Here is a 55,487-nt window from a genome sequence, read left to right on the forward strand (position 1 = left end):
CACAACTTATCAGTGAGCATTAATCGGGGCATGGTAATCTCGTAAGGTTTGTTTTTGGCGAAGTAAATTATACGAGATTACCGCTTACGCACAAAATTCAAACAAAGATCAACAGCCCCTAGATACAAAAATTTTTGCCTAGTTCTAGGGGCTGTTGATCTTTGCGGATTAAAATTTGTTCAAACTAGGGGCTATTTAATCGCGGCGCGTGGTTTGTAACTTAGTGGGCTCGGTAACTGCTCCTGCGTTACTCTAATGGCTTACATCCCTGTAAGAATAAGTAAAAGCCGAGCAACAAAGAGTAAATAGCCCCTAGGAAGAACCCTTTGGGCAGCGCCTGTTTGGCATTAATGCTACGTTATCGCCCATTTATGGGGAATAACCACACTACATAGGCTCTGCCTAAATACCAAACAGACTGCTGCAAATTTAACCTTGAAAGATCAACAGACCCTAGCGTAATTTTTTTAACGTTAAATAGACCTCATATATAAGCAGATTGGTATAAACTGGGTTTTCAATTAATCATGGAATAAATAGCCGATGTTTTTAAATTTTATTTAATGCGTTAACACACTGATATTAAGTGTTTTATTTTATATTCAGTTAAGGATATTAGCTAAAATATATTTTTATCAGTTATAAAAATGGCTAACGATATGTTAGTGGTCTGACAACTAGTATGTTATATATAAGCTAAAAGTAGGAAGAGGTCGGGTGTGCAGCCATTTAATATTAAAATCAATAATTCAAATATTCATGGCTTAAAGAAAGGCTCCGGTGGTGATGTTGTTATTGCGCTTCATGGTTGGCTTGATAATAGCAACAGTTTTTTTCCTATGCTTAATAAGGTGCAACCGAGTCAAACTTGGTACTGCATTGATTTTGTTGGGCACGGGTTGTCTTCGTGGAAAAGTGATGATGCGCATTACTACTTTGTTGATTATATTGATGATGTGTATCAATTTATCAATGCATTAGGGGTTAAAAAAGTACACTTAGTTGGTCATTCGATGGGGGCTATGGTAGCAGGGCTTTTTGCGAGTTGTTTTAGCGATTATGTTAAGTCGGTCAGCTTTATTGAAGGGATCGGTTGTGTTACTACCCCCAGTGAAGCGGTATGTGAGCAGCTAAAAAGTGCAGTATTAAATAGAGCGCGTTTAAAAAATAAAAAATCTAGAATTTATAAATCGAAAGCGCTTATTTACGAAGCGCGATCACAAACAACTGATTTAAATGATGAGCTAATTGCGCTATTAATGGACCGAAACATAAAACCAGTAAATGATGGCTTTGTGCTCACAACAGACCCAAAGCTTAAAAATCACTCAGGTTTTAGGTTTGATGAGGCGCAATGCATTGGTGCAATAAAAGATTTATCTGCACCATGTCAGTTAATTTTAGGGAACGAAGGTTATTCGTTTGTAAAACAAAACTTAGCAAAGTATATTAGCTATTACAGTAACTTGAGTGTAATAAACGTAGACGGCGGTCATCATTGCCATATGCAAAGTAGTGAACTATGTTTTGAACACATTCATGCATTTATGGTGCAAAGTGGTGCATGTTAATTGTATATTAACGCTAAATGTGGGATTATTCGCACATTAGAGTATTTGCTCAATTGTTAAAGTGCCTTACTTAGATTAAGGTTAATAAAAATATAATTATAAACAGGGGCTAAGAGTGGAAAAAATCTGGCTTAAGCGCTACCCAGAGGGTATGCCTGAAACAATCGATCCTGAGCATTACAACTCGTTACTCGAAGTTTTCGAAAAAAGTTTTAGTGATTACAAAGATCTACCTGCATTTACTAATATGGGTAAAACACTATCTTACAACGAAATAGATACTGCAACGAAAAAAGTAGCTTCTTATATTCAAAATGATTTAGGTCTTAAAAAAGGCGACAAAGTGGCCGTCATGATGCCTAACTTGTTGCAAACACCAGTATCAATTTTAGGTATTTTAAGAGCCGGCTGTGTCGTTGTTAACGTTAACCCGTTATACACTGTTCGTGAATTAGAACACCAACTTAAAGACTCGGACACTGCAGCAATTTTTATACTTGCTAACTTTGCAGACACGCTCGAGAAATCACTTGCGCAAACTGATGTTAAACACATTGTAGTAACGCAAGTGGGTGACATGGTTGGTGGTATTAAAAAGCACATTGTAAATTTTGTCGTTAAACACGTTAAAAAAATGGTACCTAAGTACAGCTTACCTAATCCAATTAAGTTTTCTGATTTACTAGATGCGGATGAAACTGCATATAAACGACCAGAAATGAACTTAAGTGATTTAGCATTCTTGCAATACACTGGCGGTACGACAGGTGTATCTAAAGGTGCAATGCTAAGCCATGGCAATATGGTAGGTAACCTTGAACAAGTGTCTGGTTGTTTAGATAAAGTATTAGAGCGTGGTAAGGAAGTAGTGGTTACTGCATTACCGCTTTATCATATCTTTGCTTTAACGGCCAATTGCTTAACATTTATGAAGTACGGTGGTTTGAATTTACTCATCACCAACCCTCGCGATATGAAGGGCTTTGTCAAAGAGTTAGGGCAAGCTAAATTTACTGCTGTTACGGGTGTTAATACATTATTTAATGGTTTATTAAATACACCAGGCTTTGCAGATCTAGATTTTAGCCATTTAAAAATGTCGCTTGGTGGAGGAATGGCTGTTCAACGTCCTGTTGCTGAAAAATGGCAAAAAGTGACGGGTTCTAAACTTATGGAGGGTTACGGCCTTACAGAGTGCGCCCCTTTGGTCACTATTAGCCCATACGACTTAGAAGCATATAATGGTTCAATTGGTTTACCTGCGCCAAATACTGATATTAAGTTAATGCTTGATAATGGTGAAGAAGCCGCTAAAGGAGAGCCTGGAGAGTTATGGGTTAAAGGCCCACAGGTTATGCTTGGTTATTATAATCGCCCAGATGCAACTGCTGAATGTTTAAAAGATGGTTGGTTTGCTACTGGTGATATTGCCACATATGATGATGAAGGTTTCTTTTTTATAGTTGATCGTAAAAAAGACATGATCATTGTGTCAGGCTTCAATGTATTTCCAAATGAAATAGAAGAAGTTGTTGCGATGCACGAAGGTGTACTTGAAGTAGCCGCTATCGGCGTACCTCACGATGCAAGCGGCGAACAAGTTAAAGTTTTTGTTGTGAAAAAAGACCCATCTTTAACTGAAAAAGATATAATAAAGCACTGCCGTGATAATTTAACTAATTACAAGGTTCCAAAACTCGTTGAGTTTAGGGATGAGTTACCTAAAACAAATGTAGGTAAAATACTCAGAAGAGCCTTGAAAGATTAGCAACCAATAAAAAAGCCGGCATATGCCGGCTTTTTTATTGTAGGAGACTAAGTGCAATACCAATTGATCCAAACACAAAACCAGCTTAATACGTTCGTTGAGCAGATCCAAAATAAACCCGTTTTAGCCATAGATACTGAGTTTATGCGTCGCCGTACGCTGTATCCTGAAGTTGCACTTATTCAGGTATACGATGGTGAGCATCTTGCGCTTATTGATCCACTGGCTGAGTTATCATTATTTGATTTTTGGCAAATTTTAAAAGATCCTGCTGTTTTAAAAGTATTACATTCTCCTTCAGAAGACATCGAAGTATTTCAAAAGTACGCAGGGTTTGTACCCGCACCATTATTCGATACACAATTTGCTTTGCAATTACTTGGTGAAGGGAATTGCATGGGCTTTGCGCTGATGGTAAAAGAGCTGCTGGGCATAGAAATAGATAAAAGTGAGTCTCGCACTAATTGGCTACAGCGTCCATTAACCCCTAAACAGCTTGATTATGCAGCAGCTGATACATTTCACTTATTACCATGCTTTGAACTAATTATTGAGCGTATTAAAGCGGCTGATTTATTTGACATCGTTATCAACGAAAGTGAATTAATTGCAAATAAGCGCGCATTTCAAACACCAGATGAATTTTTATATAAAGATATTAAAAATGCGTGGCAGCTTAAACCGCATGAACTAGCAGTATTAAAAGAGCTTGCTACTTGGCGCAGAAATAAAGCCATTAAAAAGAATTTAGCACTTAATTTTGTACTAAAAGAGCATAACATGGCGGAAATAGCTAAACGCGTTCCGTCTAGTTTAAATGCACTTAGACAAATATCAGGTGTTGAAGCGATTGAAGTTAATCGCTCAGGTGTAGAAATTTTAAAATGTATCGAGATTGCTAAGTTGATACCGCAAGAGCAACATCCTGCTGTGTTAAAGCGCTTAATTGATTTTCCTACTTATAAAAAAGTAGCAAAAGATGTTAAACAAAAAATTACTAAAGTAGCAAAAGCGCATAATATTCCTGATGATGTGATGGCTTCTAAAAAACAAGTCAATCAATTGATAAGTTGGAATTGGAAGTTAACAGCAGAGCAAAAAGTTAAATATATAAAACCCGACTTATTGAGTTCTTGGCGTTATACATACGTTAAAGACGTACTAAAAGAGTGGGACAGCTAAACAGTATTGCTTTAATGTGAGTTAATAACGGGATGTTTACTGCTAATTTAACGGGGGCGATATATGGCCCCCGTTTGTTTGAAATTTGAGCAAGCTTACTCTGTCATTTCTTTTAAAATTTTATCTAAGTTACTTTTTGATTGAGCAACACTTTCAAGCGGCGTTAAGTTATTGGGGTATTCCTCTTGTTCAATGACGAGCCACTGCAGATCACCGTCCATAATTAGCGAATCTATAATTACTTTCCATAGATAGTCATTTTCACCAAATATTGGGCTTAGGCCATCGCCTTGATGCGTTCTTACTTTTAAATGTGTTGAAAAAGTACGCCCTGAATATTTTTTTATGTAATGAGTTGGCTCTTTGCCAGCAAAATGTACCCAGCCAATATCTAGCTGAAGCGGCAATGATTGCGGTGTGTTTTTTGCTATATAGTCCCAATACGTAGCGTCGTTAAATTGATTAAATTCTTTATCATGATTATGAAAACCAATACGCATATCATATCGCTGTGCTATGTCGTTCACATGCGCCAGTTGTTTTGTAAGGGCTGTAACCCCCGTTGGATGCCACGCTCTTTCATCCCAAGGTACAAATAATACCTTTACACCCAATGTTTTGTAAAAGAGTAGGGTGTTGGTAAGTGTTTTTTCTGTGAGTGAATCAAAGCCGATATGCGCACTGCTTGCAACAAGATTGAGACTAGCTAGTTTCTTTTTGAGTTCACTAGGGTTATTTTTATAACTACCTAAATCACCGGCAAACTCTACCCCATCAAATCCCATTTCAGAAAGGGACAGAAGTGTACTATCAAAATCATTTTTAAGTGCTTCTTTTACCGACCATAACTGCACGCTCACTCGTGGCATTGGTTTAGGCATTGCAGCGAAAGCGCTCAATGAGTGGAGAGTAAAAATTAGGGTGGTTAAAACTATAAACGTAGTGTGTAAAAGTGTATTTTTAAACATTATCAAATACCTGTTAAAGCAGAGAATACTCCCTGCTTTTTATTAATCTTTATAGGCGTATTGCGTTAAACCAAGTTCAGCTAAAACGTTATCAAGGTGAGCTTTTGCTTGCGCTGTAGGGCCTGGGTAGTCACCGGCAATAGGCACATTTCCTAAATAACCTATATCTTTACACCCCTGAGGTGTACAGAAATAGGCGCCTAAAATTAAATTTTTGAAGCGTAAAAATGCATTACCTATACGCTGAAATTGTGCCGGTGTATTATCGTCAAAATAAGCAATGTCATCTAATATTGCTTTTTGTTCCACAGCTTTAAGTTTCGCAAAAATTTTTTTATAACGAAGTATTGATTCGTCATCAATCCACGCAAGCCCATGTAAAATTGTTACCCGGTCTTTTTGTTGACCATTATAAGGGGAGCTAACCCATTCATTAATGACACTCGGTACATCAACGTCTGAGGCGCTTGGTGAATCACCTTCTCGGGGAACAATGTAATCTGCAAGTATTGCCACGAGAGTGAGTTGTTCATTTGTTAAGGTAAGTGGCCAAGGCGACTCAGGTGGTAGTAACATATTAGGATCAGTACCATAGCCTTTCGCTGTAATGGCTGGCAGCTCTAAACTTGGCCAATGGCCTTGGGTGCTAATCGTTTCTTCGAGTACTTTACTACAACCGGCTGTTAGTGAAACGGCAGAGCCTGCAGCGAGTAGGCCTAACCATTTAAGGGACTCTCTGCGTGTCATGCCTGAACTATATTTATATGAGTCAACACTCTTTTGTGAATGCATGTTAAAGCACTCCTTTTTCAATCTGTTTAGCGATCCACGTAGAATTGCGCATTGCCAATGTCATAATTGTTAATGTGCAGTTTTTATGTGGGTTAGAGGCAAATACACCGGCATCCATTACAAAAAGGTTGTCACAATCCCATGTTTGCCCCCATTGATTAGTAACAGATTCTTTGGGCGAGCTACCCATGCGAGTGGTACCCACTTCATGAATGATTTCACCGCCTTTTGAAATTGCTTTTTCAGCAGGTGGGAGCTTATCTATTTTTGCTCCTAAGTTTTCTAATATTTTTTTCGCTGTTTTTAAACCATGCTCAATTTGCTTAAGTTCACGATCAGACCATTTAAAATGAAATTTTGAGACGGGGATCCCCCATTTATCCTTAACGTTTTCGTCTATTTCCATATACGAGTCATCGTTTGGTAACATCTCACCTCGCAAAGCAAACCCTACATAAGAGCCGTACGCATCGCGCACTTGCTGTTTTAACTCAACGCCATAGCCTCGCTTATCACCAGATACACCAGAGCCAGGCTGATTAAAACCACTGCTTATTTCAAAATGATAACCACGTGGAAAATTAAGCTCACCTTTAGCGTGTGCTTCGTGTCCCCACCAAGGAATAAATAGATGATTTCCGGTATGCCCGTCTTCGTTATAGCGTGGTCGGCCTTTAAGTGCGGGTATTTGTGCGCCTAACCATGCACCGGTAGAATCCATTAAATTTTTTCCAACTTGGCCACTTGAGTTTGCCAGTCCTTTTGGATGTTTTGTGTGTTTTGAATTTAATAAAATACGTGCAGATTCACAGGCACTTGCAGCAAGAATAACGATATCAGCGGATACTACATGCTCACTCGTGGATTTTTTATCAATGTAGGTCACTCCAGTGACTTTACCATCGTCATTAACTGCAACAGACTTAACCATAGCATCGGTAATTATTTCTAAATTTCCCGTTGCTTTAGCCATAGGTAAAAGCGACGTTGTGGTTTGAAATGCCGCACCAATAGAGCAGCCATGTCCACAAGGTGTTGCATAAAAACAGGCCATTCGGTCGTCTTTATTACGTGTTAATACGGCTCTGTGCATGGGTACAGCTGCAATCCCTAATTTTTTAGCGCTTGCTGCAATTAATAGCTCGGGAACCCTAGGTGTTGGCGGCGGCTGCAATACGCCAGGCGCTGATGGCGGCATGTCATCCAGGCCGGTATTAGTACCACAAATACCGACTAGTTCTTCTGTTTTGTCGTACCACGGGGCTATGTCTTCATAAACAAACGGCCAATCTGCACCGTGGCCGTCCTGGCTTTTTCCTTTAAAATCATGTTCACTAAAACGTAATGAATAGCGTCCCCAGTGATTAGTTCTACCGCCGAGCATACGGGCACGCCACCAATAAAAATCACTGCCTTTTGCAGTGGTATAAGGTTCATCAGGAACTTGCCAGCCACCATCAACGGTTGCATCGTAAAAACCAAAGTTTTTATCTTTATTGCCTGCGCCCATTAAGGGAGCTTCGCTGTTACGACGAAACATCGGGCTTTCTTTTTTTGGGTCGTAATCACGGCCCGCTTCGAGTAACAGTACTTTATGACCTAATTTGGTTAAGGTGTAAGCTGCCATTGCACCACCAGCACCCGAGCCGACCACTAAAATTTTATGATTAAATGCTGGCATGTTACAGCTCCTTAATTTTAATGTTTTTAAACCATACTTTGTCACCATGATCTTGTAAGCCAATATGGCCTCGATCCGCAGTTGCAAAATTTAGCCATGTAGAAAATTTACTCTTTTTAACAAGCGTGTCCCACGTGGTACTGCCTATAACAATACTTAGCGTACTAATCCCATTTTGCCAAACCTGTAGGTGTTTATCGCGCATTTGAATACGGACTTTATTCCACGTATTTGCAGGCTTATGCGCGGCTTTTGGCGCTGCAAACAGATCGTAGATAGAGCCCGATAAATGCGAGTCTATTTCATTGTCGGGATGTTCTTCATTATCGATTATTTGCACTTCAGGTGCGTGAGAATAAATCATACTTCCCAGTTCGTCCGCGAGCACAAATATCCCACTATTTCCTTTAGTTGAAATTTTCCAATCTATTTTAAGATCAAAGTTACGGTACATTTTTTTAGTTAAAATATCACCGCCACCTTTAGTGAGCATCATTGCTCCGTCAGTAATTACCCATTGCGGACTTATCTCATCACTTTTAAAATTTCGCCAATGAGACATATCTTGGCCATTAAAAAGCAATTGCCAACCTGCTTTTTGCTCTTCGTTGGTAAGTTGATTATCAACAGTGTGGGCGTAAGCACTGCTACTAAGAGCAACTGCAAGTGATAGAATTTGGATTGATTTAAACATATGTAACCTCTTATATTCTTTTACTTATTGCTACTAATATACGTTTTTTCAACGCTTTTATTTTTTGTTATAAATAGGTGTAAACCAATAAAAACAACAATTAACACGATTGGAAAAATGAGTAAATTTTGTAAAACGGCCTGACCTGCCACTATTTCTACTTGTTCTACGCTGATGTTATTTGTTTGTGCGTTAAGGCGAGCATTATCAATCCAATGACCAATAACAGGGTTCCACATACTGACAGCAAACATGCCCGCACCTCCCATCAGTGACATGCCTAATGCGCCTGTTTTTGGTGCATATTCAGCAACGCAGCCGATCATAGTGGGCCAAAAGTAAGTCACGCCAAGCGCGAACATGGCTGCGGCAAAGTAAATCGCATCACCTTGAGCTTGGCTCATTAAAAATATCCCAAGTGTTGAAAAAATAGCTGATCCGAGTAACACACCCGTTGGACTAAATTTATGTACTATAGGGCCTGCAAAGAATCGTCCGAGTGCCATTAGGCCGGTGATCAACGCTAAGATAACCATTGGGGATGCGCCGGATGAACCTAAAATTTGCTCTATCCATTGTTGTGTTCCAAATTCAGTAATAGCTGTGATCGTCATACAAACAATGAGAAATAAATACAGTGGCGAGATTAGATTTTTTACATTCGTGGCAGTTGAGTTTTCTTGACTATCGAATTGTGGAAATTGCGATTTAACAACCATCACGCCATATACAATAGTAGGAATAAGAATAAGCGATACTTGCCATTGCCAATTTAGACCAACGGATGTCATAGCATTTGAAGCCAGTGCACCTATAACAATACCGCCTGGAAACCACACATGAAAACGATTTAACATTGTGGTGGTATTTTTAGGGTACATTTGAGCAATTAACGGATTACAACCAGCCTCTACAGAGCCATTAGCAAAACCAATTAAAAATGTTGAGATTAGCAATCCCCAAAAACCATCTGCCGTGATAGTTAAAAGTAACCCGCCCAAGTGACAGATAAAGGCCAACGCAACCAGCTTTTTAGCGCCGATAACATTATAGATAATCCCACCTAGCATCGTCGCTACTGGGAATCCTAAAAATGCCATTGCATTAACCCAGCCTAATTGAGTGCCACTGAGGCCAAACTGTTCACCTAATTCACCTAAGATACCGGCACGAATAGCAAAGGTCATTGAGGTAACAATGAGCGCTATACAACAGAGCCGAAATATAATGTTATTGTTATTATTCATTCTAAATATCCTGTTAACTTAAACCTAAAATACGGCTGTTTCGTTCGCTATTAGTCTCTGTTGCTGAGAAATCATCGAATGCTTTATCGGTTGGGCGTATTATGTGGTTTTCAATAAAATGAACGCCTTCTTTAGCACCATCTTCAGGGTGTTTAATACAACATTCCCATTCTAAAACTGCCCAACCGTCAAATCCGTATTGTGTTAGTTTGCTAAATATACACTTAAAATCAACTTGCCCATCACCTAAAGAGCGAAACCGCCCTGGTCTGTCTTGCCATTCTTGATATCCTCCGTATACGCCGGAACGACCATTTGGCGTAAACTCCGCATCTTTAACATGAAAGGCTTTAATTCTAGTGTGATAAATATCAATAAATGATAAGTAATCAAGCTGTTGTAAAACAAAATGGCTAGGATCGTAAAGTATATTAACGCGTGGATGATTATTTGTGGCAGCTAAAAAACGCTCAAATGTTATACCATCGTGTAGGTCTTCACCAGGATGAAGTTCATAACAGACGTCCACGCCCATTTCATCAAAGTAATCTAAAATTGGCAGCCAGCGTGATGCTAACTCTTTAAATCCTTGCTCAACAAGACCTTTAGGTCGCTGTGGCCACGGGTAAAAAGTATGCCAAAGCAGTGCGCCTGAAAAGGTGACGTGCGTTTTAAGTCCTAATCGCTTGCTGGCTTTTGCGGCCATCATCAGTTGTGCTTGTGCCCATAGTGTTCTTGCTATTGGATCACCGTGCACAGTCTGTGGCGCAAAATTATCAAACATTTCATCATATGTCGGGTTCACAGCAATGAGCTGGCCCTGCAAGTGAGTGGATAACTCCGAAATACAAAGCCCTGCATCTGCGGCAATACGCAGCACGTTATCGCAATAATCTTGGTTTTGGGCTGCTTTTTCTAAATCAAATATTTGTGGATTTGATGTCGGGAGTTGAATTGCTTTGTAACCTAAATTTCCTGCCCACTGGCAAATAGCGTCAAAATTATTGAAGGGCGCTTCATCGCTTATAAACTGCGCTAAGAAGATAGCCGGGCCTTTTATTTTTTTCATCGTTCATCCAATTTAAAAGTATGCCATTTTGTATTTTTGCTCGAAGCTTCAACTGCATTTTCAATAAATGCCATCCCACGTATCGCATCTTCAATACCTGGGACATCAAATTGATGATTATTTACAGCGCGTCCTGCTTTTTTTGCTTCAATCAATTTTGTGAAATTAACGTATATATTGGCAAACGCTTCAAGGTATCCTTCAGGATGCCCAGCTGGAGTGCGTAATGCATTGCGCGCGGCTTCACTTTGTAAAGCAACGCCAGCACGAAGTAGAGTTGTCGGTGCATTGTGTGATTTCAGCCATAAGCTGTTTGGCTCCATTTGTGACCACTCTAGGCTGCCTTTATCACCATAAATACGTAGATTAAGATTGTTTTCTTCACCTAATGCTATTTGGCTGGCCAGTAACACGCCTTTACAGCCATTATCAAAGCGTAACAAAACGGTGCCGTCATCATCCAGTGTCCTACCGGGCACGACATGATTTAAGTCCGCGCACAGAGCCTCGATTGCAAGGCCACTAACGTACTCGACTAAGTTTGCCGCATGTACGCCAATATCGGCTATACAACAACTGATCCCTACTTTGGTTGCATCTAAACGCCATTGCGCTTGTTTGCCAGCTTCATCTTCTTGTGTAGCAAGCCAGCCTTGACTGTACTCAACGACTACCTTACGAATTGCGCCTAGTTGTCCTTGAGCAATACGATAACGGGCTTCTTTTACCATAGGGTAACCTGTATAGGTATGGGTTAGTCCATACAGGCAGTCGCTACTATTAATTAGGGTTTGTAATGCGCGTGCTTCTTGTAAATTTAATGTCGCTGGCTTGTCAGATAGCACATGAAAGCCTGACTCTATCGCGAGCTTGGCGATAGGAAAATGCAGATGATTTGGCGTTACAATAACAACAAAATCAATGCGTTGATTATCTGCAAGCTTTGCCTCTTCTTGAAACATATCTTGGTAGGTGTCGTAACATCTTGCTGGGTCTATCCCAAGCATCGCTGCTGTAGACTGACTACGGGTTGGATCTGAACTAAAAGAGCCAGCCACTAAATCAATCAAACCATCTAAGCGTGCTGCAATACGGTGAACTGCACCAATAAAAGCGCCTTCAGCACCTCCGATCATGCCCATTCGGATTCTGGCTTTATTCATACAACACTCCATTAGTTAATATCATGTTATTAATAATAGGGAGTGAGTTGAAAAGGGGATAGCAAAAATTCGGTTGACAATGCAACAAAATCGGCGTTTTAATCAAAGCTGTTAATTATATTTACATCAGGGTGGCAAGTATGAAAATAGATGAGATCATAGCCAGAGCAGGCGTTAATCAGTTGATTGCGGCTTTTGATTTATTACATGACATTCTTTTTTGGGTAAAAGATAATGAAAGTAGGGTTTTATATGCTAATCAACATTTTATTGAGCATCAAGGCTATAAATCATTAGATCAAATTTTATTAAAAACAGATTTTGATTTTTCACCTAAGCATTTAGCTTTCCAATATGTGAATGATGATAAGCGGGTGATGAGCGGTTACATTGTGACAGATAGATTGGAGCTAAATCAGACTTCAAATGGTGAATTAGCGTGGTTTTCAACATCTAAAAAAGTGATCACAGATGAGAGTAATCAAATACTCGGTACTTATGGGATAACACGGCATTTGCAAAAAACATCAAAGGCACTATTACACGTAAGAGCAATAGAGGAGCCTGTTAATTATATACGAGAGCATTATCATCGTCATATTTGTATTGAGGAATTAGCACAGCTCGCCCACCTTTCAGTCAGTGCATTAGAGCGTCGCTTTAAAAAGCATTTAGCGAAAACCCCAAATCAGTTTATTAATGAAATACGCTTGGAAAATGCCAGAAGGTTACTGGTTGAAACACAATTACCCGTGTCGCAAATCGCTTACGAGTGTGGTTTTTCAGAGCCAAGTTATTTTAGTAAACAATTTAAACGCTTATTTGGCGAGATACCTTCACAAGTGCGCACGCAAATAGAGTGATATGTACGTTATTTAGCCTGCGCAGAGAGATGTTGTTTAGCATTTTTATTTTAAGTTCTGTTTATTTTACTCACCCTAACTATTGTTTTATCACTTTTTATAAAGCGATAAATTATCAGCCATTAACTGCTCATTTATGTTTTTTTTCATCATGTTGTTACTTAATTTATTTTATTCTTCAGGTAGGTGTTATTCATATGTGCTCAGTTATTTAAAAATATTAATATAAAATCAATAGGTTAAAAAGTGGTTGGCAGTTAGTTGCTGTTATAAATGAGATTACTTGTTTAGCCTAATTTAATGCCTTTACGCTGTATCGGCTAAAGCTCATATCGTGTTTTTTTTAGCCTTAACGCCGATTTTGTTTTAGTAGCGACCGAATTTCTATTATCACTTTTTTACTCATAACCCTATTCTAAAACGCAGTTTAACAAAATGTTAACTCACACACTGACAATTGCACATAACACATCAAGATTGGAGATAGGCATGGCTAATAATAATAACAGCCGAGAATCAATACGGCTTTCACGACGTTTTGAAAAATCGACATTGTTTCTTGCTTTAATGAGCGCATGTAGTGGCGTTTATGCACAAGAAGAAGTAAAAGAAAGTGACTTTGAGATAATTGAAGTACGCGGTATTCGTGCCTCAATGGCTGAAAATCTAGCCATTAAGCGCCTCTCTAATTCTATTGTTGATGCGATTACAGCAGAAGATATAGGCAAGTTCCCTGATAAAAATGTGGCCGACTCGTTACAGCGAGTACCTGGGGTGGTTATAACCCGAAGCGGTGGTGAAGGTGAAAACGTGAGTATTCGAGGCCTTTCATCAGATTTAACGCTGACACAACTCAATGGTAATTTTATTGCCTCGTCACCGGGTTCTCCATCGCGCTCTTTTAGTTACTCATTATTACCATCGACGATGGTGCAATCGGTTGAAGTTTTTAAATCCTCTGAGGCACGTTTAGATGAAGGTGGCGTTGGGGGAAGCGTTATTTTACATAGCCGTACACCACTCAATATGGAAGCAAACTCAGGTGCCTTTAATATTGAATACACTTATGCAGATGTGACTAAAGATTATGAACCTAATTTCAGTGGTGTTTATTCGTGGAAAAATGATGACGAAGACTTTGGTTTTTTAATCGGCTACACCAAGCAAGAGCGTACTAATCGCTCTTTAACCGGTGATATGTCAGGTGGTGGAGGCTGGCGTTGGGCAACGGGATCTGATTTACCTGCCAGTGATATTAACGGCAAGGAAATTGCTGATAGTACGCGCCGTTTTGGTGCATTAGAAGATGCATATGGCAATACCTACGATGGTGTATGGGCACCACAAGTTGCCGGTGTTGGAGTAACAAAAGAAAAACGAGAACGAGTGGGTTTGCAAGGCACGATTCAATGGCGAGTCAGCGAGGATCTAGAGCTAACCTTTAATCACTTTCATTTTGAATTGGGCCAAGACCGCACAACATCTCAGCTAATGATCCCTGAGTGGAAATATAATCCAGATTACTTAATTGGTGTAACACTTGATGACTCCGGAACGATTGTCACTGGAATGGACTTTACAAGTGGTGCAGGAGGCGCAGAAGGTAACTTAGAGTTTCCGTGGATCATAGGAGGTTATACAAAAGAAAAAGACACGTCAGATACCTACGATTTAGCATTTAAATATTCTGGAAACGTATTTGATTTAAAGGGAAAGTTTGGCAGAACAAAAGCAAGTGGAGGGCCTTCAGAGTCATGGAATGCAGCCTATAAAAGTGGTCAACCTGCCAGTCGAAGTGATTCAGGTAACAACGAAAATGCAGCATCATTTGCAGGCTGGCGTTTAGGAGAGCGCGTTGCTTTGTATGCCGATCCTGCTCTTTTGACTAACTTGCAGGCAGGAATTGCCGGCGATCCAGATCCAGGGTCAACAGGTTCTAGTTTTGTAGTGAGTGACTTACAAGAAGATTACGCTCAGCTAGACTTAGATTACCATATTAGTTATTCCATCATAGATACACTGCGCGTGGGTGTAAAACATCGAAAAGCATCACTGCATAGAGAAACGAATAATACTTTTTTTATAACGCAAGATGGCGCAAACAGAATTGCCAGCGGTGAATTAGACCCATTTAGCCAAGGTGCAATTGACGAAGTTGCTTATCAATGGATTGGCGGGATGCCCAATCTTGACGATGTTTTAAACCGTGAATCGGAGCAAAATATTGCAGGTGGTTTTGAAGTCAATACAATGCCGACCATAAATTGGGATCAATATCGCGATATTGTCACCAATGAGTATGTTAAATATACCCGTCGTGAACCCGATTTCGTTTTTGATATTGAAGAGAAAATTACCGCTGCCTATCTGCAAGCTGATTTTTCGTTCGGTGATTTTAGGGGGAATATAGGTGTACGTTATGTTGAAACGCAAACACAGATTATGTCATCGGATAAAATTAACTATTTCTTAGATGACATAGAAGATGCCACTGGTGAAGATATTTTAGGTAGCGCACGTTTAGTTGATATTGAAACAACCACAAAGCGTACAGTAAAAGATCAACGTTTTTTACCGAGTTTTAATCTTGTATGGGACGTCAGCGATTCATTCGTTATCCGTGCAGCGGCAGCCAAAACTATGTCTCGTGCCCCTTTTAATGATTTAGGCGCCCCAGAGCAACTTACCTTTATTTCACAAGAGTGGGCAGACGATAGGCTTGAATTTAGGAGTAACCCAGTTGATCAAGGTTGGAGTGGTTCAGGGGGGAATAAAGCGTTAAAACCATTCGAATCTGTTCAATTAGATTTATCTGCCGAGTATTACTATAGCAACGGCTCAGCTGTTGGTATTGCATTATTTAATAAAGATGTTGATAACTTTATTGTTCCTTTAATTATTACTTCAGAGCGACCATTTGACGGTTTTACCAACCCTAATACAGGGGTTGAAATTGTACCTGCTGGCAATATCACGGTCACGCCATTTACGACCACAGCAAATGGTACGAATGCGACTTCTCGTGGCGTTGAATTGTTTGCTCAACATGCATTTGATAATGGATTTGGCTTAAACGTTAATTACACGCTTAATGATACCAATCAAGCTGATATTAGTGTTGATGGTGAAAAGGTTGGCGAATCGGCTTTAGTAGGAAGTGCTGATAACCAATTTAATTTTTCGGCTTATTTCGAAAACGATACTTATAGCGTAAGAGCATCTTATAACCGTCGTGGAAAGATGGCATTAGGACTAGCCGATGGGCTAACAGTCTCTCAAGAACCATTTCAGCAAGTTGATTTAAATGCGTCGTACAGTGTGTTCGACAATTTAGTTTTTTCAGCATCTGTGATCAATTTAACGAAAGAAGAATCAAGAACATTCTATGGCGCTGATAGTGAAGCAAGGTTACGCAGCAGCAGTTATAGCGGCAGACGCTACTATGCTGGACTTACTTACCGATTTTAATATTCATAATGATGAATATTAAGCAGCTAAATCAACTCGCTAACTAAAAACCCTTAGCAAATAAAAATCAATAAATAACCTCAATATAGGCTAAATAGGGTTTGTTAGCGTGTCATCAACGTTGAGCAGATAAGGCAATATTATGAATACATTAAAGATGTTTAAACTGGCAAGCACATCACTTATTGCGGCAAGCTTACTAAGTGCATGTGGTGGTGGGGACAACGATCCAAAAATAGATAACATACCTGTGGTTCCCGAGTTTACAGTTGCAGAAGTCGCAGGTGCAATGATCAAGGGCGCGGTTAGCAATGCAAATGTATCAGTAACTGCACTTAATGGTAGTAACCTCACCATAGGGGCAGCTCACAGTACGGATCAAAATGGTGTTTTTTTGGTTGAACTAACCAGTGATGCTGGCTTTGGGATTAATACAATCGTTAAGCTTAACGTGGCCGCAACAGATAGTTCGGCCATGCAGTGTGATGCCCTTCGTTGTGGTGATACTGATTTTGCACAGACCACTAACGCAACTGCAATAGCAGGCACTGTGTTTTCAACATTAGGGCATCTTAAAGTACCTTTTGGCAATAAAGCCGATGGTGTTGAGGATATGACGTTACAAGTAAATGTATTAACAACTCTTGCAACACGATTAGTGGAGCAGCAAATTTCACAAGGTCGTAATGTATCGACACCTGCTTTGATGGCAATCGCACAAGCTGATATGTCTGCTTTACTGTTACGTGTGTTTGGGTGGCAAACTGGCAATACTAATGTATTTACAATGCCGGTTGTAGCCGCTGATAAATTAGAGAATTTTGTAAAGGGCGAAACATGTGAAGACAATGACAGCGGCGAACAAGTGTGCTCAACACAGTTTATAGATGAAGCAACGATTAAACTTTCACTTTTAAACGCATCATTTGCTCAGTTTTCTAGCGATGAAAGTTTAAAGTCAGTGATGGATGCAGCATACTCAAACTTAGGTAGTGCATTAGAAGGTAAAGCGGATACGTTAATGGCGCTTCGCCAACGTATTTTTGAAGCAATAAAAATACATCCTTTAACGAGCGAATTGGGGCTGACAGCTGAGTCTGTCGTTGATTTATCCTTAGCACTGTTTGATGAAGCCTCATCAAGTGGTCCACTTATAGAGGTCACCACGGCGAGTAACCTCGAAGGCGCAGTATTTTCTGCTCGAAACGCAATTAGTGATGCAGAAAGTGCAAGTAAGGCATTTGATTCGAATCTTGATACTAAATGGCTCGATCATAATGACTGGCTAGGTGCACCAAGTAAAGAGTCACCGTCTTGGATACAAGTTGATTTTGCTCAAGCACAAGCTGTTAACCGCGTTTTTATTACCAGCGCAAATGACGCACCAGAGCGAGATCCAGAAAACTTTACAGTACTGGGATCCAATGATGGCGGACAAACATGGATTACGTTAGCAACTATTATTGGGGCGTCGTTTGAACAACGCCTTTCTCGTCAGGAATTTGTATTCACTAATGGGCAAAAATACCTAAGCTATCGAATTAACATCACAAAAAATAAGAATAACGACACTCTAGTTCAACTCACGGATATTCAATTAGTGGGTCCGGTATTTACGACTCTTGATCACACTAATAGCGTCGCAGGTATTGCCAGTGCAAGTAACAGTATTGGGGACGCTGAAAATCAAGATAAGGCGTTCGATAATGACCCGACAACAAAATGGCTCGATCATAATGATTGGCAAGGTCCACCAACAGAAGAAAAACCATCATGGATCCAGATGGATTTTACAGAAGCTGTAGCGGTTGATCAGTTAGTACTTATTAGTGCGAATGACGCACCAGCGCGCGATCCTGAAAATTTTTCTATTTTAGCATCTAGCGATGATGGCGCTACTTGGCAAATACTAGCAAGTTGGGTCGGCGAATCTTTCGATGCACGAGGTGAGCGAAAAGCGTTCTCGTTTACAAACCAACTCGCTTTTACTAGCTATCGCTTGGAAGTGACTAAAAACAAAAATAATGATGGTTTATTACAAATTGCGGATATTGACTTAGTGGGTCTTGAAGTTCCTGGGCAAAACCATGCAACAGTTACTGGAGCGACTTACAGTGCTCGCTTTAGTATAAGTGATACTGAAGGCGCAGCCCAAGCTTTTGATAGTGACATAAACACTAAATGGCTCGATCATAACGATTGGAAAGGTGCCCCAACAGTACAAAATCCTGCCTGGTTGCAAGTGGCTCTGCCTCAAGCACACGCGGTTAATACGTTAAACATTACCAGTGCGGGTGACGCACCAGAACGAGATCCTGAGTCGTTCGAACTTCTGGCATCAAATGATGGAGAAAATTGGAGCAGCTTAGGTACTTGGGTTGGCGAAAGCTTTTCTGAGCGATCACAACAGCGTATTTTTGGTGTTGCAAATGCATTACCTTACACACATTATCGGTTAGCGATAAGTAAGAATGCTAATAATGATGGCTTAGTACAAATAGCAGAGGTAGGTATGGTTGGGCCAAACTATGCGTTTAAGGATTTAACAGCCAATCGAAGTACCGCATTTAGTGCTCGATTTAGCATTGGGGACGCAGAAAGCGCCGATAAAGCGTTTGATGGCGATACCAATACAAAATGGCTTGACCATAATGATTGGAAGGGCGCGCCATCAACCGAAAACCCGGCATGGATACAAATAGATTTTAGTGATCCACACGTTGTCAGTGGGCTTGCTATTACAAGCGCTAACGATGCGCCAGAGCGAGACCCTGAAAACTTTAGTTTATTAGGCTCTAACGATGGCGGTGAAAGTTGGACGCTGGTTTCTACTTGGGTAGGAGAAAGCTGGGACGAGCGTTTGCAAAGACGCTCATTTGATTTTAATAATGGCTTTGAGTTTTTGAGCTATCGCCTAAGTATTAGCAAAAACGCTAATAATGATGGACTACTACAAATTGCCGAAATAGAGTTACTTGGCTTAGATAAATAACCTGAACTCTGGATAATAAATCTATCAAAAGCCGCTGTTTTCAGCGCTAACTACGTTGAATTTACTTACAATAGGCCCGCTATTAATGCGTAAATTCGCCTTGTTTTGACTGAAAATTTCTGGCTAGAGAAAATTAATTTTGACAGACAAAAGATCAGAAACTAACGTTTTTGGTCTTTTTTTATTTTCAGCTTTTTATCGTGCTGCTGTATTAAGCCATCAAATTGATTAAGTATTACTATAGATTAATATTATTAAGGCAGGGGGTATCGGCAGGGGGGTTATTTTTAGCAACATATTTAATGCTTGAAGCTTTAAATAGCTTAAATAAAAACGGACGCTTAGAGCGTCCGTTTTTTAATTATTTTTTTTCTTCATCGGGTAACGTAACGTTTAGTTCAAGTACGGCTAAATCATCTTCGTTCTGATCGAACTGTACCTGTACTGCATCGCTACTTACGTTCACGTATTTACGGATCACATCTAAAATATCTTGTTTTAATTGTGGTAAGTAATCCGGCGTACCTCGTTGAGAACGCTCGTGCGCGACAATGATCTGCAATCGCTCTTTTGCTAATGACGCACTGTTTTTCTTTTCTGAGCGGAAGTAGTCAAGTAAAGACACGTTAACCTCCAAAAATCCGTTTAAATAAGCCTTTTTTCTCTACATCTAAGAAGCGAAAATCGACGGTTTCACCGAGTAAGCGATTAATGGCATCTGCATAAGCTTGCCCGGCGTCAGACTCACTATCGAGAATAACGGGTTGGCCTGAGTTAGATGCACTTAGTACCGCTTGTGATTCAGGGATCACACCTAATAAATCTATTGCTAAAATATCTTGCACGTCTTCAACCGACAGCATTTCTCCTTTAGCAACACGCTCAGGGTTGTAGCGTGTTAATAGTAAATGCTCTTTGATATTTTCTAGGCCTTCTTCAGCACGTTTTGATTTGCTGTGTAGAATACCTAAAATGCGGTCTGAATCTCGTACTGACGATACTTCTGGATTAGTTGTTACAATTGCTTCATCTGCAAAGTACATTGCCATCATTGCTCCAGCTTCGATACCCGCTGGTGAGTCACATACAATATAGTCAAAGTCTTCTTTGAGCTCATTTAAAACACGCTCTACACCTTCACGTGTTAGTGCATCTTTATCGCGTGTTTGCGAAGCGGGAAGTAAAAATAATTTATCCACTCGCTTGTCTTTAATCAGTGCTTGGTTAAGCTTTGCTTCACCGTTAATCACATTCACAAAATCATAAACCACACGGCGTTCACAACCCATAATTAAATCTAAGTTACGTAAACCAATATCAAAGTCGATAATAACTGTTTTATAGCCTTTTAACGCTAAGCCGGTGCCAATTGCAGCACTTGATGTTGTTTTACCAACACCGCCTTTACCCGAGGTAACGACAATTACTTTTGCCATGAGATTTATCCTTTAACCAAAGCTGAAATTTCTAATGAATCATTTTTTTGTTGTATTTGCACAGCATTTCCCCAGTGTTCACCTTGGAGTGAATCACTGATCCAGTAATTGCCATTTATAGAAACAAGTTCTGCTTCTAATCGTTGACAAAAAATATGTGCGTTTTTTAATCCTTTCGCGCCGGCAATCGCTCGTCCACGAAGGGTTCCATATATGTGTACATTGCCATCGGCGATTACTTCCGCACCATGACTTACCGCACCCAATACGATGAGGTCCCTGTCTTTTGCATATACTTGCTGACCAGAACGCACTGTACCGTTAATAATTTGTGCCGGTAAAATTACATTTTTTTCGACAATTGATGTATTAGGCTCCTGTTTAACAGGTTCACTCTTAACATCCTGTGAATAATTTAATACAGATAGGCCCGCTGCTTTAGCTTGTGCATGTTGCTCGTCGGAGCCATTGCACACACCAACAGCATTAAAACTCATACGTTCTATTAATGACTTTAAATGTACAAAATCAAGAGTACTGTTTTTTATCTCAATTAAATTGACAACGATAGGCGCACCCTCAAAAAATTTAGGGGCCTGGGCAATTTTGATATACAGTTGTTCTGCTAATAGGTTTATATCAGTACTATAAAGATGTAAAACTGATAACGTAAAAAGATTTCCTTTTAGCTCAAAAATTTGGTCTGACATACACGCTCAATTGAATTGTCTGATCAGAAAATAATTTTAGATAAACGCAGGCTGAATAGGGCCTTTATTGAAATTTATAATCTAATATTTCTAACTTATTATTACTCTCATGTTATAGTGTGCGGCATTGTTAAGCAAGAATTTATAGGGCCATAATGCTCACTGCAGTATATAAAAGTAAGAAAAAAGCGGATACCTTCTTATTTGTCGAAAAAAGAGATGATTTTAGCAAAGTACCGGAACCTTTAATGGCTACGTTCGGTCAACCTCATTATGTAATGATCATCAACTTAGCAAAGCGTGACCATTTAGGGGGTTCTGATTTAGAAGCAGTTAAAAGTGCATTAACTGAACAGGGCTATTATTTACAACTTCCCCCACCGGAACAAAATCTGTTAAGTGAACTACGAAAACAAAATGGAGCCGATAGTGATTAAAAAACTGGTAGTCGTATTATGTGGATTGTGCCTAAGCTCATCTGTAATGGCAAAAACACAAGCTGAATTTAAAGACTATATAACTAATTTAAAACAAGAAGCTATTGCAAAAGGCTATGAAGCCAAACTTATAGATGACGCGTTTGCAACAGCAACATACAAAGAAAAAGTAGTGTCAGCTGATAAAAATCAGCCTGAAGTCAAAGAAACACTAAAAACCTATTTACCTAAACGTGTACCGCAGTGGAAAATTGATCGTGCACGAAAGCTGTATGCTGAAAATAAAGACATACTTGAACAAGTTGCTAAAGAGTATGGTGTACAGGCACGTTTTATCGTGGCACTTTGGGGTCTTGAGAGTAACTTTGGTGCAATACAAGGCGGGCACAATGTAATTTCATCGCTTGTTACGCTTGCATTCGATGGTCGCCGAGAAGCGCTTTATAAACGCCAGCTATGGGCAGCACTCGATATTTTAAAATCAGGTCATATTACATTAGATAAATTTAAAGGCTCTTGGGCAGGTGCTATGGGGCAAACGCAATTTATGCCTACCTCATTTAATGCCTATGCGGTTGATTACAATAATGATGGCCGCAAAGATATTTGGACCACAAAAGAAGATGCGTTTGCTTCAATTGCTAATTATTTAAAGCAAGAAGGTTGGAACGATTCTCTTACATGGGGCCGCCAAGTTCAATTGCCTGACAATTTTGATAGTAAATATATTTTGGTGCGTGGCACAAAAACACGTAAACAATGGCTAGAATACTGGAATGATTCTGAGCGTTCATTAGCCGATTGGCAAGCCTTAGGTGTTCGCAGAGCGGATGGGCGCGACCTACCCAATGTTAATGTGCGTGCTGCACTTGTTATGCCTGATGACATTAATGGCCGCATGTATCTAGCCTACGATAATTACAAAGTGTTTATGCATTGGAATCGCTCTTATTACTTTGCAACCAGCGTAGGTTATTTATCAGATAAAATTGCTTACCCTAAAATTTAATTATTTAAATGCATGAATAAATAAAGTCGCAGTGGCGGCTTTATTCTTTTTTAAATATTTTATCTTTTAAGTCAATAACTTTACCAATTCCTGATCCAAGCTTCATCAGTTTATTAAGCTGCTCAGGCGTTAAGCGTTGTAGCTCGGATGACCATTTGGTCACGGTTTCAAGTAGGTTATGAATTTCGCCCATTTGCTTTTGAGCATAAATTTCGTCGTCATTGATAGCTTTGTCTAATAAATTGTCGCGCAGTAAAGTAAGTGTAGGCTCTATTTCTCGTTTTTTTCGCTCTTCAAATACACGATTGGCCATATCCCAAATATCACCCGCCGGGGCGTAGTATTCTTTTCGATCGCCTGGAATATGCTGTACTCTAATTAGCTGCCACGATTGTAATTCTTTAATACCCATACTCACATTCCCACGCGAAATACTTAATGCGTCGGCAATTTCATTGGCTGTCATTGGGTTTTTAGTGATAATCAGCAAGCCACACATTTGCCCGATTGTGCGATTGAACCCCCAGCGGCTGCCCATTTCACCACAATGCATTACAAAGGCAAAATTCTTTTCGGATAAACTCATAGCTTATTAACTTTCAATAATTTCAGAAACTAAATGCTAGCACGCTGATTTTGGATAGCAAGATCTTAGCGTCCCTTAAATACATTATTTATTACTAAAGTTTGATTTAGATTAACGTGTATCGCTGTAGGTTAAGTTATGTTGTAAAAAAGTGACGAATACATGTTTTTTACTATTTCTTACACAGGATGGAATGATTATGAAAGCTGCAATAAATAATGAATTTAAAGGTAAATTAGAAATCACAGATTTGCCTATTCCTGAGGTGGGTGTTAATGATGTACTCGTAAAAATAGCAGCCTGCGGTGTTTGTCATACAGATTTACACGCGTGTCATGGTGATTGGCCCGTTAAACCAAAAATGCCATTAGTACCAGGCCATGAAGGTGTTGGGGTTATTGAAAAACTAGGCTGTAATATAAAGCACCTTAAAGTTGGGGATAGAGTTGGTATTCCTTGGTTATACAGTGCTTGTGGGCACTGTGAATTTTGTCTCGATGGTAAAGAAACACTCTGCTTATCGCAGCATAATACTGGTTACTCTATTGATGGCAGCTATGCAGAATATTGTTTAGCGCACGGAGACTACGTTATAAAAATACCCGATGAACTTGGGTTTTCTGAAGCTGCACCGCTATTTTGCGCAGGCGTTACAACGTATAAAGCATTAAAAGTATCAGATGCGAAACCAGGCCAATGGGTTGCTATTGTTGGTGTGGGCGGGCTTGGGCACTTAGCTGTGCAATATGCCAAAGCGATGGGCTTTAACGTTATAGCCGTTGATACCGGGAAAGAAAAGCTCGCGCTCGCTAAAGAACTCGGTGCCGATATAACACTCGATTTTAAAGAGGTGGTTCCGAGCGACGCTATCTTTGAGCAAGTAGGTGGCGCGCACGGCGTTGTGTGTACTGCGGTATCAAAAGCGGGGTTTGAACAAGCTTATAAGAGTGTACGCCGTGGCGGTAAATGTGTATTAGTGGGGTTACCTCCAGAGGATATGCCGTTGCCTATTTTTGATACAGTGCTTAATGGAGTCTCGGTAGTTGGCTCTATTGTTGGTACTCGTAAAGATTTACAAGAATGTTTAGAGTTTGCTGCACAGGGCAAAGTTAAAGCAATTATTGAAGAAAAACGCTTAGAGGATATTAATGAAATTTTTGACGATATGATCAAAGGTGAAATTAATGGTCGCATAGTAGTTACGATTTAATATTAGACCCCATATATAAGCAGATTGGTATAAGTGTTTTTACATACAAAAAAGCACGGTGTCTGAATTAGCATACCGTGCTTTTTAATTGTTTAAACTATTAAAGTGTATAACTAAAGCTTAGCTTCGCATTGCGCTCTTCCCCTGGCATACCACCTAGAAACATTGCTTTTGAATAATACTTTTTATTAAACAAGTTATTTAGGTTTAATTGTATATGCCATTTGTCTGTAGTGTACGAAACAGCGGTATCGTAAAGCGTGTAACTTGGTACATAACCATCAGGAATACCAAATGATGTTGAGTTAGTGCTACGCTGTGCAACATATGACACACCGCCGCTAATATTTATCGCTTGAGGTAAGTCAAACATATTCGCGTAGTAAGTCACCCATGTACTTGCTGTTACATACGGTACGCCTTTTTGACGCGTATCGTAGCTGCTACTATTTGGATTCTTTTTGTCGCGGGCATCTTGGTAAACACTGTTTAAGTTGATTTTCCACTTATAGTTTAAGTACGCGTTTAAATCAAGCTCAATACCTTTGGTCTCTTCTTTACCGTCAAAAAAGTTTTCGCTGACATTCGGGGCTGATACGCCAGCTTCATACAGTGGGTTACTGTATTGTAGGTTTGTACGAGCGCTTTCAAATATAACAACTGAGGCAAGTAATTGATCATCAAATGCCTTGAAACGAACCCCTAAATCATTACTTAATGATTCAGAATCTTTTCGGTCGGCTTCGTTACCTGTCACTGTGCCTAAAACACTATAAGCCGTCCGGCCTTTCGAGTGGTTGACAAAAATAGATAGGTCTTCATTAGGTTGATATGTTGCGCCTAAGTTATACGTCAAACCTCCGTCAGAGGTATTCGCTTTAGGCTTAGGTGCTGCAAGGCTCTGTCTATAACGCGCATCAACGCCAAGGTGTTCATAGCTTTGTTTAATTTGGTTATAAGCCGCCCCTATACGCGTAGTAAATTGATCATTTATATACGCTACATGTTGAATACCTAAGCCCCATGCTTGTACTTTTTTATTGTAATTACTTGTTTTAAGTGGATCGTAATCTTCAAAGTTACCTGTTGGCCAGTTTGGGTTTCTAATATCAAAAATGTACGGAAGCTTACCCTGGTAACTAATTGCTTTGTTTTTATCTCTAATAATATAGTCTTTATCGTAAATTGAATATTGCTCAAAGCGGATATCACGATCTTCATAATTTGCGTTTAAAAGTAGCTCATTGTCTACGCCGCCCAACATAAAGTCATAGCGTAAATCAGCAAAATATTGCCACGACTTTTCATCCGCTTCAACTTGACGATATTCTTGTCGGCGAGCTGCAAAAGGGTAAAGTACATCGTCAACCACTAATGGCGCTCTTGGATCTTGATTAATTACCCCTCTACGATCCCAATATACATAGTTATAAGCACCTGTTTGGCGTGCAAAACTTGATGTGTAATTGCGATATTGTAGCTGCTGATTTAAAAACAAATCGTCGGTAATGTAATAGTTATGCGTTAATTTAAAACGTAGTTCTTCACCTTCGTTATCTTTAGCCATCGGTGAAATAATACCGTTTGTGCCAAAGCTATAAGGCGTTAAGCCATCTGATGCGGATAATGAACTTGCTAATTGGTCGCGTTGTGATTCATTGAGTTGTAAACCTGCTGATGTGGCATCATTTACTAAATCGGCACCAGTTACTTCTCCTGCTGTTAAACCATTTACCGACGCAGAGTTGAATATACGAATAGGGTGACCGATAGAGTCAACCGCAATCGCATCTTTAATGTACGCAGCTGAAAGCATGATGTTTTGCTTATCACTAAATACATATTTTAATGACGTAAAAATTTCATCACGGTTTTCTTTTAAATCACGAAAGCCATTGCTTGATGCTGTTTTAGCCAACACACGGTACGCTAAATCATCGGTAATCGCATTTGTGCTATCAACAGACAGTGCATAACTATCCCACTGACCAAGCTCGACAGCCACTTTGTGCTTTTCGTTAAACTCAGGTTTTTTTTCTATTAAATTAATGACGCCACCGGCACTGCCCATACCGTATAAACCCGTTGCAGGGCCTTTTAATATTTCGACAGAGTCCACATTGGTCAACGAACGCGTAGGGTTAAATGTGTTGCCAAGTCCTGCACCACCATACATGCCATCGTAGGTGTAGTTAGCGCCTAAACCACGAACGATTAAATTATCACCAATGCCGTAGTTGTTTCCAGCTTGTGTTAAGCCACTTACGTTTCTAACTAAATCTTGTAAATTATCAACGCCTTGGGATTCAATGAGTTCTCGGTCAATAATCACAACCGGTGCTGGCGTTTCCATTAACGACATGTCAGATTTAGTCGCAAGTCCTGAACTCATAACCACGCGGTTTTGTTTTTCGTATACGCTTATACGTTCAATGTCTTCTTCCGCTGTGGTAACTGCAATAGCTGCCTGTGCATTTAAGCATGCAAGAGTAAGTAGTGAGTATTTAAATTTTTTCATGGGGTGATAATTATTCGCATTTAACAAATTTGCGCGAATGATAATGGTTATTATTTTTAAAGTGAATAAAAAGTTCAATTATTTTTCTAAAATAGAACTGTTTGATTGATATTTGAGCTTTAAACGCTTTTTAAGCAACTTTAATTTAAACTAGTTAACATTTAGTTCAAGTTGAGATGTATATAAGGGAGTAAACACGCTGGCTTTAAAAATAATAAAGGCGTGCACTGAGAGTACACCGCCTTTATTTCATTATTTATTTTCTTTATAAATAATGCCTGCTTTCATTACAAAAGGAATTTGCTCTAATAAGGCGATGTTTTTTAATGGGTTGCCTTTTACAGCAATTAAATCTGCGGCAAAGCCTGTTTTAATTTGTCCTAACTGATCATCCATTTTTAATAGTTTCGCGCTATTAATCGTTGATGCTTGGATTGCCTGCAGCTCTGTCATACCAAATTCAACCATGCGGCTAAACTGTTTTGCATTATCTCCATGCGGGTAAATCGCAGCATCGGTACCGAATACCATTTTCACACCCGCTTTAACCGCACGGCTAAAGCTATCGCGTTGTTTTTTAGATACTTGGCGTTCTTTATCGAGGTTTTCTTCGTCAACGCCGTTTTGCTCACCAAAGCTCAGCGTGTATTCGGTATTGTAAATGTCCATAGAGAGCCAAGTACCGTGCTTTTTTGCAAGCGCTATTGCTTCGTCGTCTAAAAAGCTGGCGTGTTCAACACTATCAACGCCTGCTTTAATAGCCGTTTTTATTCCGCTTGTTCCGTGTGCATGCGCAGCTACGGGTAAATCTCGCATGTGAGCTTCATCGACAATGGCTTTCATTTCTTCAAAAGAATATTGCTGTACGCCTACTTTAGTGCCTTTTGAAAACACACCACCCGTGGCACAAAACTTAATCGCATTTGCACCATACTTTATGTTCTCACGCACTTTTATACGTGCAGCCCAAGGGCCATCTGCTACACCGGTTGATGTATATTTAAGTTCTGGTGGTAGGCGGTTGTTATCACAATGCCCACCTGTAATGCCCAGTGCTGGTCCTGCAGCCCAAATGCGTGGGCCAACAATATCACCTGCATTTATGCCATCACGTACTGCTATTACACTATAACCTTCAGCTCCAACATTACGCACCGATGTAAATCCGGCTTCGAGTGTTTTTTTTGCAAAATGAGCGGCCTTAATCGCCATACGTGGCACTGACTGCCCTAAACGTTCACTGCGAGGAACCGTAGGATCGCTTGTTAAATGCACATGCATATCCATTAAACCTGGAAGCAGCGTTAGCGCTGGTAAATCAATTAACTTATCTGTTTTGGTGAGCGTTGGTTTTTTATTGCGTTCTATGGATATGATCATGCCATTATCAATGGTAATTAATGGCGATTGTATTAACGTACCGTTTTCTACATCTAGCATGGCTTTTGCCGATACATAAGTTACGGCGTGCACATTTAAACTCGTTAAACACAATAATGTGATAGAAGCTGACAGCAGGTGTTTTTTCATTTTATTCTTCTTATAGAGAAAGTAGGAACTTCCTTGACTGTACCAAGCTTAATTAAAAGAGCAAATAAATAGCGATGAACGTAATCTGTCGTAATTTCTTTATTTAGTCACTATTAATGCTCATAATCAGCGGGTAAATTTTAAAAGGATTATCATGAAATTAATTAAATTAGCTTTAGTAGCCAGCGGTGTAATGTTTACATTAAGTGGCTGCATTAATACAGAGCTTAACGCAAGTGCTAGCAACAGTACTGAGCCAACCACAACAAACGATCCAGCAAGTATTATTTCAGAACTTTCTGCCCAGCAACAACTTGATGTGCTTGTTGCACAATATTACGATGAGTCTCTTACATTTAGCCCAATCAGCGCAACCTATAATGGTCGTAGTGAATTTAACGATAAATTTACGGCTGAAATCTCACAACACAATCGTGATAAAAAAGCGGCTTTTTATAAAAAATATCAACAACGATTAGCATATATTGATCAAACTCAGCTAAGCGGGCAAGCATTATTAAGTTACGAAATACTAAATCGTGATTTAGCATTGAAGCTAGAAGGTATGAAATTCCCTGATTATTTATTGCCTATTAATCAAATGTCGGGCGCACATAATACCTATGCGGGCTTTGGCTCAGGGCAAAGTGCACAGCCATTTAAAACGCTAGATGACTATCGTCATTTTCTAACCCGTAGCGATGGTTTTATTAAGTGGCTAGCAAGTGTTGAGAAATCAATGGCTCAAGGCATTGAGTTAGGGGTGGTGTTGCCTAAACCTCTTGCACAAAAACTTGCCCCGCAGTTTAAAGCGCATGTTGTGAAAAAAGCCGAGGATTCGTTATTTTGGGGGCCAATTAAAAACCTACCAGAATCGTTCAGCGCACAGCAAAAAGAAGACATTACCGCACAATATCGTGAGCTAATTATGCAGCGTTTAGTACCTGCCTACAACAACATGAGTGAGTTTTTAGTTGAGCAATATATTCCTAATAGCCGAGAAACAGTAGGCTATAGCGATTTACCAAATGGTAAGGCATGGTACGAATACAAAATTAAAAAAAATACCACACTGAGCTTATCCGCTGACGAAATCCATGAAATTGGTTTGAGTGAAGTGTCACGTATTTTAAGTGAAATGAAAAAAGTAAAAGAGACAGTCGGTTTTAAAGATGACTTAGCTGCATTTTTTATTCACTTACGAGATTCAGATGAGTTTTACTTTGATACAGCGGATGAACTTGTTGCAGCGTACGAAAACGTTAAGAAAAAGATAGATGCACGTGTACCTTTATTATTCAATGTCGCCCCAAAAGCACCTTATGTAGTGAAGCCGGTTGAAGCATACCGAGCACAGTCGGCTGCAGGGGCATCTTACTCATCTCCCGCACCAGATGGCTCTCGTCCAGGTATTTTTTATATCAATACCTTTAACTTAAAAGCACAGCCTAAATTTTTACTCGAAACTTTATCGATTCATGAAGCTGCCCCAGGACACCACTTTCAAATTGCGCTACAGCAAGAAATAGAAGGTTTACCTAATTTTAGAAAATTTGGTGGTTACACCGTATTTGCTGAAGGCTGGGCTCTGTACGCTGAAAGTCTTGGTAAAGAGCTTGGTTTATTTACCGACCCTTATATGTGGTATGGCCGTTTATCTGATGAGCAATTACGTGCTATGCGTTTAGTGCTTGATACCGGTTTTCATGCAAAAGGGTGGACGCGTCAGCAGGGGATTGACTACATGCTTGCTAATTCGTCTATGGCAAAAAGCGACGTCGTTGCTGAAGTGGAACGTTATATCGCATGGCCTGGGCAAGCACTTTCTTATAAGTTAGGGCAGTTTAAAATTCAAGGTCTGCGTGAATACTGTAAAAAAGAGCTCGGTGATCAGTTTGATATTAAAGCGTTTCATACACAAATATTAATCGATGGGGCATTGCCGATGCCAATTTTAGAAGAAAAAATTAAGCGTTGGGTTAAATACCAACGCTAATTTGTAGCGCAAAGACAGTATTTTTAAAGGGTATTGGCTTTGCGCCATTTGCAGCAATACGTTAGAATGCGCGCTCTTTAGGGGGCGCGAGTAAATTATGTTTGATCAACAATTAGCAAATACACAATTTTGGCTTAAAAAAAGCTTAAGAGACATGAGCCAAAACGAATGGGAAGCCATTTGTGATGGGTGCGGTAAATGTTGTTTAAATACCTTTATTGATAGTGAAGATGAAGACGAATTTACTGCAACCGATCAACTACGTGAAGGCGAGCAATTAATATTTACTAATATTGTGTGCCAGTACCTGGATAACAACACGTGTGGTTGTAGCGAGTACGAAAACCGCCAAACCCTTGTACCTTCTTGTGTAAAACTTACCAAAGAAAACCTAAAAGACATTTTCTTTATGCCTCAAAGCTGTAGTTACCGACGCTTACACGAAGGTCGCGGCTTGGCTTCTTGGCATCCGCTATTAAACAGTGGTGATAAAACGAAGATGCATCAATTAGGTATTTCTGTAAAAGATAAAACAGTAAAAGATTGCGACGTAAAACTCGATGATTTTGATTTATACATTGCAGAGTGGCCTACAAAGGACGCTGATTAATGAGCAAACAACAAGCTGTAATTGGTTTAATTAATCCAAAAAGCCCGACTAATGTTGGTGGTGTACTTCGTGCTGCAGGGTGTTACAACGCGAGCCAAGTTTTTTTTACAGGTAATCGCTATTTAAACGCTAAAAAATTTCATACCGATACAAAAAATGTGGTTGAGCGTATCCCTTTAACTGAAACGGATAGTTTAGAAAAAGTGAAGCCAAAGGGTGCAACAGTTGTTGTTATTGAGCTAATTGAAGGTGCTACACCGCTGCCTGAGTTTGTGCATCCTGAAAACGCATTTTATGTATTTGGCCCTGAAGATGGCTCTATCCCCAAAGAGGTTTTAAAGTGGTGCGATGAAGTGGTTTATATTCCGACTATCGGCTGTATGAACTTAGCTGCTACCTGCAATGTTGTTTTATATGATCGATTAGCTAAATTAGGTGGCGTTGAAAGTAGCGACACAACTATTATTAGCTCCCGTGATACCAATAACAAAATGAAATGGCAAAAAAAGTAGGGCGTATTAGCTCTTGCCCTCCGTTTCTGTTAAATACAAAGGCTAAGTCTGTTTATCTTTCGAGGTTAAACATGCGCTGCCCTTTGGGTTTTTTCTAGGTACGATTAACTCTTTGTTGCCTAAATGGATGTAGGTAAGGGGCGTGAGCAGGACGCGGAAGCTTTGCTCGGCTTTTAATTATTATTACAGGGATGTCAGTCATTAGAGTAACGCAGGCGCAGTTAGTGAGCCGACTAGATTACAAACCTCGCGCCGCGATTAAATCGCCCCTAGATTGAACAAATTTCAATCCACAAAGGTCAACACGGTCTAGTAATTATATGAAATATTTTGGCTAGTCAAGCACAAGGCTTGCCTTAACTATTATTTGACTGATGAAAGCCTTGATTTCTTCAGTTTTGAAAATATAACCTAGCACATTCCTGCAAAAATTTTATTTCGATCTACACTAAAAACGTCGCTTTATATTAGGGCCTGTTGACCTTTTAGGTAAAGCAGTGCTTATTTGGTGTGGTTATACCAACCTGCATAAATTTTTGAACAATTTAACGAATTAAATTGCACTATAACGTCGTTAAAAGTTTTTTATTTAGAACAACTAGATACAAAAACTTTTGCCTAGTTCTAGCGTAATTTTTCTTAACGTTAAATAGACCCCATATATAAGCAGGTTGGTATTACTTCCCATAAATAGGCGATAACGCAGTATTAATGGCAAACATGTGCTGCCCTTTGGGTTCTATCTATAGGCTATTTACTCTTTGTTGCTTATATGAATGTAGGTGAAAGATGTGAGTAGGACGCGGAAGTTTTGCTCGGGCTTACAGTGATATAAGCCATAAGAGTGACGCAGGAACGATTATGGAGCCCACAGGGCTAGAAACCTTGCGCCGTGGTTAGTAGCCCTTAGATAGAACAAATTTCAATCCTGACAGGCCAATAGGCCCTAGGATTTATATGCACTACTTAGCTTTTGTTTTTTTATTAATTAGCTTTAATAGCTACGCGGATCTGTCGATCAATTATTATCATGATAACACTAAGCGTGTTTTAGCTGGTTATAACCATAAATCGGGTTTACTGTTTGAGGCTAAAAACGCCGAGAAAATAATTCATATTGCTACCGTGGAGTGGCCTCCTTACATTGGCGATCATTTATGTAATAAGGGCTGGGTTTATCAATTTGCAGTCGCATTGTTAAACAGTAAAGGCTACAGCGTTTATATTGAGTTTTTACCTTGGGCACGCGCGGTACGAAATGTTGAGCTGGGTAAAGCGGACATACTTATGCCCGAATACTTTATTGAAGATACAGCGCCTTCTGATTATGTGCAGGGCAAAACACGCCGTGAATTACTGGGTTTATCAAATTCATTTAAAGGCGGTGAAATTGCTTTTTTAAAACGCAAAGGTGAACCTGACAGGTTCTCAGGTAATTTAAAATCAGTTAAAGGTCAAAAAATAGGGGTTGTGCGCGGTTATCAAAATACCCCCGAGTTTGATGCCATGATGGACAATAATGAATTTCAAATTATTAGCGCAGTTGATGATTTACAGCTGGTACAATTGCTTGCTGCTAAACGTGTTGACTTAATTATAGGTGATCCGACTGTGCTCAAGTTCTCTGTAGAATACTCCTCGTTAACCCCCACTGAAAAAAAGTTCTTGTTAAGCTCGCTAGCGCAAGAAACTATATCGCTGCAATATAACCCACTTTATTTTGCAATCAGTAAATTGACTCCTGATTGGCTGCTGATTTTGGATAATATTAATACCAGTTTGTATCAGTTTCATAATAGCGGCGAAACAGAACGTTTAATCAATTTCTTGAGTAATGAATGCCAATCTTGATCTTATACCAAACTGTATAAACCTTTGATCAATTTAACGAATTAAATTGCACTATAACGTCGTTAAAAATTTTTATTTAGAACAACTAGGGCGTGTTGACCTTTCGTGATTGATTTTGCAGCATAAATGCCAAACATGCGCTGCCCTTTGGGTTCTTTCTAGGGGCGATTAACTCTTTGTTGCTTACATGGATGTAGGTAAGGGGCGTGAGCAGGACGCGGAAGCTTTGCTCGGTTTTGACTTAGCCCACTAGGTTACAAACCTCGCGCCGCGATTAAATCGCCCCTAGATTGAACAAATTTCAATCCACAAAGGTCAACACGCCCTAGATACAAAAATTTTTGCCTAGTTCTAGCGTAATTTTCTTAACGTTAAATAGACCCCATATATAAGCAGGTTGGAATTAAAATCCATACATAATTGGAACGTTCTTTTTTAGTTTGTGTGTAATTCGCTGATAAACATGTAAAATCGTTTTCAACTTGTTAATGGAGTGAAAACAACGTGAGTGAACTAAATACAAATCAACCATTCGCGGTCAATGAACAGCCAAATAAAAATTACCTGTTTCCACTGACTGCGATGACAACCCTCTTTTTTTTATGGGGGTTTATAACTGTTTTAAACGATGTACTAATACCACGCCTAAAGGGGGTATTTGACCTAAGCTACTTTGAAGCAATGTTAATTCAATTCTGCTTTTTTGGGGCTTACTTTATTGTCTCTATTCCGGCAGGGATGTTAGTTAAACAACTAGGTTACAAAAAAGGTATTTTAACAGGGCTCGTCGTTGCGTCTATAGGGTGTTTATTATTTTACCCTGCTGTAGTGGTGCATGAATATTGGATCTTTTTAAGCGCTTTATTTGTTCTCGCTTCTGGTATTACTGTCTTGCAAGTTTCAGCTAACCCTTATGTAGCTGCCTTAGGTCCTGAAAAGACAGCCTCATCACGCCTTAATTTAGCACAAGCATTAAATTCATTAGGCACAACCGTAGGGCCTTATGTTGGTGGCTTATTGTTTTTCGGTACAGCCGGCACACTTGCGGCTTCTGCAGCTACAGCTGAATCGGTAAAAGTACCTTATTTGATGCTAGCGGCTGCACTCCTTATTATTGCTATTGTATTTGCATTTATTAAACTTCCTGAAATAGAATCGCACAAAGGAGAAAATAATCAGCAAGATCAAACGCGCTCTTTGGCGCAAGCACCGCATTTAAAAATGGGGGTTATTGCTCTTTTTTGTTATGTAGGTGGTGAGGTAGCAATAGGTAGTTTTTTAGTTAATTATTTTGGTGAGGCTCATATCGCAGGACTTGAAGAACATGCAGCCGCTACTTTGATTAGCTATTACTGGGGAGGCGCTATGGTTGGCCGTTTTATAGGCTCAGCTTTACTACAAAAAATAGCCCCCTCTAAAGCAATAGCATTTAATGCCTGCTGCGTTATTGCATTATTATTAATCACTATTTTTACCCAAGGCGATGTTGCTTTATATTCCGTACTTGCGATTGGCTTATTTAATTCGATCATGTTTCCGACTATTTTTTCTGTTGCTATTGAAAGACTTGGGCCGCTCACGAGTAAAGGTTCGGGTTGGTTATGTTTAGCGATTGTAGGGGGGGCACTCGTACCATTAGCTCAAGCTTTAATTGCAGATACGATAAGTATACAAGATAGCTTTTTTATACCCATGATCTGCTATGTATTTATTGCTTGGTACGGATTTAACGTCGTACGTCTAGCTAAAAAGTGGTAAACGCCGACTTTTTATAAGTGACTGAATACGTATTCAGTCACTTATAAAACAACATTTTTTTGGAACGCTCCAATGGGCGCGTGTAAAACTAATCATATTTCTAACCTGCAGGTTTTCTAATACTTGCTTTAAGCCTTTATTCTTATTTTTAATCAATTACCCATTTATAAGCTTCAAGAGCTAAGATGTTTTGCTAAATCTTGCTAAAATGTAAATGCTTATAAAGATAAAAATAAATAAGGGCGTTTATGTTCAACTCATTGAAATTTACAAGTAAGGTTACGATTGCAGCATCGCTAGTGTTAGTGCTCGTTCTTGGTCTTTTTACTATTAATAATTATGTATCGATGCGCAATGAAACACAGCAACAGTTAGCGCTCGTTTTACAGCAAAATTCAGAATCTGTTTCACAAAATATAGCGAGCTGGCTCAATGCTAAACTTGCAATTGTCGCCTCTGTCGCAAAAACGTATAAAGTTGGCGATTCTAAGTCACTTACCTTATCTCAGCTTAATACAGCAGAATTAGCCGGTAGTTTTAAAAACACGTATATTGGTAAATCCAGTGGTGTGTTTATTTTAAATGATGAAACGGTTATTTTACCCCCCGACTTTGATGCAACAACACGGCCTTGGTATAAGTTAGTAGAGAATAAATCAAATACGGCTTTTACCACTCCTTATATCGACGTAACTACCAATGAGTTAACCATTTCAGCCGTTGTACCTATACAAGATAACGGTCAATTTAGCGGTGTTGCGGGTGCTGATATTGATATGCAAACCGTTTCTAAAATTATTGCTGATATTGACTTTTTAGGTTTGGGGTATGGCTTTTTACTTGATGAAAACGCGCAGGTCCTTAGCCACCCAGATAGCGCACTTAATTTAAAAAATACGACTGAATTATTCGGTATGGCTACGCCTTTGCAAAGCACATTTACAGAGTATGAGGTTAAAGGCCAAACTAAATTAATCTCATTTACTAAGATACGCGGTATTGAGAACGTTGACTGGTACTTAGGTGTGGTTATAGATAAAGATAAAGCATTCGAAAGTGTATCAAGCTTTGGAAAAATGGCGGCTTTATATATGGTCATCGGTATTGCCGTTATTGTGATTTTAATGCAAATGCTGTTACGTTATTTAATGCAACCGATGAATCGATTAAACGATGCCATTAAAGATATAGCGCAAGGCGAAGGCGATTTAACACGCCGTTTGGTCGTCGAAAATGATGATGAATTTGGCGAGCTAAGTCACTTTTTCAACATATTTATTGAAAAAATTCAGCACTCTATTGAGCAAGTAAAACACACAACAGCACTATTAGAGGAGGCAGTAACAAGCCTGGTTTCGCAAACTCACTCGTCGCTATCAATGTTTGATGATCAAAGCAAACGTACTAATAATGTAGCGGCAGCTATTAACCAATTTTCAGCTACTGCGTTGGATATATCTCATAATGCGAGCAATGCCTCACAGTTAGCAAAAGATGCAAATCAACATTCCACGCAGAGCCAGGAAACATTAAATAATAATGTAGCAAGTATTCATCAGTTATCTGCCAATATAGAGGAAGCACAGCAAACGATTAATAGCTTAAATGCTCATACTGCAAGTATTGGTCAAGTCCTCGAAGTTATTAAAGGGGTCAGTGAGCAAACTAATTTACTGGCACTCAATGCTGCAATTGAGGCGGCTCGAGCCGGCGACGCTGGTAGAGGGTTTGCAGTCGTTGCGGATGAAGTAAGGCAACTCGCGTACAGAACTCAGCAATCTACTCAAGAAATTGAAGACACCGTTGGTCAGTTGCAAAAGGGCTCAAATTTAGCTGTTGAACTGATGAAAACCAGTTTAGAGGATAGCGAAAAAAGTGTTCAACAAGCGGATGCTGTTGGCGATGTAATGTCACAAATTATTGAAGCGATAAAACAAATTAATAATGCCAACCATACCGTTGCTAATGCAACAGATGAACAAAATCAGGTTGTTAAAATATTAGATACTGATATTCGCACTATCAGCGAACTTTCTGAGCAAGGTATTGCCAATCTAAATAATACACTTAATGAATGCACTAAGCTTAAGCAACAGTTTAGTAATTTAGACAGTATGGTTAAAAAATTTAAAGTATAGGTAATGCATAAAACATGGTAAATAAACAAAATTGGCTCAATGTAATAAACATCGACAGTGTTTATAGTTCAGATAAGCAACGCCAAGCGTTTTCTTTATTTACTATGATAGGCATTGCAATCGTGGTGATCACGCTGCTGGTGTTTTTAAATTATAGCGTTTATTCACCAATACTAACTGTTGCTTTGGTGATAGTGAACTTTACAATTGTAAGTTGTGCAATTTACTTTATAAAAACAGGTAAACTCGAAATTGTCGCATTGATCAGTATGATCATTGTATTCATTATGTGTGTTGCGCTTACTTATACTGGTGGAAAAGAAAACACTGCTCTGTATTGGCTAATGTTTTACCCTGTGGTTACATTCGCGAGTTTAGGTGTGCGGTTTGGTTGTTGGTTGGGCCTAAGTTTACTACTTTGCTGTATTGCGCTTTTATATGGTCCCAATTTTGGCCAAGTTAGTTATGGTGATGTAGAAAAAACCCGTTTTATAGCTTCTTTTTCCCTTGTTTTTTTATTTTCGTTTATTGGTGAGTACTTTAGGCATAAAAGTCATTTGGCTATTGCTGATATTACGCTTGAACAAAAGCAAGACGCTTATACCGATCCCCTAACAGGTGTTGCTAATAGGCGTTTTATAACCTCGCATTTTTTAAAGCTTGCACAAACTCGACCTGAGCAATATTTGCCCTTCTCAATTTTATTAATCGATTTAGATAATTTTAAATCCTTGAACGATACACATGGTCATGACTTTGGTGATACCGTTTTGATTGAATTTACTAAATTACTTGAATCACAGTTTTCAACGTCTGCTTTAAAATCTCGCTACGGTGGGGAAGAGTTTGTGGTCATTTTACCAAAACTCAAATCGGCTGAAGCAACTTTATTAGCCGATGACTTTCGTGAATGTGTGGCAAAGTATTTAATGATTACTAACGACAATAAAAAAGTGACTATCACCTGTAGCATTGGCGTTGCACAAGTAAATGAAGTTGAAGGCTATAGCAATGGCTTAAAAGAAGCGGATGAATTTTTGTATAGGGCTAAAGCGCTTGGGCGAAATAAAGTGATATCTATTAATAACTAACCTGAACTCTGAATAATAAATCCATCTCGAGCAGCTGTTTTCAGCGCTAACTGCGTTGAATTTACTTGCAATAGGCCCGCTATTGACGCGTAAGTTCGCCTTGTTTTCACTGAAAATCTTTGGCTAGAGAAAATAAATTTAAATATCACAATGATTCAATACGTTAGTAAATCTCTTACCAGATCTCAGGTTAACTAAATATAAGTTTTAATTAACCTCTTGTTAAATCGGGTAAGTCCCAATTATAAAGCGTTATACGGCCAGTTATATAAGGTAAAACGATGTCAAACAGTAAGCTTATTTATGTTCATGATCCTATGTGTAGCTGGTGTTGGGGCTACGCACCTACTTGGCTTAAGTTAAAGGCACAGCTTGAAGATAACATAGTTGTTGAATATAAGGTCGGCGGTTTAGCGCCGGATAATCAACAGCCTATGCCTCAAAATATGAAAGATATGCTTGAAAGTACGTGGTACAAAATTTCGGCTCAGCTGGGAACAACATTTAATCATGATTTTTGGCGCAATTGCCAACCAAGGCGTTCAACGTATCCAGCATGTAGAGCCGCACTTATTGCGCGTAAATCTGGTAAAGAGGTTGAAATGGTTGCAGCAATCCAACATGCATATTACTTAAATGCGCAAAATCCGTCTGATGAATGCACATTAATAGACTTAGCCCAGCAAATAGGCTTAAACAAAGCGCAGTTCGCTGAGCAGCTAACATCATCTGCTGTTAATACTGAACTAACACAAGAGCTGGCTCTGGTCCGTACACTTCCTATTCATGGGTTTCCTTCTCTTGTACTTATTCATAAAAATAAAGCACACCCAATAGAAATAAGTTACACCGATTGGCAGCTTTCTCTCGCTGAGATTAATTCTATTTTAAATTAAAACACATAAATTAAAGGGTGTTTGATTAATTAATATCCTTTTTTTTGTCAAATCCCCTTTGTAAGTCTTTATTGTTACCACTGTCATAAAATCGACTTTTTTACGCAACATCCTTGTCATGTTTTATCTATAAACTCCTGCTCATTGAAATTCTAAAGTCATAAATTATTTATATTACAAAGTTTATGACCTTAAAAAACAAACTAGCAAATCCGCTAATTAACGAGTAAAGGTGTATGCGATGAAAGGCGTTAAACCATTAATCTTAGCTGGTATTGTGGCCGCAAGTGCAGCAGTACACGCAAACGATTTAGATAAGGTTATTGATAAAAGCAGTGAAATTAATAAATCAGCTGCGCAATCACAAACAAAAATAGACAAGATTGCAGATTCAATGCAAGGTCGTTTACAGCAATTTAAAACCCTCAATAAAGAGATTGATGGCTTAGCTGTTTACAACGCCCAGCTAACTAAGCAGTTAAATAATCAAATAGAAGAAATGGAATCCTTAAATCTGTCAATGGATCAGGTTTCTATTATTGAACGTCAAATTACACCATTAATGATGCGTATGATCACAGGCCTTGAGCAATTTGTATCGCTTGATGTGCCATTTTTACAAGATGAGCGTGCAAAACGGTTAGCCTCTTTAAAAACTATGATGGATCGCGCTGATATTACGTCAAGCGAAAAATTTCGTCGCGTACTTGAAGCTTACCAGGTCGAAGTTGATTACGGCCGTACAATTGAAGCGTATACCGCGTTGTTAGAGGTAAGTGGAAAAGAGCGTGAAGTGGATTTTTTACGCATCGGCCGTTTAGAGCTTATTTATTTAACACGTGATGGTAAAAAAGCCGGTAGCTGGGATGCACAAACAAAATCGTTTACAGCATTAGCTGATTCAACAATAAGCCAAATCAACAAAGGTTTACGCATAGCGCGCAAGCAACTTGCCCCACATATGTTAACTCTGCCAGTACATGCAGCAAAATAAGAGGTTAAAAATGAAATTGTTTACACAAATGACAAAAATGGCTTTATTTGCTGCAAGTATTAGCTTTGCGGGTGCCAGTGTAGCTGCTGAGGCAATGAACCTAGATTCACTCCTTAAAACGCTAGAAGAAGGAAAATCTGTTCAAACTGCAGAAAATAAACAGCGTGAACAAATGTTTGCCACACGTCAAAACGAACAAGTACAAATGTTAAAAGACACACAAGCAAAGCGTAATCAAATGCTTGTTGAATCTGAGCGATTAGAAACACAGTTTGAAGAAAATGAAGTTAAGCTTGCAAATTTAACTGACACTTTATCTAAGCGCATGGGCTCACTCAAAGAGCTATTTGGTGTATTGCAGCAAGTTGCAGGTGATTCGAGCAATAAGTTCGCAACGTCTGTGGTATCTGCACAATTACCAGGTCGTAGTGCATTTATGGACGACCTTGCTCAAAAGATGGGATCGACTTCAAAGCTTGCATCAATCGAAGATATAGAAAAAGTATGGTACGAATTACAACGCGAAATGACAGAGCAGGGCAAAGTAAGTCGCTTTACTACCACGGTTATAGTTGAAGGCGGTAATAAAGCAGAGCAAGAAGTAATGCGAGTAGGTGCTTTTAACTTAATCTCGAACGGTAAATACGTAGAGTATAACCCAGTTACAAATACGCTAAGTGAGCTTACTCGCCAACCTGTATCTCGTTATACCGCGACAGCGGGTGATTTACAAAATGCCAAAAGTGGTGTTGTGCAGTTTGCGCTAGACCCAACGGGTGGTTCAATCTTAGGTTTATTAGTGCAAGCCCCAGACACCGTTGAGCAAGTACATCAGGGTGGAGCCGTTGGTTACGTTATTTTAGGTGTGGGTCTATTGGCACTTTTAATTGCGATTGAGCGCTTTGTATCTTTACTACAGGTAGGTGGCAAAATCCGTCGTCAGTTAAAGGATAATGTAGCGCGAGATGACAATCCATTGGGTCGAGTTATGAAAGTAAAAGACGATTACCCAAATGTAGCCTACGACACGCTTGAACTTAAATTAAGCGAAGCCATTTTACGTGAAATGCCAAAAATCACTCGTAATTTAACACTTATCAAAATTATTTCAGTGGTTGCTCCGCTATTGGGCTTACTCGGCACAGTAACCGGCATGATCAACACATTCCAAGCAATCACATTATTTGGTACTGGGGATCCTAAGCTGATGGCAGGTGGTATTTCTCAAGCACTAGTCACTACGGTACTGGGTTTGGTTGTGGCGATCCCTACTGTATTTATATACACACTACTTAATACTCGCTCAAAAGGTTTATTGCTTATTTTACAAGAGCAGAGCGCGGGAATTATAGCCCAACGAAGTGAGAAAGGAGAATAAACCATGGTGCTATTGATTGACTCAATCAATGCTATCCGTGATTTTCTCGACACTGGTGGCCAAGTTCTCTTGGTCATCGGGGTGTTAATCTTCGCGATGTGGTTATTGATACTTGAGCGATTTATTTATTTTTTTAATGGCTTTCGTGGCTATAAAAAAGATGTCAAAAACACATGGACTACTCGCCAAGAACGTAACAGTTGGAATGCTGAGCAAATACGCCAAGCAATGATCTCGCGAGCGAGCATGCGACTTAACACTAATTTACCCTTAATTAATGTAATGGTTGCGTTATGCCCGCTACTTGGGTTGTTAGGAACCGTAACCGGAATGATCGAAGTATTTGATGTTATGGCAATTACAGGTACGGGCAGTGCCCGTTCAATGGCATCGGGTGTATCTAAAGCAACTATTCCAACAATGGCGGGCATGGTGGGTGCGTTATCAGGTGTATTTGCCTCAACGTATTTACAACGTAAAGCAAAACGCGAAGTAGAACTTCTTGAAGACAGCATGGTATTAGACCATTAAGTATATTTTGATAAGCGGCTATATACAGTCGCTTATTCTAGGAGAATAAAATGAGAGCACCTTTAGGTAATTTAATGCAAGAAGATGAGGCTGAAGAAATAAACATGACACCTATGCTAGATGTTGTTTTTATTATGCTTATTTTCTTTATTGTGACAGCGTCGTTCGTAAAAGAGGCCGGTATAGATGTGAACCGTCCTGAAGCTGCAACAGCAGTAAAAAAAGAACGTGCAAACATATTAGTGGCTATTTCAGATCAAGGTGAAATTTGGATCAACAAGCGTCAAATTGATATACGTGCAGTTCAAGCAAATATTGAACGCTTAAAAGCTGAAAACCCACAAGGTAGTGTTGTCATTCAGGCAGACAAAAAGTCTACAACCGATACTTTAATTAAAGTAATGGATGCAGCACGCGCCGCTGGTGTGTTTGATGTGTCGATTGCAGCTCAAGAAGCATAAGGGTTAGTAATGCGTTATTTAGTAGCATTAATTGTAGCCGGTGTAGTGACTTTTATGCTGTTTTTAGGCATGCAAGCACTGATCACCGGTGGCGAAGGGGCAATGAGTGAGCCTGCTAAGGGCAATGTACTTGATTTTGTAAGGCTTAAAAAAGAAGAGAGCCTACAAAAGAAAGAACGAAAACCACAAAAACCACCGACACCAAAGGAGCCACCGCCGCCGATGGAATCACCACAGATGCAAAGTAGCGATGCGACTGCAAATGCTAATAACTTTGACTTTGGAGCAAATGTGGATGCGGATGTAAACCTATCGGGTGGCTTATCACTGGACTCAAGTGACGGTGAATATTTACCCATTGTAAAAGTAGCCCCTGTATACCCACGCCGTGCTTTATCACGGGGTATAGAAGGTTACGTTATTGTTGAATTTACAGTAACTAAGCAAGGCACTGTGCGTGAGCCTCATGTTTTAAAAGCAGAGCCTGAGTCACTGTTTGACAGAGCGGCTATGGATGCAGCCCTTAAATTTAAATACAAACCACGCGTAGTGAATGGCGAAGCCGTTGAAGTTGCGGGTGTTCAGAATAAAATTTCTTTCCAGATCAGTGGTTAATTTAGCGATTAATTAAACCTACTAATAAATGGTTCGAAAAGTGAGATGATTATGAAATCAATGACAACATTACGACCTGTAGCAAAGCTTTTGAAATTAACACTGTTTTGCACCGCAGCAATAAGTACAAGTATTATTGCTCCTAGTGCGTTGAGCATTTTACCCAGCGTAGATGTAGCCACAGCCAATGCAGCGCAAGAGCAAAAAACTAAACGAGTGCCTGCATTGCGTGAAAAGGTGTACAGCCAATTGGCGCGAGCGCAAAAACTAGCTGATGATGGCGACGTTAAAGCAGGGCTTGAGGCACTAGATACCATCAATGAGCGATCATCAAGTATGAATTCATACGAAATTGCGATGATGCATAACTTTTATGGGTTTATTTATTACAACGAGAACGATTTACCAAAAGCAATAGCCTCGTTTGAAAAAGTAGTTGCAGAGGAAGGAATTCCTGAGTCGTTACGTGTAAGCACTACATTTAGCTTAGCGCAATTAGCAATGGCTAACAGTGACTACAAAAAAGTAATTTCATTTTTAGATAAATGGGATGACATTAATACTAAACCCATCACCGAAAGTTATTACTTATTACGAGCACAAACCTACTATCAGCTAAAAGATTACAATAAAGGGCTGGAGTATATTTCTAAAGTAATAAAATTAAGTGATGATGAAGGTAAAACACCTAAAGAAAACTGGTTGGTATTGCAACGTGCAATGCATTACTCGCTTAATCAAACTGATAAAGTAGTCGCAGTATTGGAGCGTATGGTAAAACTGTATAACAAGCCAGAATATTGGATTCAGTTATCGGGTATGTATGGTGAAACAGGGCAAGAGAAACAGCAACTTGCTGTTATTGAGGCTGCTTATCAACAAGGGTTTTTAACCTCAAAATCTGATTTGCGTCAACTTGCTCAAGTGTATTTATACAATGGTTTAGCTTACAAAGCAGGCGTAGTCATGAGTAAAGCAATTGAGGCGGGTGCTGCTGAGAAAACGGCAAAAAATTACGCGTTTGTAGCCGAAGCCATGATCCAAGCTAAAGAAGACGATAAGTCAATTGCATACTTTGTTAAAGCAGCCGATTTATCGGTTAATGGCAAGTACGATCAACGCTTAGCGGAAGTGTATGTCAATACTGAGCAATATGAAGAGGCAGCCGACGCTGCGCGTAAAGCACTAGATAAAGGCTCACTTGATTTTGAATCAAATGCCTTTGTTGCTCTTGGTATGGCGCAGTATAATTTACAAAATTTCGATGCCTCAATTTTAGCGTTTGAACAAGCTGAGAAACACAAAAAATCCCAGCGTTTAGCGCAGCAATGGATCAAGTATGTAAAGCGTGAAAAAGTACATGCCGAAACACTTAGAACGGCATTACTTTGATCCCTATTTAACACGTTATTTGTATAGCAAAAAACCAATTTCATAATCGCACTATGCAAACCGCCTTAAATTTATTTTAGGCGGTTTTTTCGTTTTATTTTAAGTAACCATTTGAATTTAATAAATTAACGTTGTCATCTTATGTTTATTAAAGTGTAACGGCGCTGTCATACAGCTCCCGTAAGGTAGTCGCAGCTAAGAACTCAAGTGACCTAAATACATCAACTTATGTACTTAGGTGACTTGAGTTTAATAAAACGCTAACAAAATAATTAAATACTTTAACGGAGTGAACAATGAAATTATCTGGTTTATTTAAAGTCAGCCTAGTAGCTGCTGCAATCTCACTTACTGGTTGTGGTGGTGATATTAACGTTACACCTACAACTGCTGATAACAGTGTAGACAATAGTGTAGACAATTCGGTGACTAACCCAGGTGGTAACAGTGGTGAAACTGTTACGTGTGCTACATACACATTAGATGGCGCGACATTTACAGGTGAGGCCAAAGGCGTTAACTGTCTTTATAGCCAAGCATTTGCAAGCAATGCTAAAGAAATCACCAGCTCTTTTGTCATTTCTGCATTAGATAACGATGGTGCGCATGTGTTTGAAGGTGCGTTATTTATTGGTGATGATGTAGACACATCAACAGGCGCTACAATTGACGGCAATGGCCCTACATTATCCATTGAAGCCGGTGCGACAATTGCTTTTACTAAGCCTGAGAGTTTTATTCGTGTTGCACGTGGCGCAAATATTGAAGCAATTGGTGAAGTAGATAAGCCAATTATTTTCACAAGTATCAAAGAAGTTGATGGCGATGATTCAACAACAGCACAAATTGGTGACTGGGGTGGCGTACAGGTAAATGGTCGTGGCCATTCTATTCGTTGTACAACAGCAGCTGCTGCACAAGACCTGTGTAATCACTCTGCTGAAGGTATTGTATCTTACTACGGTGGTAATGATCCGCAAGATAACAGCGGTATCCTTAAGCATATCGTTATTAAATATGCGGGCTTTGGTGTTGAAGGTGATGAACTCAATGGTTTAACTCTAAATGCTGTCGGTTCAGGTACAACCATTGATTACGTGCATGTACATAATGGTTTTGATGATGGTATTGAGCTATTTGGTGGCAGCGTTAACCTTAAGCATATTGTCGTTACTGATACTGGCGATGACGGCATTGACTGGGATGAAGGCTGGAAAGGTTTTGGACAATTTATTCTTGTTCGTTCAAATGAATATGGTAACCATGGCTTTGAAACAGATGGTGCGAAGGTAGATCCATTATCAGCAGACGCTCAAGATTTAGTAACAACCGTTTCTAACCCAACGATTGCGAATGCAACGGTTGTAACGACCGGTGATCAAGGCGCAGATGGACGTCGTACTGGTGCCGGTATGGAAATGAAAGAATGGGGTAAAGCGCAATTAGCTAACATGCTGTTTGTAAACTCATCATCTGTAGATGGTGCCGGTTGTTTTGATTTATACAATGAAAAAGACAAATCAGGCGATGCAGGTGTGCATGCCAATGCAAATAAAGGCGATATTGCATTTATGAGCTCAATTTTTGCCTGTGGTAAAAACTTTGAAAACGTAAACACGCCTTTAACGGGTGCATTAGCAAGTTTTGATGTAAGCACTTGGTTTACAGGTGGTGAAAACAACCAGTTAATTGGTTTCGCTGATTTTGCAAATGTGCTTGGTGCCGATGGTGTTTCAACTGCTGCAACGATTACTGATTCACAAGGTACTGCTGTTGCAACAACGGCTAAAGACATGAGCGCTGTTAACGCTTTCTTTACTAACGCAGGCTACATTGGTGCGCTTAAAGAAGGTGAGTCAAGCGAGTGGGCTAGTTTTGTAGCTGCATCTTTACAACGCGCTAGTAATTAATCTAGACCGGCTCTAATTATAAGGCGCTACGGCGCCTTTTTTAAGGGAACTTTAGGTTTAGAGGATATAAATATGAAACATCAAAAGCAGTTTAAAACTAATCTAATAACTTTATCGCTGCTCTCCCTTTTTTCTTCATTTCATTCTTTCGCTGAACAGGCACAAGAAATAATAAATGATGAGGCTATAGAAGAAGTTGTTGCAACAGGCACGCGTCTTAAAGGGAGTGCGAGCGCAGTTATCGATGAGCGTAAAAATCAGGCATTCGTCGCTGATATAATGGGCGCTGAGCAAATCTCTCGAACGGGTGACAGTGACGCCGCTTCGGCACTTCGTCGTGTTACAGGCTTGTCGTTAGTTAATGATAAGTTTATTTATGTACGTGGATTAGGTGAGCGTTATTCAAGTGTGCGTTTAAATGGCGCTGTAGTGCCAAGCCCTGATTTAACAAGAAACGTTATTCCACTTGATATTTTTCCATCAAGTATTATTGAATCTTTGGCTGTTCAAAAAGCCTACTCACCTAATATGCCGGCAGCATTTGGTGGTGGTGACGTTAACATTAGAACAAAAAGCATTCCAAGTGATACGTTATTTAAAGTCGAAATTGGCGCAAGCTATAAAGATACAAATGACGAAGGCTATACATATAATGGCGGCAGTGATGATTGGCTTGGCCAAGATGATGGCACGCGAGCATTACCTAATAGCGTTAAAACAGCGTTAAATACGTATATTAATGGCTTATCTGATATTTCATACCGAAATATCAGAGACGTAGAATCAAAGCGCACGGGAGCTGATATAGGTCAAGCTGCAGCGATTGATTTAAATAAAAGTTTAGCTAAAGCGTTGCCAAGAGACTTTGGCTTGGAAAAAGAAAGCTTGAACCCTGATGCCGGTATTAAAGCGGTCTACGGCGATCGTTTTGATAACTTATTTGGCTTAGATGGATCTTTTGGTTTTTTAGCGTCAGTTGCTTATGAAAATGAATGGTCAAATGCTGAAAAGTTTAGCGCAGTCCTTTCTTCAGTTGACGCATCGGAGTCTGCTTGTTCACAAGATGACTTTACCTGCTACTCTGCAACAGAAAAAGAAGTGTCGACAAAGCATAATATAAAGTTAAATAGCTCTTTAAATTTAGGGTATAAAATACAGGGCCATGATTTAACTGCAACCTACATGATGTTGCGAGACACTGAAGATGAAGCCTCTGTTGCATTGTACCAAGAGCCATCAAAGTCATTAAGCATCGATGCTGGTCAATTACAGCGCAGCCACTTAACCTCTTTTGAAGAGCGCGAATTAGAAATACTTCAGCTTCGTGGTACGCATAATTTAGAGTGGGGATTTTTGCAAGGTGTAGGTGTTGATTGGCAATACACTGATTCTACAGCAACAACAAGTATCCCAGGCGAGCTTAAAGTAACGGTTCGTGATGAATATCTTGATGGTAAATATAAACGCACATTTTACAACGGTAGCTTAGGGGGCAATCCCTATTTGTATCGATTTGTTGAGTTAGAAGACGATGTAGAAAACTGGGGCGTTAATGTAAATAAAGTTTTTTACTTTGACAATGCCGAAGTTGAAATTGCGGGTGGCGGTTATTTTGTAGAAAAAACACGTGACTACCGTACCGACTTTTTTAACTATCGCTTTAGCCAAACTCAAGCTTTAGAGCTCGCGCAAAGTGAAGATGAAGCACTGTCAATCGGCAGTTTTTTTGCTAATGACTCTGTTATTGATTCAACTGATGTCGAGTTGTTATTCCAAGAACCAACAGCCGATGATTATCTTGCAGCGCAAATGATTGATGCTTATTACGGCTCTTTTGACATAACGTTTGCTCAAGATTGGCGCTTAAGTGGTGGCGTACGCTATGAAGATTTTCGCCAAGTTGCTCTAGCTTTTTCTCGCTCAGCATTTAATCCTGCTTTGCTAGCTGACAAGCTAAGTGCAGATGCGATAGAACAAGCAAGTGTCATGGAAGATGAGTATTTTACTTCACTATCTATGACGTATAGCCAAGAGGCATACCAAATTCGTTTTGGATATGGCAGTACGGTTGTTCGTCCTGATTTACGTGAGCTAAGTCCTGTTCAATTCCAAGATCCGCTTACAGGATACCGTACTCTAGGTAATCCATTCTTAGAGTCTAGCGCTTTAGATAACTTTGATGCGCGTATCGAATTTTATATGGGCAATGGCGATAACTACTCTGTTGGCGCTTTTTATAAAGATATCGATAAACCAATTGAAGCACTGTTAACTGAAAGCGATGGCCGTTTCACCCTGCAGTTTGATAACGCCGATACAGCCTATGTTTATGGTATTGAAGCCGAATGGTTAACTGAGTTGCACAGTGATTTTCTTGGCGGTGCTTTCTTTACTTCTGGTAACTTAACACTCAGTGATTCAGAAGTTGAAATTGCACAGGAGCAGCGCGGCGATCTGACAAACCTAAAACGACGCATGACAGGTCATTCAAAATACGTTGCTAATTTACAATTGAATTACGATTCGCATGATGGCATGCATCAAGCCTCTGTCATCTATAATGTATTTGGTGATCGTATTTTGGCTGCGGGTGTTAATAACTTTGATGATGCTTACGAGCAACCTTTAAACTCGTTAGACATGGTTTATAGTTATTACCCTACCTTTAACACCACGCTGACATTTAAGGTGAAGAATATGTTAGGACAAAATTTTGAAGTTAATCAAAATGATGTGTTAATACGTTCTCAAGAAACACCGAGAGAGTTGAGCTTAAGCTTTAGTTATGAATTTTAACATTCTCTAATAAATAGCAGTTATAGTAAGCATTACTTAGCCCTACCAAGTGTAGGGCTTTTTATTGCTTGTTATTTATGAAGTTAATAATTGTGCCGTAAGGGGGATGGTAATACCAACCTGCATAAATCTTTGCCTAGTTCTAGCGTAATTTTCTTAACGTTAAATAGACCCCATATATAAGTAGATTGGTATAAATAGTGTTTTGGTTATGTGTCTAAGTGAATGAGCATTAATTTAACCGATTACGGTTTATACTTTAGAGAATCCGCTAATTATTTTTTAACCTAGTTTGGGTATTGCAAGATTTAGGCTTTGCGTGTAATTAACACGATGCCAGATTGATAATCAGTGGCTAGTTTCTCTCAAAGAATATGCTTTACTCGCAATTTTTAAGTTACATTACATTATAAAATATTTTTGTTTTATGGATAGCGTAATTGAGGCTACGATGATCTTATACACTTAGTTTATGCTTTTTCAGTTATTCAAAAAATTAGTGTTATTAAGCAAAATATAGGGTAGATATTTAATTTAATGGATAGGCTTTTTTACCATATTTTGGATCCATACGGTCATATTATCAGCAGGCATGGGTTTGGCAATATAATACCCTTGCCCGAGACGGCACCCCATATCAATTAAGACCTGTTCATGCTCTAAAGATTCTACTCCTTCTGCAATCAGGTTATAGCCAAACGCTTGACTGAGCGCCACAATACAGGTGACGATGGATCTATCTTCACCGTCTGATAGGAGTTTTTTGATAAAACTTTTATCTATTTTTAAAGTGTCTAATGGTAATTTTTTTAAATAGCTTAAAGAGGCATAGCCTGTACCAAAATCATCTAAGGCAATACTAACCCCTAAATTACGACAACCTTCAAGCACATCTACAGCTTGGTCAATGTTTCCAATTGTTGTGCTTTCTAGAATTTCTAATTCTAGTGTCTTAGATCCCATGCTATGTGTACTTAATAATAGGTCGTTTAAATTTTCGACAAAACCCTCACTGAGTAAATGTGCTGGAGAGATATTAACACTCATGGCTAGCTGCGTATTTTGCCAAATTTCATGTTGTTTTAAGGCTTCGCATAGCACCCACTCACCCATTAAAATCCCAATACAGGGATGCTCTAGTGCATCAGAAAAGTCAGCTGGATATAGCAAACCTAAAGTTGGATGATTCCAGCGTATTAATGCTTCAACGCCTATTAAACGCTGGTCTGTCATGTCTACCTTTGGTTGATAATGTAAAATAAATTCGTTACGGGCAATCCCTTTTTCGGCGGCCATTAGTAGAGTATGTTTAGCATGTCTTTGGCTTTCTTCTTCTGGATCATAAAATAAAACTTTATTCGTACCTAAGGTCTTAGCTTGATACATGGTTTGGTCTGCTCTGCGTAGAATATCATCACAGCTTAAACCAGCATCATTGGTAAGAGCCACTCCAATACTTGCTGACGCTTGTACTGAGCAAGCGTATTCCTTTAATAGAATAGGGTCATTGATCTCAATAAGAACATTTTGCAGAAGATCTTCATATTCTTGATTTGTGTGTAAGGATCCTTTTAATAGCAGGACAAATTCATCACCTCCAATACGTGCAAGGGTGTCTTCTTTACGAGCAATAAGCTTTAGTCGATTGGCGATGGTTGTTAAAACAAAATCTCCTATTTCATGCCCGTATTTATCGTTAATGGGTTTAAAATTATCTAAATCTAGATAGGCAACAGCGAGTGTCTGCCCAGAAGCGATCGCATTGCTAAGCTGTTCGAGTAAGGTTGGCCGACTGGCTAACCCTGTTAAACTGTCATAATGTGCCATATTATGGAGGTTTTTTTCTAACGTGGCTCGTTGAATTGAGCTAGATATAGAATGCAGAAGTTGAGTACTTTTTAATTTATCTTTTAATAAATAGTCACTTGCACCAAGTCGCATAGCTTCAGCTGCAATATTTTCATCGCCTAGGCCCGTGACCATTATAACGGCACAATGATGATTCACAGACTTTCTAATGTTACTGAGTAAGGTAAGCCCTGAACTGATCCCCAACCGATAATCAACAATAATACAATCAAACTCTTTTTTTTCTAGACAAGACATAGAATCTTCTAACGAAGAGGCTTCAAAAATGTTAGCTTGCATACTAGAACGAGAGACCATACGACGTATTAGTTCCCTATCAATACTATCGTCATCAACAATGAGAAGGTTAACGCTATCGGACAGATCAAATTTTTCCATTGTATTTACCCTGTTCATCATAATCATAGCTCTTCTCAAAACGATCTATGTGAGCTCAATCGCATTCATATATGCATCCATAAGTTTTGCTAACTTAGCAAACTGAGGGCCTATAGAACTTTTTACCATGTAGCCTGCCACATTGTTGTGGTACGCTCGGGTTCGGTCACTGTCTTCGTTTGACGTACTAAGAATAAATACCACAGTATCGTGCAGCTTTTTATCAAGGCGAATCTGCTCTAAAAATTCGAACCCGTTCATCACTGGCATATTTAAATCTAGTAACACCAAATATGGTTCAGCTATTCTTCCTGATTGATCCTGTTCTCGTAATGCATCAAGGGCCAACTGCCCATTTTGTTTCCAGTTGACTTTAATTGCAGGCTCCACTTTTCTTAAGCTGCGCATAACTGATTCTGCAGCCACATCATCGTCTTCTACGAGTAGTATTGTCAGATTCTTAATCATTGATTTCTTTCCTTGCAAAACGAGGCCACCAAACATGGAACGTTACTCCTCTTTGTGGTTGATTCGACGTAACATTAAGCTTTCCTCCGTGCGCTTCTGTAAGCCGTCGGCTTATGGATAAGCCAATACCTGCCCCTTGTCTTTCGCCTGAAGTTGTCGTTTGAAATAAGCTAAAAATACGTTCATAAGCTGCTTCTGGTATTCCCGGCCCATCATCAGAAACGGTTAAATGGCAGAGAGTATTCTCTGCAACAGATCGAATTAAAATAATTCCTTCTTCACGGTCATGGTGTCCGATGGCATTGCTCACCAAATTGCGAATAACAGTTTCAAGTGGTGTCCATGCAGACACAATACTGTCGAGTTGAATGTCTTTTTTAAGCTTTATACCCACAGGAAATTCTAATAACTCCTCTACATTATTGACCAACTTATTGATATCTATTTTTTGTGTATCCAGTGTGGCCTTACCTGCTTTTGCATAGTTTAATAAGTTATCGATTAACGTTTCCATTTTTAAAATACGTTCATCAATACGCGTTAAATTGTGCTGCACCTCATCTGTCGTTGTCCCCAGATCTTCTTTAATCCATTCAACTAAATTAGAAATTCCTCTCAATGGAGAACGTAAGTCATGGGAAGCCACATAAGTAAACTCCTTTAGGCTAGTGTTGTTTTCCTTTAGCTCTACTTCCATTCTCTTTCGATCGCTAATGTCCAATAGCGAGACGAATACCATGTCTTCATTATTCGTGTTTTCAAAAGGGCTTAAACCTATTTCTACAGGAAACTCTTTGCCGTCTTTATGTAGCGCGGTTAAGTCTCTTCCAACTCCCATACTTCTTATGCTGGGCGCTTGATGAAATGAATGACGCAGCCCTGCATGATGTCCTTGATAGCGTTTTGGTAATAGCATTTCCATTTTTTTATCTAATAGCTCTTCTTCACTGTAACCAAAAGAGGAGCAAATCGATTTATTCACTGATTGAATAATGCCATTTTTATCTATTATTAATACCCCATGTGGTACAGCCTGAATAGAGCGTTGAAACATACTGTTAGCGCGAAGCCTTTGTGAAATATCTACCAGCGTTGCTAATACTAATTCTTGTTTTCCGCGTATGGGGTTTAAGCCTATTTCAATCGGAATTTGAGCGCCATTTTTTTGGCTAGCGAACAATTCACGACCTGCACCCATTAAACGTTTTCTAGGCTTTGCAAAAAACTGGCTCATTAAATGTGTATGATTGGATTTAAATTGTGAAGGAAGTAAACTGTCTATGTTCATTCCTATAAGCTCTGAGTCAGTGTAGCCAAGTATTTCAGACAGTTGATCATTTGCAAAAAGAATTTGAGCCTTAGCATTCACTATCATTGCACCCATAGGCAAGCAATCAACCAATTGCGCCAAAAACGCATTGTCTATTTTAAAATCAGTATTTAAGGGAGCAACACCCGTGTTAACTTTAGTTTTGTTCATTTACATACCTATTTAAAAACTACTCATATATGAATAGACGAGGAAATGATGAACATCAAATTATGGGCGATTATTTTCGCTAAAAACTGTTACCTTTAATGAATTAAATGGATGACCCCCTTCGATTTCTTTTTTGTAAGCTCTGAATACGTATGTAGAGTGTATCTATGTCACCACCTAACTTGCAACATAATTATAACGTATTTTTAATAAATGATAGATTTTTTATGTCTACATATATTGCTCATTTACAAGCTTTTAGAGGGGTTGCGATCTTAAGTATTGTCGCTGCCCATGCGTGGTCATTTGCTATTTTTTGGACTGGCGATTTAGATTCTTTTAATTTAAAAGCACTGTTTTATTTAACTGAATTATTTTTTCATGGTAGTACAATATACTTCGCCATTATCTCGGGGTTACTTTTCAGCAAAGTTTTACATAATAGAGGGTGGATTTTATTTTATAAGAGTAAAACACTAAATGTTGTTTTACCCTATTCTGTCGCTAGCATAATAGCTACAGCAGTATATTGGCAATATTATCTTGCTGATGCCGTGAAAAATGATATATCGTTTATTTCCACAGTATCCATAAACCTAGTATTTGGAACCGCAGCCATTCAATTTTGGTACATACCTATTTTATTTGTACTTTTCATATTGACGCCATTTCTAGATTTTGTGAATAAACACGCACCAAGACTTATGTTTGTTTTTGCCTGCGTCCCTTTGATTATATCTCGCAGCGCTTTTCCTGACTTCTTAACCATGCAGAGTTTAGTGTATTTTTGTGGTGCATATTGTTTTGGAATGATAATAGGGAGTCATTACGAAAAGACAATGGCTCAGGTCAATCAATATAAAACGTGGTTAGTCGCTTTTCTCGTTTTAATCAGTATTGCTATTGTTACCCAATATATTAATGAATATAAAATCGATGGGTGGTATTCATCTCGACAAACTCTTTTCTACATTCAAAAGATCTTAGCTTGTCTACTACTTTTAAAGTGGCTTCAGAGTATTGAAACACGTTTACCCAAAACCATATGCAATATTGGTGAATATTCGTTTTCTATTTATTTTTACCATGTGTTATTCGTTGGATTTTTAATTATGAGCTTGCAAGACTTCATTCAAAGTTATCGTGACGTCTTCGTTATTGGCTTATTGGGTATTGGAAATATGATTATTGGTGTCGGTACTACTATGGTCATTGCATGGCTAATAAAGAAAATAATAGGGCGACACTCACGAAAGCTAATTGGCACCTAGGGTACTGTACCACTTGTATCTTGAGGCTTGGATGATTAGCTATCTCCAAGCTCTAAAATCAGTGAGGATGTTTGTAGATACCATCTCTCCAAAGCACTCGCAACCCTAATTTTATGCTAACTCAGATTTGTATTTTGTTTGGTTTTTTATTACACCAAAGCAAATTTGAATTAGCTTTCTCATTGCAGCTCCTAATGC

At 39.3% G+C, this 55,487-nt stretch carries 42 protein-coding genes; 26 read left to right on the top strand and 16 right to left on the bottom strand.

Going from position 1 to position 55,487, the window contains the following annotated elements; all coding sequences use genetic code 11:
- Positions 1-719: 719 nt before the first annotated feature.
- The 3 genes from H5119_RS10895 to rnd all read left to right on the top strand — a co-directional run bounded on the left by H5119_RS10895 (position 720) and on the right by rnd (position 4,521).
- Positions 720-1,571, top strand: a complete 852-nt coding sequence (locus H5119_RS10895; RefSeq protein WP_182702239.1) for an alpha/beta hydrolase — start codon at positions 720-722, stop codon at positions 1,569-1,571.
- Between the two features lie 115 nt (positions 1,572-1,686).
- Positions 1,687-3,339, top strand: a complete 1,653-nt coding sequence (gene fadD / locus H5119_RS10900) for a long-chain-fatty-acid--CoA ligase FadD (protein WP_182702240.1) — start codon at positions 1,687-1,689, stop codon at positions 3,337-3,339.
- 51 nt (positions 3,340-3,390) lie between these two features.
- Complete coding sequence (gene rnd / locus H5119_RS10905; RefSeq protein WP_182702241.1) at positions 3,391-4,521, top strand: ribonuclease D; 1,131 nt, start codon at positions 3,391-3,393, stop codon at positions 4,519-4,521.
- A 95-nt stretch (positions 4,522-4,616) separates the two neighbouring features.
- On the opposite strand, the gene H5119_RS10910 is transcribed toward rnd, so the two are convergent.
- The 7 genes from H5119_RS10910 to H5119_RS10940 are packed head-to-tail and all read right to left on the bottom strand — an operon-like array spanning position 4,617 to position 12,135.
- The gene (locus tag H5119_RS10910; RefSeq protein ID WP_182702242.1) at positions 4,617-5,489 is read right to left on the bottom strand and encodes a sugar phosphate isomerase/epimerase; all 873 of its coding nucleotides are present in this window, start codon (positions 5,487-5,489) and stop codon (positions 4,617-4,619) included.
- 42 nt (positions 5,490-5,531) lie between these two features.
- Positions 5,532-6,281, bottom strand: coding sequence for a gluconate 2-dehydrogenase subunit 3 family protein (locus H5119_RS10915; RefSeq protein ID WP_077535282.1), 750 nt, complete (start codon positions 6,279-6,281; stop codon positions 5,532-5,534).
- Between the two features lies 1 nt (position 6,282).
- Positions 6,283-7,962, bottom strand: coding sequence for a GMC family oxidoreductase (locus tag H5119_RS10920; RefSeq protein ID WP_182702243.1), 1,680 nt, complete (start codon positions 7,960-7,962; stop codon positions 6,283-6,285).
- Between the two features lies 1 nt (position 7,963).
- On the bottom strand, positions 7,964-8,656 hold the full coding sequence (locus H5119_RS10925; RefSeq protein WP_182702244.1) for a DUF1080 domain-containing protein: 693 nt from the start codon (positions 8,654-8,656) through the stop codon (positions 7,964-7,966).
- Positions 8,657-8,676: 20 nt separating this feature from the next.
- Positions 8,677-9,903, bottom strand: coding sequence for a sugar MFS transporter (locus H5119_RS10930; protein WP_182702245.1), 1,227 nt, complete (start codon positions 9,901-9,903; stop codon positions 8,677-8,679).
- Between the two features lie 13 nt (positions 9,904-9,916).
- Positions 9,917-10,972 (bottom strand): sugar phosphate isomerase/epimerase, encoded by a 1,056-nt coding sequence (locus H5119_RS10935; protein ID WP_182702246.1) that lies wholly within the window; start codon positions 10,970-10,972, stop codon positions 9,917-9,919.
- On the bottom strand, positions 10,969-12,135 hold the full coding sequence (locus H5119_RS10940; RefSeq protein ID WP_182702247.1) for a Gfo/Idh/MocA family protein: 1,167 nt from the start codon (positions 12,133-12,135) through the stop codon (positions 10,969-10,971). The genes H5119_RS10935 and H5119_RS10940 overlap by 4 nt, the downstream gene beginning before the upstream one ends.
- 140 nt (positions 12,136-12,275) lie before the next feature.
- Between H5119_RS10940 and H5119_RS10945 the strand changes: the two genes are divergently transcribed.
- The 3 genes from H5119_RS10945 (at position 12,276) to H5119_RS10955 (ending at position 19,458) form a co-directional block, all read left to right on the top strand.
- The gene (locus H5119_RS10945) at positions 12,276-12,998 is read left to right on the top strand and encodes an AraC family transcriptional regulator (RefSeq protein WP_182702248.1); all 723 of its coding nucleotides are present in this window, start codon (positions 12,276-12,278) and stop codon (positions 12,996-12,998) included.
- 489 nt (positions 12,999-13,487) lie between these two features.
- The gene (locus H5119_RS10950; RefSeq protein ID WP_182702249.1) at positions 13,488-16,466 is read left to right on the top strand and encodes a TonB-dependent receptor; all 2,979 of its coding nucleotides are present in this window, start codon (positions 13,488-13,490) and stop codon (positions 16,464-16,466) included.
- Between the two features lie 142 nt (positions 16,467-16,608).
- Complete coding sequence (locus H5119_RS10955) at positions 16,609-19,458, top strand: discoidin domain-containing protein (protein WP_182702250.1); 2,850 nt, start codon at positions 16,609-16,611, stop codon at positions 19,456-19,458.
- A gap of 361 nt (positions 19,459-19,819) precedes the next feature.
- Here the strand turns inward: H5119_RS10955 and minE are convergent, their stop codons facing one another.
- Genes minE through minC form a run of 3 tightly spaced genes read right to left on the bottom strand, consistent with a single transcriptional unit; the run spans position 19,820 to position 21,604 of the window.
- Positions 19,820-20,083, bottom strand: coding sequence for a cell division topological specificity factor MinE (gene minE, locus H5119_RS10960; RefSeq protein ID WP_007377619.1), 264 nt, complete (start codon positions 20,081-20,083; stop codon positions 19,820-19,822).
- A gap of 1 nt (position 20,084) precedes the next feature.
- The gene (minD, locus tag H5119_RS10965; protein ID WP_077535291.1) at positions 20,085-20,894 is read right to left on the bottom strand and encodes a septum site-determining protein MinD; all 810 of its coding nucleotides are present in this window, start codon (positions 20,892-20,894) and stop codon (positions 20,085-20,087) included.
- Between the two features lie 5 nt (positions 20,895-20,899).
- Positions 20,900-21,604, bottom strand: a complete 705-nt coding sequence (gene minC, locus H5119_RS10970; protein ID WP_077535292.1) for a septum site-determining protein MinC — start codon at positions 21,602-21,604, stop codon at positions 20,900-20,902.
- Positions 21,605-21,759: 155 nt separating this feature from the next.
- Between minC and H5119_RS10975 the strand changes: the two genes are divergently transcribed.
- Together H5119_RS10975 and H5119_RS10980 are read left to right on the top strand one after the other, a co-directional pair.
- Entirely contained in the window at positions 21,760-22,041 is a 282-nt protein-coding gene (locus tag H5119_RS10975) for a YcgL domain-containing protein (RefSeq protein WP_182702251.1), read from the top strand.
- Complete coding sequence (locus H5119_RS10980; RefSeq protein WP_138586660.1) at positions 22,034-23,050, top strand: lytic transglycosylase domain-containing protein; 1,017 nt, start codon at positions 22,034-22,036, stop codon at positions 23,048-23,050. The genes H5119_RS10975 and H5119_RS10980 overlap by 8 nt, the downstream gene beginning before the upstream one ends.
- 40 nt (positions 23,051-23,090) lie before the next feature.
- On the opposite strand, the gene H5119_RS10985 is transcribed toward H5119_RS10980, so the two are convergent.
- The gene (locus tag H5119_RS10985) at positions 23,091-23,636 is read right to left on the bottom strand and encodes a GbsR/MarR family transcriptional regulator (RefSeq protein WP_138586659.1); all 546 of its coding nucleotides are present in this window, start codon (positions 23,634-23,636) and stop codon (positions 23,091-23,093) included.
- A gap of 199 nt (positions 23,637-23,835) precedes the next feature.
- Here H5119_RS10985 and adhP point away from each other — a divergent pair, with 199 nt between their 5' ends.
- Complete coding sequence (adhP, locus tag H5119_RS10990) at positions 23,836-24,846, top strand: alcohol dehydrogenase AdhP (RefSeq protein ID WP_182702252.1); 1,011 nt, start codon at positions 23,836-23,838, stop codon at positions 24,844-24,846.
- 100 nt (positions 24,847-24,946) lie between these two features.
- Here adhP and H5119_RS10995 read toward each other — a convergent pair whose 3' ends face one another.
- Both H5119_RS10995 and H5119_RS11000 read right to left on the bottom strand, forming a co-directional pair.
- Positions 24,947-27,364 carry a TonB-dependent siderophore receptor gene (locus tag H5119_RS10995; RefSeq protein WP_182702253.1) on the bottom strand — a complete coding sequence of 806 codons (2,418 nt, stop codon included), beginning with the start codon at positions 27,362-27,364 and terminating at the stop codon, positions 24,947-24,949.
- A 252-nt stretch (positions 27,365-27,616) separates the two neighbouring features.
- Complete coding sequence (locus tag H5119_RS11000; protein ID WP_182702254.1) at positions 27,617-28,894, bottom strand: amidohydrolase family protein; 1,278 nt, start codon at positions 28,892-28,894, stop codon at positions 27,617-27,619.
- Between the two features lie 154 nt (positions 28,895-29,048).
- On the opposite strand from H5119_RS11000, the gene H5119_RS11005 reads away from it, so the two are divergent.
- From H5119_RS11005 to H5119_RS11080, 16 genes are all read left to right on the top strand, one after another.
- Positions 29,049-30,890: a DUF885 family protein gene (locus H5119_RS11005; RefSeq protein ID WP_182702255.1), complete on the top strand. Its 1,842-nt coding sequence runs from the start codon at positions 29,049-29,051 to the stop codon at positions 30,888-30,890.
- Positions 30,891-30,987: 97 nt separating this feature from the next.
- On the top strand, positions 30,988-31,500 hold the full coding sequence (locus H5119_RS11010) for a YcgN family cysteine cluster protein (protein WP_182702256.1): 513 nt from the start codon (positions 30,988-30,990) through the stop codon (positions 31,498-31,500).
- Entirely contained in the window at positions 31,500-32,012 is a 513-nt protein-coding gene (locus tag H5119_RS11015) for an RNA methyltransferase (protein WP_182702257.1), read from the top strand. Before H5119_RS11010 ends, H5119_RS11015 begins: the two co-directional genes overlap by 1 nt.
- A 957-nt stretch (positions 32,013-32,969) precedes the next feature.
- Complete coding sequence (locus H5119_RS11020) at positions 32,970-33,863, top strand: ABC transporter substrate-binding protein (protein WP_182702258.1); 894 nt, start codon at positions 32,970-32,972, stop codon at positions 33,861-33,863.
- Between the two features lie 504 nt (positions 33,864-34,367).
- A complete protein-coding gene (gene fucP, locus H5119_RS11025; protein ID WP_182702259.1) occupies positions 34,368-35,621 on the top strand; it encodes an L-fucose:H+ symporter permease in 1,254 nt (417 codons plus the stop codon).
- A 248-nt stretch (positions 35,622-35,869) separates the two neighbouring features.
- On the top strand, positions 35,870-37,759 hold the full coding sequence (locus H5119_RS11030) for a methyl-accepting chemotaxis protein (RefSeq protein ID WP_182702260.1): 1,890 nt from the start codon (positions 35,870-35,872) through the stop codon (positions 37,757-37,759).
- 14 nt (positions 37,760-37,773) lie between these two features.
- A complete protein-coding gene (locus tag H5119_RS11035; protein WP_259398951.1) occupies positions 37,774-38,850 on the top strand; it encodes a GGDEF domain-containing protein in 1,077 nt (358 codons plus the stop codon).
- A gap of 281 nt (positions 38,851-39,131) precedes the next feature.
- Positions 39,132-39,746, top strand: coding sequence for a DsbA family protein (locus H5119_RS11040; RefSeq protein WP_182702261.1), 615 nt, complete (start codon positions 39,132-39,134; stop codon positions 39,744-39,746).
- Positions 39,747-39,987: 241 nt separating this feature from the next.
- Positions 39,988-40,740, top strand: coding sequence for a DUF3450 domain-containing protein (locus tag H5119_RS11045; protein ID WP_182702262.1), 753 nt, complete (start codon positions 39,988-39,990; stop codon positions 40,738-40,740).
- A gap of 10 nt (positions 40,741-40,750) precedes the next feature.
- Complete coding sequence (locus tag H5119_RS11050; protein ID WP_182702263.1) at positions 40,751-42,118, top strand: MotA/TolQ/ExbB proton channel family protein; 1,368 nt, start codon at positions 40,751-40,753, stop codon at positions 42,116-42,118.
- Between the two features lie 3 nt (positions 42,119-42,121).
- Complete coding sequence (locus H5119_RS11055; RefSeq protein ID WP_077535308.1) at positions 42,122-42,649, top strand: MotA/TolQ/ExbB proton channel family protein; 528 nt, start codon at positions 42,122-42,124, stop codon at positions 42,647-42,649.
- Positions 42,650-42,699: 50 nt separating this feature from the next.
- Positions 42,700-43,110, top strand: a complete 411-nt coding sequence (locus H5119_RS11060) for a biopolymer transporter ExbD (protein WP_077535309.1) — start codon at positions 42,700-42,702, stop codon at positions 43,108-43,110.
- Between the two features lie 9 nt (positions 43,111-43,119).
- Positions 43,120-43,725, top strand: a complete 606-nt coding sequence (locus tag H5119_RS11065) for an energy transducer TonB (protein WP_138584003.1) — start codon at positions 43,120-43,122, stop codon at positions 43,723-43,725.
- Between the two features lie 51 nt (positions 43,726-43,776).
- Positions 43,777-45,117, top strand: a complete 1,341-nt coding sequence (locus H5119_RS11070; protein WP_182702264.1) for a lipopolysaccharide assembly protein LapB — start codon at positions 43,777-43,779, stop codon at positions 45,115-45,117.
- 296 nt (positions 45,118-45,413) lie between these two features.
- On the top strand, positions 45,414-47,027 hold the full coding sequence (locus tag H5119_RS11075; protein WP_182702265.1) for a hypothetical protein: 1,614 nt from the start codon (positions 45,414-45,416) through the stop codon (positions 47,025-47,027).
- 72 nt (positions 47,028-47,099) lie between these two features.
- Entirely contained in the window at positions 47,100-49,823 is a 2,724-nt protein-coding gene (locus H5119_RS11080; RefSeq protein WP_182702266.1) for a TonB-dependent receptor plug domain-containing protein, read from the top strand.
- Positions 49,824-50,357: 534 nt separating this feature from the next.
- Here the strand turns inward: H5119_RS11080 and H5119_RS11085 are convergent.
- Genes H5119_RS11085 through H5119_RS11095 form a run of 3 tightly spaced genes read right to left on the bottom strand, consistent with a single transcriptional unit; the run spans position 50,358 to position 54,018 of the window.
- On the bottom strand, positions 50,358-52,070 hold the full coding sequence (locus H5119_RS11085) for a GGDEF domain-containing response regulator (RefSeq protein WP_259398952.1): 1,713 nt from the start codon (positions 52,068-52,070) through the stop codon (positions 50,358-50,360).
- Positions 52,071-52,115: 45 nt separating this feature from the next.
- On the bottom strand, positions 52,116-52,538 hold the full coding sequence (locus H5119_RS11090) for a response regulator (RefSeq protein WP_182702267.1): 423 nt from the start codon (positions 52,536-52,538) through the stop codon (positions 52,116-52,118).
- A complete protein-coding gene (locus H5119_RS11095) occupies positions 52,531-54,018 on the bottom strand; it encodes a PAS domain-containing sensor histidine kinase (protein ID WP_182702268.1) in 1,488 nt (495 codons plus the stop codon). Before H5119_RS11095 ends, H5119_RS11090 begins: the two co-directional genes overlap by 8 nt.
- Before the next feature lie 167 nt (positions 54,019-54,185).
- Here H5119_RS11095 and H5119_RS11100 point away from each other — a divergent pair, with 167 nt between their 5' ends.
- Entirely contained in the window at positions 54,186-55,289 is a 1,104-nt protein-coding gene (locus tag H5119_RS11100) for an acyltransferase (RefSeq protein WP_259398953.1), read from the top strand.
- The last annotated feature ends 198 nt before the right edge of the window (positions 55,290-55,487 follow it).

This window comes from Pseudoalteromonas sp. SG45-5, from assembly GCF_014164085.1.
Classification (GTDB): domain Bacteria; phylum Pseudomonadota; class Gammaproteobacteria; order Enterobacterales; family Alteromonadaceae; genus Pseudoalteromonas; species Pseudoalteromonas aliena.

Excerpts from the sequence above, each read along its gene's own strand:
- H5119_RS11050 (WP_182702263.1), top strand. The coding sequence starts at position 40,751 with ATGAAATTGTTTACACAAATGACAAAAATGGCTTTATTTGCTGCAAGT.
- H5119_RS11080 (WP_182702266.1), top strand. The coding sequence starts at position 47,100 with ATGAAACATCAAAAGCAGTTTAAAACTAATCTAATAACTTTATCGCTG.
- H5119_RS11020 (WP_182702258.1), top strand. The coding sequence starts at position 32,970 with ATGCACTACTTAGCTTTTGTTTTTTTATTAATTAGCTTTAATAGCTAC.
- H5119_RS11085 (WP_259398952.1), bottom strand. The coding sequence starts at position 52,070 with ATGGAAAAATTTGATCTGTCCGATAGCGTTAACCTTCTCATTGTTGAT.
- minD (WP_077535291.1), bottom strand. The coding sequence starts at position 20,894 with ATGGCAAAAGTAATTGTCGTTACCTCGGGTAAAGGCGGTGTTGGTAAA.
- H5119_RS11005 (WP_182702255.1), top strand. The coding sequence starts at position 29,049 with ATGAAATTAATTAAATTAGCTTTAGTAGCCAGCGGTGTAATGTTTACA.
- H5119_RS10955 (WP_182702250.1), top strand. The coding sequence starts at position 16,609 with ATGAATACATTAAAGATGTTTAAACTGGCAAGCACATCACTTATTGCG.
- H5119_RS11070 (WP_182702264.1), top strand. The coding sequence starts at position 43,777 with ATGAAATCAATGACAACATTACGACCTGTAGCAAAGCTTTTGAAATTA.
- H5119_RS10920 (WP_182702243.1), bottom strand. The coding sequence starts at position 7,962 with ATGCCAGCATTTAATCATAAAATTTTAGTGGTCGGCTCGGGTGCTGGT.
- H5119_RS10935 (WP_182702246.1), bottom strand. The coding sequence starts at position 10,972 with ATGAAAAAAATAAAAGGCCCGGCTATCTTCTTAGCGCAGTTTATAAGC.
- H5119_RS11060 (WP_077535309.1), top strand. The coding sequence starts at position 42,700 with ATGAGAGCACCTTTAGGTAATTTAATGCAAGAAGATGAGGCTGAAGAA.
- H5119_RS10910 (WP_182702242.1), bottom strand. The coding sequence starts at position 5,489 with ATGTTTAAAAATACACTTTTACACACTACGTTTATAGTTTTAACCACC.
- H5119_RS10945 (WP_182702248.1), top strand. The coding sequence starts at position 12,276 with ATGAAAATAGATGAGATCATAGCCAGAGCAGGCGTTAATCAGTTGATT.
- H5119_RS11000 (WP_182702254.1), bottom strand. The coding sequence starts at position 28,894 with ATGAAAAAACACCTGCTGTCAGCTTCTATCACATTATTGTGTTTAACG.
- H5119_RS11015 (WP_182702257.1), top strand. The coding sequence starts at position 31,500 with ATGAGCAAACAACAAGCTGTAATTGGTTTAATTAATCCAAAAAGCCCG.
- H5119_RS11075 (WP_182702265.1), top strand. The coding sequence starts at position 45,414 with ATGAAATTATCTGGTTTATTTAAAGTCAGCCTAGTAGCTGCTGCAATC.
- H5119_RS11100 (WP_259398953.1), top strand. The coding sequence starts at position 54,186 with ATGTCACCACCTAACTTGCAACATAATTATAACGTATTTTTAATAAAT.
- H5119_RS10930 (WP_182702245.1), bottom strand. The coding sequence starts at position 9,903 with ATGAATAATAACAATAACATTATATTTCGGCTCTGTTGTATAGCGCTC.
- H5119_RS10975 (WP_182702251.1), top strand. The coding sequence starts at position 21,760 with ATGCTCACTGCAGTATATAAAAGTAAGAAAAAAGCGGATACCTTCTTA.
- H5119_RS10940 (WP_182702247.1), bottom strand. The coding sequence starts at position 12,135 with ATGAATAAAGCCAGAATCCGAATGGGCATGATCGGAGGTGCTGAAGGC.
- H5119_RS11065 (WP_138584003.1), top strand. The coding sequence starts at position 43,120 with ATGCGTTATTTAGTAGCATTAATTGTAGCCGGTGTAGTGACTTTTATG.
- H5119_RS11010 (WP_182702256.1), top strand. The coding sequence starts at position 30,988 with ATGTTTGATCAACAATTAGCAAATACACAATTTTGGCTTAAAAAAAGC.
- H5119_RS11040 (WP_182702261.1), top strand. The coding sequence starts at position 39,132 with ATGTCAAACAGTAAGCTTATTTATGTTCATGATCCTATGTGTAGCTGG.
- H5119_RS10915 (WP_077535282.1), bottom strand. The coding sequence starts at position 6,281 with ATGCATTCACAAAAGAGTGTTGACTCATATAAATATAGTTCAGGCATG.
- adhP (WP_182702252.1), top strand. The coding sequence starts at position 23,836 with ATGAAAGCTGCAATAAATAATGAATTTAAAGGTAAATTAGAAATCACA.
- H5119_RS11045 (WP_182702262.1), top strand. The coding sequence starts at position 39,988 with ATGAAAGGCGTTAAACCATTAATCTTAGCTGGTATTGTGGCCGCAAGT.
- H5119_RS11055 (WP_077535308.1), top strand. The coding sequence starts at position 42,122 with ATGGTGCTATTGATTGACTCAATCAATGCTATCCGTGATTTTCTCGAC.
- H5119_RS11090 (WP_182702267.1), bottom strand. The coding sequence starts at position 52,538 with ATGATTAAGAATCTGACAATACTACTCGTAGAAGACGATGATGTGGCT.
- minC (WP_077535292.1), bottom strand. The coding sequence starts at position 21,604 with ATGTCAGACCAAATTTTTGAGCTAAAAGGAAATCTTTTTACGTTATCA.
- H5119_RS10995 (WP_182702253.1), bottom strand. The coding sequence starts at position 27,364 with ATGAAAAAATTTAAATACTCACTACTTACTCTTGCATGCTTAAATGCA.
- H5119_RS10985 (WP_138586659.1), bottom strand. The coding sequence starts at position 23,636 with ATGAGTTTATCCGAAAAGAATTTTGCCTTTGTAATGCATTGTGGTGAA.
- H5119_RS11095 (WP_182702268.1), bottom strand. The coding sequence starts at position 54,018 with ATGAACAAAACTAAAGTTAACACGGGTGTTGCTCCCTTAAATACTGAT.
- H5119_RS11030 (WP_182702260.1), top strand. The coding sequence starts at position 35,870 with ATGTTCAACTCATTGAAATTTACAAGTAAGGTTACGATTGCAGCATCG.
- H5119_RS10925 (WP_182702244.1), bottom strand. The coding sequence starts at position 8,656 with ATGTTTAAATCAATCCAAATTCTATCACTTGCAGTTGCTCTTAGTAGC.
- H5119_RS10950 (WP_182702249.1), top strand. The coding sequence starts at position 13,488 with ATGGCTAATAATAATAACAGCCGAGAATCAATACGGCTTTCACGACGT.
- H5119_RS11035 (WP_259398951.1), top strand. The coding sequence starts at position 37,774 with ATGGTAAATAAACAAAATTGGCTCAATGTAATAAACATCGACAGTGTT.